This window comes from Hymenobacter duratus, assembly GCF_014698995.1.
GTDB lineage: Bacteria > Bacteroidota > Bacteroidia > Cytophagales > Hymenobacteraceae > Hymenobacter > Hymenobacter duratus.
The window spans coordinates 1625247-1682917 of sequence record NZ_JACWZZ010000001.1 but is presented as its reverse complement, the minus strand read 5'-3'; the positions used below and the strand labels follow the sequence as shown (position 1 = coordinate 1682917).

Here is a 57671-nt window from a genome sequence, read left to right as displayed (position 1 = left end):
ATCATCATGGTGACCCACGAAGAGGATATAGCTCGTTACGCCCACCGCATTGTGCGCCTTCGCGACGGACTGGTGGAATCCGACCAGGAAAACACCGATATAGCCACGCACCACGAGCAGCTAGCCAAGTAGTTTCGGCTGAGGCCTGTATTTTACGTCATCTGCGGCACTTGGCCGGGCGTCTCCCTTTTGCTTGATGTGGTAGCTTTGCCACGACAACAAAGCGGCTGACGCCCGTCCGGCGGCGCAGATGACGTTTTGTTTTCGGTCTGTTTCTTCCTGCCTGATCTGCTTTTCATGAAAATATATACCAAGACCGGCGACAAAGGACTCACGTCCCTCATCGGTGGCACGCGCGTTCCGAAGTCCAGCCTCCGCATCGACTGCTACGGAACCGTAGACGAGCTCAACTCCTACATCGGCCTGCTGCGCGACCAGGATGTGAATGCGCCGCGCCGCGACCTGCTCAAGGAAATTCAGGACCGGCTGTTCACGATTGGCGCCTCACTCGCTTCCGATCCGGAAAAATCAAAGATGAAGATTCCGGATTTGCATGAGGCCGACGTGACGCTCCTGGAAACCGAAATGGACCAAATGAACACGCATCTGCCTGAGCTGCGCGTGTTTATTCTGCCGGGCGGCCATCAGTCGGTATCGTTTGCGCATGTGGCCCGTTGCGTCTGCCGCCGCGCCGAACGGCTGGTAATTGAGCTGCGCGAAACCTCTTTTGTGGCCGACTTGGTGGTCATGTATCTGAACCGACTCTCCGATTATCTGTTTGTGCTCAGTCGGCAAATGGGCTACGACCTCGGCGCAGAAGAAGTGGCATGGCAGCCTCGCATGTAGTTTCCGGCCTGCTGTAGCTATTTCCCGCTATTCGATCTGCTGCATACTCCGGCACTCAACCGCCTTTTACCTGCTCCCGTTTCAGTACCACGCTCTGTCCTCTTTCCCCAAATTCCCCATCCTCCTTTTCTCCTTTCTATGCTCGACACCGTGACCATCCGGACCCAGCGTACTTCAGCTTCCCGTCTGCAACACCTAGACCCCGAACATATTGAGTTCGGCAAAATCTTCTCCGACCACATGTTTGTGGTCGATTACCGCGACGGGGAATGGCAGGATGCGCAGTTACTGCCCTACGGCGACATTTCCGTGAGCCCGGCCAATTCGGCGCTGCACTACGGGCAGGCCATTTTTGAAGGCATGAAAGCCTACAAAAACGCCGACGGCGACATCACGCTATTTCGTCCTCACGATAATCTGCACCGTCTCAATGCCTCGGCCGAGCGGATGTGCATGCCCCAGATTCCGGAGGAACTGTTCATGCAGGGCCTCACCCAGCTGATCCGTCTCGATGCCGAGTGGGTGCCCAACACCCAAGGCAGCGCCCTGTATATCCGGCCGCTGATGTTTGCCACGGATGGGTTCATTGGCGTGCGGCCTTCTGAAAACTACCGCCTGCTGATCTTCACTTGCCCAGTGGGCCTCTACTACAGCAAGCCGCTCCGGGTACGCTTCGAGGAGAAGTATGTACGGTCAGTGGAAGGTGGCGCTGGCTACGCCAAAAACGCCGGCAACTATGGCGCTGCCATGTATCCGACGAAACTGGCTCAGCTGGAAGGCTACAACCAGCTCATCTGGACCGATGCCTCCGAGCACCGTTATGTAGAAGAATCTGGCACCATGAATGCCCTCTTCATTCTGGATGGCAAGCTGGTAACGCCCGAGCTCAGCAGCTCCATTCTGGACGGAATCACGCGCCGCAGTGTGCTGCAGCTGGCCCGCGATTGGGGTATGCAGGTAGAAGAGCGGAAAGTATCGGCAGTAGAAGTAATGCAAGCCCTTGCCGAAGGCCGTCTGCAGGAAGCATTCGGGGTAGGCACAGCGGCCACCATTGCGCCTATTTCCGTTATCGGCTACCAGGGCCATGACCACGAGTTGCCTACGCCCGGCGAAGATGCCTTTTCACTGCGTGCCGGTGCCGCGCTGCACGCTATCCGTACCGGCCAGGCCCCTGATACACATGGCTGGATGGTGGCGGTTTAAGTGTCTTACCCACCATCTAAATGACAAGCAGCCGACTCCTGATGGGGCCGGCTGTTTTCTTTTCCCGACCTTTACATCTTCCATTTTTAACATTCACCCATTAACCTTTCCTAATGACCCACGACCAGGTGAAGGAATTGAAGGGCCGCGCAGAGGCCCTGAGGAGGTATCTTTGACTACGATAACCGCAAAGCCCAGGTAGTAGCCACCGAAGCACAAACTACTGCTCCCGACTTCTGGGATGACTCCAAGAAGGCTGAGACTGTACTCCGGGAAATCAAGACCGTGAAGGTCTGGACCGACGACTATGAGGCCGTTGAGCAAGCCGTCAGCAACGTCGAAGTGTTGTTCGATTTCTACCGCGAAGGGGAAGCCACTGAAGCCGAAATGGAGCAGGAGTTCAACACTGCGCAGCAGGCAGTCGAGCAGCTTGAGTTCAAGCGTATGCTTTCTGATGAGGAAGACCAGCTTTCCGCCATTGTCGAAATAAACCCCGGCGCTGGCGGCACCGAAAGCCAGGACTGGGCCGAAATGCTCATGCGCATGTACATCATGTGGGGTGAGAAGCATGGTTTCAGCGTCCGCCAAGTGAGCTACCAGCCCGGCGAAGGTGCTGGCATCAAGTCGGCTTCTCTGGAGATTGACGGCCAGTTCGCCTATGGCTACCTCAAAAGTGAAATCGGGGTGCACCGGCTTGTCCGCATGTCTCCTTTTGACAGCAGCGGCCGCCGCCACACTTCTTTCGCTTCCGTGTTTGCTTACCCAGTCATTGATGACACCATCAAAATCGAAATAAACCCAGCGGACATCAGTTGGGACACCTTTCGGGCTGGTGGAGCCGGTGGGCAGAACGTAAACAAGGTGGAAACGGCCGTTCGACTCACGCACGCCCCGTCCGGTATTGTCATTGCCGTGCAAATCGAGCGAAGCCAGCTCATGAACAAGGAGCACGCACTCCGGATGCTCAAGTCGCGCCTCTACCAAATTGAGATGGATAAGCGCAATGCTGCCCGCGACGTAGTGGAAGCCGGCAAAAAGCGCATCGACTTCGGCTCTCAGATACGCAACTACGTTCTTCACCCCTACAAGCTCATCAAAGACCTGCGGACCGGTATAGAGCGCACCGATGTGCAGAACGTACTGGACGGTGACCTGGACGAGTATATCAAGGGGTACCTGATGCAGAATTAGTGGCCTTCCGACGGGTTCGGGGTTAGGCAAATATCCTTAAAGCAAAAAGAGAGGCTGTCGATATCGACAGCCTCTCTTTTTGCTTACAGTACCGGGATACTAGAACTTGTCCCAGAACAGTTTCGTGCCTACAACGTCACCACCAATTGCGGCAGCCGCTTCGCTGTAGTTAGCACCGTTGATGTTTTGCTCAACAACGGGATACAGCAGGCGAACCGGGATAACCGAAATGGCATTAGCCGGAGCAGTCAGGGTCGGAGTGTCGAGTCTTCTCCACTCTTTCCAGGCTTCGGTAGGCTGGTTGTACAGCGCAATCCACTTCTGATAACCAATTTTCTGCTTGTAGTCGCCGGGAGCCGTAGCGTAGGCTACACCTGGCTGGGCCAGGTAAGCGGTAGCTTCAGCCGCCGTACCACCCCACTCCAGGATAGAAGCAGTTACTGCAGCATCGTAGTGCGAAGCAGCCGTGCCAGTGAAGCCACTGTAGCCACGAGCAATTGCTTCCGCAATCATGAACTCAACCTGAGCATACGACATCAGCACACCGGGCAGCGTCTGAACACGCAACTTATTTCCGGGGAGTGAGTTGGTGCTCTTGCTGTTGGTGGACCCGTAAGTGCCGCCAGCGAAGGTGTTAGGTGGTAAAGCAGTAGACGTAGCCGGGTTGAAATAGTCGTTCAGACGTGGGTCAACAACGCCACCCACTACCGGACCATCCGTGCCCTTCAGACGGTTGACAAAGAAGCTTGTGCCGGCAAAGTCCGTACGCTGGCTTCTAACCAAGTCTTCGTAAAGCGGGTTAGTGTTGGGGAAAGTACCGTTGAAGGTCAGGTCGATAACGTCGGCATTCGAAGCCAACACTTTACCAACCGTTGCCTCAGCCATTGTTTTGGCTTTAGCCGGGTCAACATCTGCCAGCGTCAGCGCCATGCGGAGCTTCATCGAGTTGGCAAACTTGATCCACGAAGCAGTGCTGCCACCGTTGATCAGGTCGTTTGCTCCCAAGCCAGTGGCTGAGGTACTTGCATCAAACTTATTGATAGCAGCATCCAGACGGGTAACCAGATCCGCGTAGATAGCGGCCTGATCGTCGTACTTAGGACGTGAGTTAGCGAAGTCAAGAGCCTGGCTGTAGGGAATGTTGCCGAACGTCTCTACCAGGACAGTCCAGGTATAGATTTCCAGTACTTCCGCAACAGCCGTTTGGTTGGCCTTGGCAGTCGCGCTCAGGTTGATGTCAGCAGCAATAGTGCTTTTGGCTTCGCGCAAATCACGGATGACGTCCCGGTACAAAGGGTTCCAGAAGTTAGCCGGAATGCTACGGGTATTGAGGTCGTACCGGCTTTCCGTAGGATAGTCGGTAGCAGCCCAATACTGCACGTAGAAGCGGAAGGGGTTAATGTTTACGTTCGTGCTGACGATCGTACGAACCAGGTTACGCTCGGCATTGGCGATAAAGCCGGAAGCAAGCGCAGTTCTGGGGCTTTTCGGATCGACGTTATAGTCGTCATCCAGCGAGCCCACGCAAGCGGTTGTCAGCATTAATGCGGACGCACCCGCAATAAGTAGATTTTTCATGATTGATTAGAAGCTGAAACGAAGATTGGCACCGAGGGTGCGAACAGCAGGGTAAGAACCCGTCGAATAGCCTTGGCCAAAGTTGCCCGAGCTAACAGCATCCTCTGGGTCAGCGTAGGGGAGGTTTTTGCTGATGATCCACAGGTTACGACCTACAATGGAGAAATCAACACCTTTCACACCACCTACTTTCGACACCAAAGATTTGGGGAACGAATAAGTCAGCGATACTTCACGCAGTTTCACGAAGCTGGCGTCGTATACGAAGGCAGCAGCGGGATTATGCACGAAACCATAAGCCGTCGAACCATCTTCCGTGCTGTTGTCAGCACGTACGGTGTTCACAGAGCCATCGGCCTGCACACCGGGGAAAATAACTCCACCACCATCATCGAGGCTGTTGCGGGAAGGATTGCCGAGGTCGTTGAGACCAGCGGTTTCCGGGCTCAGACCCGTATCCAAACCGTACGAACGGTCGAGCGAGAAGATCTGACCGCCGTTGCGGATATCAACCAAGAAGTACATCGACAAGCCTTTGTACGACACCGTGTTGGAGATACCAGCCGTCCAGTCTGGGTTAGGATTGGCAATTTCTTCGTTCGCAGTAGCGCTCTTCACGTAGTAGCCGTCTTCGCCTACTACCTTCTGGCCGTTGAGATACACGAAGTTAGTACCCCGAATGCTGCCGAAAGGTTTCCCAACCGTAGCATTGCTGCTCACGCCGCCCTGATAGTTAGCAATTACGATGTTGTCCGTGCCCTCATACAGGGACAGAACTTCGTTCTTGTTTTTCGTCCAGTTGGCGTTGATCGTCCAGGTTACGTTGTCGTTTCTAACGGGCGAAACGAAACCGGAAAGCTCAAGGCCGCGGTTGCGAACATCACCGGAGTTTACGTAGCGGAAGCTATAGCCGGAACCGGTGGAAACGTTAACCGGAATAATCTGGTTGATCGTGTTCGACTGGTAAACGGTTGCCTCGAAACCGAGACGCGTCTGCAGGAAAGCCATTTCCAGGCCGGCCTCTACGCTCTTCGTGCGCTCAGGCACCAGATCCGGGTTGTTTTTGGTGCTTGGAACGGAGAACAGAGCTACCGATCCGAAAGCCGTTGGCTTATCGTACGAGTCATTTACGCTGTACACGGGAGCATCAGCTCCAACTTCAGCGTAGTTACCCCGAACCTTACCATACGACAGCCAAGGCGCCGTTTCTTTCACCAGCTCTGAGAACACAAAGCCTACGGCCGCCGAAGGGTAGAAGAACGTATTGTTTGCCTCAGGCAGCGTGGAAGATTTGTCTCTTCTGGCAGTCAGGTCCAGGAATACCATGTCGCGGTAGCCGAACGTAGCACTGGCGAATACACCATCTACAGCACGGCGGATTTCCGTTTCGGTAGGCGGTGTCAGAGTCGATACGCTGTTCGACAGCGTGTACAGCTCCGGAATTACCAGACCACCGTTGGTCACTGCACGTACGGACGTGGAGTTCTCCCGGCGCATGTTGGCACCCAACAGACCTTTGAAGTTCAGGTCGCTGGTGATGTTGGCCGAGAAGTTACCAATGAGGTCAAAGTTGGCTTCACGACCGTTACGGTTGAAGCGGCCGTAGCTTGGCACACCAACCGAGCTGAATGCGTAGCGCTCCTCCTGCAGTTCATCGTAGGTATCGAGCGTCACCCGACCCAATACGTTGAACCAATCCGTGATTTTGTAGGTAGCGGCAACGTTACCGAATGTACGGTAGCGCGAGTCAGTTTCGAAGCTCTTCGCACGGGAGAAGTAAGGGTTGTTCCAGTACTCAGCGGCAAAGTTGGTAGGGCTCTTGATATTCCAGCTTGCGTTCTGATTCTGGAAGTTGTACGCCTGCTCTTGCTCCTTCAGGTCAACGTTCGTCTGCCACCACTGGCGGAAGTTCGTCATCAGGTTTTCGCTGGTAGCACCGCTGTAGCCGGTACCGTAGCGGCCTTTGCCCGATACCTGCGAGAAGTTAACTGCAGCGCTGGCCGTCAGGCGGGGTGTGAGGTTCAGCGAGCCGGCGAAGTTGACAATGTTCTTGTTTACCTGGCTGTTTTCCAGGACACCTTTGTCCCGAACACTGTTATAGCCCAGCTTGAAGTAGCCATTATCATTACCACCGTCCACGTTGATGCTGTTGTTCAGCGTAACAGCCGTTTTGAAGAAGGTAGAAGGGTCGTTTTCAGCTGCTACCCAAGGATTAGCTTTGCCGAAGCCGGCAGTGCCTGGAACAAATGAGTTCCATTGGTAAACCTGCAGGTTTGGATCAAAGCGCGGGCCGTTGGAAGCGTCAGCGCTAAGCTGCGCCACGTTGTCCAGAACACCATCGCCGTTGATATCTTCTTCCTCGAAGTAAGGGCCGTAGCCAGCGCCGTACTCCTTCTGATACTTGATGAAGGTGCTCTTGTCGATTTTGCCGCCGGTAACACCAGCATTGATCGTAACACCTAAGCCTTTGCGGCCCTTCTTGGTGGTGATAAGAATTACGCCGTTCGACGCACGCGCACCATAAAGTGCCGTTGCGGCAGCACCTTTCAGCACCGTCATCGACGCAATGTCATCGGGGTTAACGTCAGCAGCCGCGTTACCATAGTCATAGCCACCGCCGCCAGTCTGCTGGCCGGTGGTGTTGGTGTTGGCGTTGCTGATCGGCACACCATCCACAACGAACAGTGCCTGGTTGTTACCCGTGATAGACTTCGTGCCCCGGATAACCACGTTGCTCGAACCGCCCAGCGTATTGCTCTGGCGTACGTTCAAGCCGGCTACTTTACCCGACAGACCGTTGATGAAGTTAGGGTTACGTGCAACCGTAATCTGCTCTCCTTCCACCTGGGTGGCAGCGAAGGGCAGCGAGTTGCGAGTACGCTCCTGCCCCAGGGCAGTAACTACTACTTCGCTCAGTTGCTTGGAGTCAACGGCCAGGGCAACATTGATCGAGTTTGAGCTGCCGATGGGCTGCTCGGTAGTGCGGTAGCCAATGAAGCTGAATACCAGGGTCGAGGCCGAGGACGGCACGCTTAGGGAAAAAGATCCATCAGCGTTTGTGGATGCCCCTACGGACGTGCCTTTAACCAGCACGGTAACCCCAGGTAGTCCCTGACCATTGGACGAGTCGGTAACTCGTCCCGTAATCTCGCGGTTTTGCGCCGCCACCTGCTGCACCAGGATAGGCGAGGCCAAAAGCGCACTCAAGAGAATCTTTCTCATGTAGCTGTGTTTGGTGAGTGAAAATTGAGTGAACGGAAAACGTTAGTGCCAAACCTAGCGAAAAAACTCTTAAAAAGGGTCTTTCGCTACCAGATTTTCAATATCGAGCACCCTTAATATAATGAAAAAATATCTGGGATTATGCGTCTAACCTATCACGCCTTGCCCTTTGCTCTCTGATTTTCAGTTGTTTTTACCCTCACGGGCTCTATAATTGTCCTGCTTCACGCAATTTTCAGTATTTTCCGCCCGGTTTTTCTACTCACCTATTTTTTCACCACATGAATAAACTTTTACTGCTGGCCCCTCTGGCGCTTACGGCTGTAGTGCAGCAGGCAGTGGCACAGAACAGAACCATTTCCGGCAAAGTCACAGACCGGACAAATGGCCAGGGCCTGCCGGGCGTGACGGTACTCGCCAAGGGTACTACCATCGGCACTTCTACCAATGCTGATGGCGGCTACACGCTTGATGTACCAGCCTCTGTCAACACCCTATCTTTCAGCTTTGTAGGCTACACTACCGTTGAGAAAACCATCAATGGCACCGTCATCAATGCGGGGCTGGAAACCGATGCCAAGCAACTCAGCGAGGTAGTAGTTTCAGCGCTGGGCCTGAAAGAGAACAAAGACGAGCTGGGCACATCCACCTCCCGCGTGACGGGGGCGGCGGTAGCTCAGTCGGGAGAAACCAGCGTGATTACCGGCTTGTCGGGTAAGTCGTCGGGGGTATCCATCACGCGCTCCAACGGTGACCCCGGCGCAGGTGCCTACATTCAGATTCGTGGCCAGAACACCATTAATGGTGAAACGCAGCCTCTGATTGTAATTGATGGCGTTCCGATGTTCAACACTTCGTCGGGGGTGGGCTCACAGGGTACTACCACTGCCGGCGTAGCCCAGCAGTCCCGCCTGAATGATATCAACCCCAACGATATTGCTTCAGTACAAATTCTGAAGGGTGCTGCAGCGGCAGCGCTGTGGGGTTCGCGCGCTTCCAACGGGGTAATGGTTATTACTACCAAGCGAGGCAACACGGATGCTGGCAAGCTTAGCGTAACCTATGGTGTTACGTACTCTATGGACCGGATTTCCTACAAGCACGACTTGCAGGAGAAGTACGGCCAGGGCAACAACGGCGTAGCCACTACAACCAACGTAGGCTCCGTTGATCCGGGCTATACCTGGGGCGATATCATTGCCAACCGTAGCGGTGCTGCTGATGGCGTGAACATGAACGGGGGATATTTCGTGGCCAACAACGGCAAGACCTATTACCCTATCACCCAGAAGAACAGCCGGGAAACCTTCCTGCAGCAGAACTTCGACCAGGTTTTCAATACGGGTAGCTTCCTGGAAAACAACTTGAGCCTGAGCGCCGGCAACCGGGAAAGCAACATTTTTGTGAGCCTCTCCGACCTCAATCAGAAAGGTATCATTCGCTACAACTCCGACTACCGCCGCTCTACCGCCCGCATCAACGCGGAGAAGCGCTTCAACAAAATCGTGCGTCTGGCTGGTACGTCTACATACAGCCGCGTGTCGTCCAACCGGATTCAGCAGGGCTCGAATACTTCGGGTCTATATCTGGGTCTGCTCCGCACCTCGCCCGACTTCGACCAGACGGACTACATCGGCACCTATTTCGGCGCGAATGGCGACGTCGGAATCAACCGTCAGCGTGCATACCGCAACCAAATCGGCCAGCTGCCAAACCCAGGCTACAACAATGCCCTGTGGACGATTCAGCAGCAGAAAAACCCGAACGTGGTAGACCGCTTTATCGGTTCAACGGAAATTGGCCTTGATCCTTTGCCCTGGCTGAGCTTCACGGCACGTTTCGGCGCCGACTTCTATTCGGAAATCCGTCGCGACCTGTACCCCATCAACTCGGCTGAAAACGATGGCCTGGGTTCCGCTTCGGAAGAAAACTACACCGAAACGCAGCTCAACACCGACGTTTTTGCCCGTGCTACCCACTCATTCAGCGAAAAGCTGAGCGGTACGCTGCTGGTTGGCACCAACTTCAACCAGCGCACAGAATACAACTACGGCGCTACCTATGGCCGTTTCATTCTGGACGTACGCGACCTGAGCTTCTTTGGCAACGCGTCCTTCGAGAACACGCAGGCTTTCGACTATGAGTCGAAGCGCCGCAACTCGGCGGCGTACGGCACCATGAACCTGGTGTATAACGAGCAGTTGTTCCTGAACGCCAGCGGCCGTCTGGAAAACTCTTCCACTTTCGGTCCTGACACGCGCAGCCTGTTCTTCTACCCTTCCGTCGATCTGGCGTGGCAGTTCTCCAAGCTGCCAATACTGAACGAAAACCGCATTCTGAGCTTTGGTAAGCTGCGCGCGGCCTACGGCCGGGTGGGTCTGGAGCCGCCTATTTATGTGGTACGTGACATTTACGGTTCTGCATCCAGCGGCGACAGCTACGGTGTAATTGCTAATCCGGCCTCTTATAATGGCTCGTTTGGCCGTAGCTCTGTACGCGGCAACTCGCAGCTGAAGCCTGAGCGCAAAGACGAAGTGGAAGGTGGCATCGACCTGCGTTTTCTGCAGGACCGCATTACGCTGGGAGCTACCTACTATTACAACGTCAATTCTGACCTTATCGTAACGCGTCCTACGCCTGCCTCAACGGGCTACACCAACGAATGGGCTAATGCGGCCAAGATTGAGAACAAAGGCGTAGAAGTGGATCTGAGCGCCGACGTTCTGAAACTGGGTGACTTCACCTGGAACGTAGGTGGCAACTGGACCCGCAACCGCAACAAGGTGCTGGATGTGGCCGGGGCAGAGTCCATCTTCCTGGCTGGTTTTGTTGGCACTTCGGCTCGCGTGGTAAAAGACTACCCATTCAGTGCCCTGTGGGGTGGCAAGTTTGACCGCGATGATTCTGGCAACCTGCGCCTCGGGGCCAATGGCTTCCCGCAGGCTGCTGCCACGGAAGGTGTTATCGGTGACCCAAACCCAGACTGGCGTTCAGGCATCAACACAACGCTTAGCTACAAAGGCCTGCGCTTGTACGCGCTGGTAGAGCGTCAGCAAGGCGGCGACATCTGGGCTGGTACCGAAGCCATCCTGCGCAACTTCGGCGTATCGAAGTTCACGGATGTAGAAACTACTCTTTCGGCTGAAGAAGCCCGCAACACCCGCGTGTACCCAAGCGGCAACACCGCCGCTTCGTTCTATGCTAACTCCGCCAGCACCAACCCAGATGGCTCGGTTACTTTCCGTGGTACGGTAGGCAACTTCGGTGCTGGTCCGGTTGCCCTGAACGAGGCCTGGTACCGGGGTATTGGTGGTGGCTTCGGCAACGCATCCGATCAGTTCATTCAGGATGCTACCTGGATGCGTCTGCGCGAGCTGACGCTGGGCTACAACCTGAACTCGGAAGGCTTCCGCAATCTGACCAAGCTCAGCAACCTGGAGGTTACTCTCACCGGTCGTAACCTGGTTCTGTGGACGAAAGAGTTTAAAGGTGTGGACCCCGAAACCAACCTGACGGGCCAGAGCGCCGGGCGTGGCTTGGAGTATTTCAACAACCCCGGCACGCGCTCCTTCCTCGTCAGCCTGCGTCTCACTTATTAATCATTGCTAGTTTCGAGCACTCTGCTTTATGAAAAAGCCTTTTAAATATACTTCCCTCCTCTTGCTGGGCCTGGGCCTGTCGTTAGGCTCCTGCCAGGATTTCGTGGACGGACTGGATGTCAACCCCAACGCTCCGGCTTCGGCTGATGCTCAGAATATGCTCCAGGGCGTAGAGCTGGCCGATGGCTTGATTCATGAGGGCGAAGCAGCCCGTATCTCCGGCATGTGGACTGCTCAGTTCACGGGCTCCAACCAGCAATACATCAGCATCAACCGTTACGAGGTAACGGCTGGTAACTTCGACAACGTTTGGTCGACGATATACATTGACGTGGCAACGCAAAGCCGCATTGCGGCCGCCCGTGCGCTGGAAGAAAAGAACCAGCGTCTGGCCGGTATCTTCCAGATTCTGGAGGCGCACACGATGGGCACCGCAACCAGCCTGTTTGGCGACATTCCTTTCCGCCAGGTAGGCGACCGGCTGAACTTCCCCAACCCCGCGTACGATCCACAGTCTCAGATCTACAGCGACCTGCAACAGCAGCTTGACGCGGGCATAGCCAACGTAAACGGCTCCGGTGGCGCTCCGCGCGACCTGTACTACCAAGGCAACCCCACGAAATGGGTGGAAGCAGCCAACACGCTGAAGGCCCGCTACTACCTGCATACCAAACAGTACGATCTGGCTCGCCAGGCAGCCCTGTTGGGCATCAGTTCCACATCGAACGACATGCTCGTTCCACATAAGGAATCTGATGGAGCAGAGAACTTCTATTACCAGTTCAATTCCGAACGGGTGAGTTACCTGACCGGCTACGGCTCGTATGCCGCGCGGCTGCTGGATCCGGCGCGTTCCGCTCAGGCCAACAACCGTAACAATGCCAAGACGGATGAGTCAGGCCGCTTCGGCTACTTCTTCACGCCGTCGTTTTCATCCACTCAGCCTGATAACTATGAGTTGCTGCCCAACTCCGGTTTTTCAGACCCATCAGAAGACTTTCCGCTCATTACCTATTCGGAAACGCAGCTGATTCTGGCCGAAACGTACGCCCGTGCCGGCGACCTGAACAATGCGCTGACCGCGCTGAACAACCACCGTGCTGCTCTGGCAGTTAAGTATTCCGGTTTTGGTGGCCGCTACGACGACTACACGCTGGCGGATATACCAGGTGGCGGAACTCAGGCCAATATGATACGGGAGATTCTGACGGAGCGCTACGTAACGTTCATCGGGCAAGTAGAGCCCTACAATGACGCGCGTCGCACGAATAACCTTATTGGGCTTCCTAATAAAGGTACTGGCAGCACGCTCCCCCAGCGTTTCCTGTATTCGCAGTCGGAGGTGAACACGAATACCAGTATTCCACGCCCGATTCCTGAATTGTTCGCGAAAACGGAAGTTAACCAGCTATAGTCCCACTATACTGGCTTCAGAAAAAGCTCTGGCTGAGACAGCCAGAGCTTTTTTTAGCCATTGCCATTAAAGCAATATTAAAAAATGGCTAGTTTTAATAGTACGGAATACGCATCAATTTGCATTCCAAAAAGCCGATATGACAAATTGATCAGAAAACTGCGATAGTATTAAATTTCCATTAAAGACTTTAACCGTTTACTGAAAAAAACGCATAAAATATTCCTTTCAAATAGTATTCTATTTTTTACGATAATTGCTGTTGCTGTTGTAAATTCGGCTTTTAGATACCCTCTTACTGATGACTGTTGCATTAGTTGGGCGTCTGAGATGCAGCTCTTTCGTCTCTTTTCATTTTTTTCACTCACCTACATGCAAAAAACAATACTCTTGGGCTCTTTGCTCATGGCTTCCGCTCTGCAGGAGGTATCAGCCCAAACCCGGACTATCTCCGGCCGGATAACAGACCGTCAGACTGGCGAAGGTTTGCCGGGCGTTACGGTACTGGTGAAAGGCACTACGAATGGTATTTCCACTAATTCGGACGGCACTTACACACTCAGCAATGCGCCGGCAACCGGCGGCACGCTGGTATTCAGTTCCGTTGGCTATATCAGCCTGGAGCGTCCTATCGGTACTGAAAATGAGCTGAGCATTGCGCTTGCTCCCGACACCAAGCAGCTGAGTGAAGTAGTAGTGACTGGCTACGGCACGCAGGAGCGCCGCGACCTGACGGGCGCTATTACAACCGTTAAGGGTGAGGCTATTGCCAACCTGGCTACTCCCAGCTTCGCCCAACAGTTGGCTGGCCGCTCGGCTGGTGTAAACGTACAGACGCCTTCCGCTTTGCTGGGCCAGCAGCCCCGCATTCAGATTCGTGGTACGAACTCGATTTCCTCGGGCTCTTACCCACTGATTGTAATTGATGGTCAGCCGGTTTTCACTGGCAATACCAGCGCTTTTGCAAACGGCTCGAACCCCTTGGCTGACGTCAACCCAGCTGATATCGAGTCGTACGAAGTGCTGAAAGACGGTTCGGCAACGGCTATTTACGGTTCGCGCGCAGCCAACGGCGTAATCCTCATCACTACCAAGCGTGGTCGTGAGGGCAAAGCCAATGTCACGTACGATACGTACGTAGGTGTTGCTCAGACGCTGAAGCGTTACGACGTACTTGGCGCAGATGATTTTATTACGATCAGCAACGAGAAAGACCGTAATGCTGGTGGTACCGGCACGCTGGCGGCTCCGTTTACGGACGCCAGTGGCAATCGGGTGAGCACTGATTGGCAGGACGAAATTTTCCGGACCGGCTTCCAGCAAAACCACATTGCGTCGGTTTCGGGCGCTACCGGCAAAACCAACTACTACTTCTCGGGCGGCTACACCGACCAGACGGGTGCTATCAGAAGCAACTCGCTTCAGCGCTTCAGCTTCCGCTCGAACATCGACACCGAAGTAAAGAAATGGCTGCGAGTGGGTATGACCATGGGTCTGACCCGCACCCGTACGTTTGGCCTGAACACCAGCACCAATGGTCTGTCGAGCAACATCGCCGGTGCTCTGGCGCTGTTCCCGAACGTGCCAGCGCGTAACGCTGATGGCTCTCCGTATGTGAATGCTGCCGGTATCATCGGCCAGGGCAACAACACGGCGGGTATTGCCTTCAACTACCCGAACATTATTTTCCCGCTGGAGAATAACATTTACCGCTCCATCAGCTACCGCGTCTTGGGCAGTGGTTATCTGGAGGTGGAGCCGGTGAAGAACCTGCGCCTGCGCACTACGCTCAGCACTGATACCCAGCTTCAGGACGACTTCCAGTTTCTGGATCCGCGCCAGGGTGACGGTCGTGGCGTTAACGGTTCGGTGTATCAGCTGTTCGGCCCCAGCATCCGCTGGAACTGGGTTAACACGGCTAACTATAGCAACGTAATCGGCACTGACCATAAAATAAACGCTGTAGTTGGTACGGAATACCAGAAAACTGCCTTTTCGTTCTACAACGCACAGGGCACGGGTATTTCCGACCTGACTCTCGGTCAGAACGGTATCATCACTTCTACGCTCGCTACGCCTACTATCGGTGGTGACTACGTGGAAAATGGCCTGCAGTCCTACTTCGGTCGTCTGAACTATTCGTTCAAAGACCGGTACCTGCTGAGTGCCACGCTGCGTTCGGATGCTCTGTCTTCTCTGCCAGAGGCGAACCGCCGCGGTACCTTCCCAGGTGGCTCGGTCGGCTGGCGTATCTCGGAGGAATCCTTCTTCAAAGGCCTAGGACTGGCTTCGACCTGGACGGATTTCAAAATCCGGGCTTCGTACGCGCGGGTAGGTAACGTGGATATCGGAAACTTCCCTTACGTTGGTGCCTACTCTCCTGCTCAGTACGCTTCGCAGGCTGGTATTGCCTACGGACGTTTCGGCAATGATCAGCTAAAGTGGGAAACTTCCAAGAAAACCGACTTTGGTGTTGACTTGGGCTTCTTCGGTGGTCGTATCAACCTGAATGCGGACTACTACCGCAACGACGTTGACGACCTGATTCTGGCCGTGCGTACGCCGTTGTCGCTGGGTGTGCCCAACAACAGCTACAACGCCAACATTGGCTCGCTGTACAACAAAGGTTTCGAGTTTACACTGACGACGGAGAACATCCGCAAGGAGAACTTCACCTGGTCGTCGAGCTTCAACCTTTCGACCAATAAAAACGAGATTACTGCCCTTAACAACAATGAGGACATTATCGATACGTACAACATCACCCGCGTAGGGGAGTCTATCGGCTCTATCTTTGGGTTTGACTTTGTAGGTGTTAACTCGGCAAACGGTAGCCCGATTTACACCAAAGCAGATGGCTCATTGGTTCAGGCCAGCACCAACTCATCCGGTGCCTTCGCTGGCCGCTACTACGCCTACGACCCAGCTAACCCAGGTGCCGCTTTTGCAGCAGCAAACGAAAGAACGCTGACCGTAGCCGATAAAAAGATTCTGGGCCAGACCAACCCGAAAGTATTCGGCGGTTTTGGTAACACGGTAACCTTCATGGGCTTCGACCTGGATGTGTTCCTGCGCTACAACTACGGCAACAAGATTATGAACGTGACGCGTCAGCAGCTGCTGCGCACGGACTTCCTGAACAACAGCACCGAAATTCTGAACCGCTGGCAGTCGCAGGAGAATCCAGGTGATGGTCAGACGCCACGCATTGCGTCCGGCACCAGTGCTTTCGTAAACCAGGATAACAACGCTTCTACCCGCTTTGTAGAAGACGGAGGCTTTATCCGTCTGCAGAACATTACGCTGGGCTACACCATCCCAACTCGCTTCGTAACGCCAATCAACCTGAGCCGGGTACGCATCTTCGTACAGGCCCAGAACATAGCTACCATCACGGATTACAAAGGAGTAGATCCTGAAGTGAATACCAACTTCACCAGCAACCGTCAAGCTGGCGTGGATTTCAACAGCAATCCACAGCAGCGGGTGTTCACGGGTGGTCTGAACGTTGCCTTCTAATCCTTTGTCTTTACTGCAACGATGAAAAATCTTTCGACAATTTTCACACATAGCCGCCGGAACGTACTGGCGTTGGCTTTCCTTTCAACCTTAGGGCTGGGCGCCTGCGAGGTTACCGACCTGCAACCGCAGAACCAGTTATCCGAAGCAGCCGTTTTCACTGATCCGGCCCGTATTGCGCTGGCTGTAGCCGGCGTATACGACGCTGCTCAGTCGGGCTTCTACGATCCACTGACGGGTGGTGCACTGGCCGTACGTGGCTATCCTTTCGGGGCTGCCGCCAATGCGCTTGATGATGCACGTGGTGAAGACGTATCGGACATGGCAGGCTTCTTCAGCCTTGTTTTTACCAACCAGATTACGCCTTCCAGCCCGAACCTCGTGAACATGTGGTCTACCTGCTATGCGGTAGTCAACAAGGCAAACGTGACGATTGATGGCGTACGCCAAGCGGCAGCAGCAGGTATCATCACGGCCGAAGTTGCTCAGGTGTATGAAGGCGAGTTGCGCTTCCTGCGGGCCTTGGCTCACCACGAACTGGTTATCCACTTCTCGCGTCCTTACACGGACGGCAATGGCTCAAAAGCCGGTGTTCCTTACCGCGACGTCCCAGCTAATACCATTGCTGGTGTTAATACGGGCCGTTCGCAGGACCGGGGCACAGTAGCCGATGACTACACGAAGATGCTGGCCGACCTGGACTTTGCTGAAAGCAACCTGCCTGCTACCCGCACAATCACGGGTGCAGCTGCCGCTTCTGCTACCCGGGCAACAAAAGGTGCCGCTATTGCGCTGAAGCAGCGCCTGCGTTTGCATCAGGCTAACTGGGCTGCTGCTGCTGCAGAAGGCACCAAGCTTATCTCCGGCACTTCTGCTCCTTTCACCAGCCCTATTGGAAGCTACGCACTGGCAGCAACCCAGCGGGCTGCTTTCCCAGGTGGTGCAGCCGCTACGGCTGAAACCGTATTCTCAGTTGAGAATCGCTCGGACGACAACGCCGGTGTAAACGGTGCCCTTGCCAACGTATATGGCTCTTCGGCCACCCCGGCAAACGGCGGTATCAACGGCCGTGCACTGCTGGCGGTGAGCCCGAACCTGTACAATGCACCGTTCTTCACGTGCGGCGACCTTCGCCGCACTGCTATGATGCAGCAGGATGGTGTTCGTCCGGCTTATGTACTGCGTAAGTATACTGACGCTACGACCAGCTCCGACTTTGCTCCCATCATTCGCTACGCTGAAGTGTTGCTGAACCAGGCTGAAGCTGTTGCTCGCGCCGGCAACGATGATGCCTTCGCTCTTCGGTTGCTTAATGCGGTGCGCAACCGTTCGGTGACCACTGCTGCTGACCAGTATGCGGCAGGTTCCTTGACCGGCCCCGCCCTGATTCGCGCTATTCTGAATGAGCGTCGGATTGAGTTTGTTGGGGAAGGCAAACGTTGGGGTGATATTTCACGCCTGTCGCCTGACGCAACGTTTGGCCCAGGTGGTATTCCTGCCAAGTTCAACGGCCAGGTTTCGGGTCAGGTAACGCTTGCTCGTTATGCCTGCAACAACGGTGCGACACTTGCTACACCTTCTGTTTCGGCAGTTCCTTATAACAGCACGTTCTTCCTGTGGCCTATTCCGGCCATCGAAATTGCGAACAACCCAACACTGGCAGCTCAGCAGAACCCTGGCTACTAGTCGTAGAGTACCATAAAAAAAGAACCCCGGCCAAATTGGCCGGGGTTCTTTTTTTATGCTATATCCGTGATACGAAGAACTGTCTGCTCGCCGGCTGCTGCCGGCTTCTGAAGCCAGGATATTATTCGCTCGGCGGCCTGGTCCGGCTCTACCAAATGCCCTTCCTGTTTGAGATTAGCAAAACGCTGCGCATCGCTGAAATCCTCAGGGTTGGCGCTGCGAATATGCTCCTGCATTCCGGTATCCAGCACCCCGGGCGCGAGGCTACGGATTCGGATGCCGCTGCCGCGCAACTCCTGCTCCTTCTGGGCCGTGGCCGAAAGGGCATTAAGAGCGGCTTTAGAGGCGCAATAGGCTGCCCACCCATCAATGGGGCGCTGGGCGGCACCGCTGCTGATGTTGAGGATAGTGCGCGGAATGTCCGACTGGCTACCGTAGGCGCTCAGAAAGGTGTTCATGAGCATGGCGGGCGCAATGACATTCACATCAAAGACGAACTCGAAATGCTCGTTCGGCAGCGCGCCCACATACCCGATTTCGCCCAGCACGCCGGCATTGTTGATGAGCGTGAGGCTGGCAGCATCAGGGCGGGCCGGAAACACTTTGAACAGATTGTTCTGCACCGCCAGCATGTCCGAGAGGTCGAGGGGCTGGTGCTGGTACCGCTCGTGCTCGATGGTGGCATGCCGCGACACGCCTAGGACGCTGGTGCCGGGTTGCCGGAGCAGGCCTTCGGCCAGGGCTTTCCCCAGCCCGCGGCTGGCTCCCGTGATGATGTAGTAATGCATTGCAAAGGCAGTGGATGAAAGAAGGCGTTGAAAGCAAATACGGCCTGAAGCAAAAAGAAGCGGCCTGACGGCCGCTTCTTTTTTGATGGGGTAGCAGAAATCAGACGGCATGGAGTCCTTCTAACAGCTCCGGATGCTCAGAGAATGTACTGGCTCAGGTCCGGGTTGCGGATCATGCTTTTCAGCCGCTCATCTACCAGCTCCCGCGTAATAAGAATCCGGGCGTTGGGCCCAATTAGATCCGGCACATCGAACAGGATGTCGTTCAGCAGGCGGCTCATGACCGTGTGCAGGCGGCGCGCCCCGATGTTTTCTACCTCCGAATTCACCTCAAACGCAATTTCGGCCAGCCGCTCCAAGGCCGCGTCGTCGAAGCTGAGTGCCACGTCCTCGGCTTGCAGCAGGGCCTCGTATTGCTTGGTGAGGGCATTCTTAGGGTCTTTCAGAATGCGGAAAAAGTCGTCCTTGGTGAGGCTCTGTAGTTCCACCCGAATCGGGAAGCGGCCCTGCAACTCCGGAATCAGGTCGGAGGGCTTGGCGACGTGGAAGGCGCCGGCGGCAATGAACAGAATGTGGTCGGTGTTGATGATGCCGTACTTGGTGCTCACGGCAGAGCCTTCCACTATGGGCAGCAGGTCGCGCTGCACGCCTTCCCGGCTCACGTCGGGGCCGCTGCCGCCCTTGCCGCTGCGGCTGGCCACCTTGTCGATTTCGTCGATGAAGATGATGCCGGCGTTTTCGGCGTTGCGAATGGCTTCGTCCTTCACCTCATCCATGTCGATGAGCTTGGCGGCTTCTTCATCAAGCAGAATCTTGCGGGCCTCGGCAATCGTGACTTTGCGCTTGCGCGTCTTCTTGGGCAGCATCGAGCCCAGCATGTCCTGCAGGCCCGCCATGGAGGCTTCATCCATGCCGGGGGCGCCCCCAACAATGCCCATGCTTGGCGCGCCCTGCTGCACTTTTATCTCAATTTTGCGGTCATCTAGCTCACCGCTGCGGATCTTCTCCCGGAACTTGTCGCGCGTGCGCTCATTCAACTCGTAGTCGGAGTCGGGCATGGCACTGCTGTCGATAGTGGTGCTGAAGCCGGCCGTGGGTTTCAGGCCGCCTCCACTCACGGGCGGAATCAGGGCATCCAGAATCAGGTCTTCCACGGCCTGCGCGGCTTGGTTCTTCACTTCCTCCTTGCGGCGCTGCTTCACCTGGTTCACAGACTGCTCCACCAGGTCGCGCACCATGCTTTCCACATCGCGGCCCACGTAGCCTACTTCCGTGAATTTGGAGGCCTCTACTTTCGTGAACGGGGCATCGGCAATGGCGGCGAGGCGGCGGGCAATTTCGGTTTTGCCTACACCCGTCGAGCCAATCATCAGGATGTTGTTGGGCACTATTTCGCGCTGCATATCCAGCGGGGCGTGCAGGCGGCGCCAGCGGTTGCGCAGCGCAATGGCCACGTGACGCTTGGCATCGTGCTGGCCAATGATGTACTTATCGAGTTCGGCCACAATCTGGGCCGGGGTGAGAAACGTTTTGGAATCGAGCATACAGGAGGTGGTGGAGTAGCAGGGTGGTGGAGTGTCGGGGTGGTAGCGGGGTGGGCTGTCATCCTGAGTGTAGCGAAGGACCTTATCCCATCAGAACGAATTGGTTCAACGTGAAAAGGTCCTTCGCTACACTCAGGATGACAGCCCACTCCACCACTCCACCAACCCACCTTACTGTTTTTTTACAAAGAGCGTGTTGAGGTTGCGCGCTACGGTAAAGTAGTTGGCGCTGCCGCTGGCATGGATACCGGCGCGCGTGTAATCGAGCTGAAACTGACTGATGCGCAGCATTACCCCGAAGGAAATACCCGCGCCGCCGGCCGTATTGTCGAGGCGCAGCTCACGGCGCTGCAGATGGTTGTAGCCCAGGCGCACGTTCAGATTCTGACCCAGCAGCAGCTCACCTCCCACCGCAAAATGCCGTGCAATCTTGTCGCCGAGGGTCTTCTTCTTAACAATGGGCACCCCGTTCTCGTCCAGCTGGCCGCGCTGGTTGGGGTCGAGGTACACGATGTCGAGCTGCTGCAGGTGGTGCGCCGTGATAGAGAAGCGCAGCGGCATGTGCTCGGGCTTGATGGTGGCCCCAAGCTGCACGTCCAGCGGCATGGGCTCCCGGCCGGCCCCGGCGTAGGGCTTGAGCTGGTACCCGGCGTTTTTCACGGCCAACCCCACCGTAAAGTCCTGCTCCGGATGCTTGAACAAAGCCCCCACATCGGCCAGCACGCCCACCGAATGGTTGCCGCTGATGCCCGAAACGGCCAGCTTGACCGTACCGCCCAGCGTGAACGGGCCCTGCACGTAGGTGTAGGTAGGGCCGGCCGCGTACTCGTTCACCGAAAACTTACCCAGCAGGTTCTGGGCCGCGTCGTACTGGTCGAACTCGCCGTAGTTGAGGTAAGTCAGGGAGAAACCCAGGCGGTTCTTGGCGTCCTCCTGCTTGGGTTTGAAAGCGTAGGCGGCCGTGCTCTGCTTGATGTCGGCCAGGTAATCGACGAACGTGAGGGCAAGGCGGCCGTCCATTTCGGCGTTCAGCAGCGCGGGGTTGCTGAGCATCATGGTCGGGTCAGAATCGCGGGCCGATACGTTGACGCCCCCCAGCCCGGCCGCTCGTGCACCCGGCGGCAGGTTCAGAAACGAAAACGTCTGCTGGCCGCCAATCTGGGCAACCGCCGATGAGGCCACTCCCAGACTCAGGGCAACGGATAAGGCCGCACTAGCACGGCAGGGTAGCAGTCGAAGCATAGGGGACTAAGATACGGCGTTTGGCAGGTAGTTGCGGGCATAAGACGCCGGGAGCCACATTTTATTGTGCCCCGGCTTTCCCTGCATACACTGCCACCGGTGCCGGTGTCTTCAGGGAAAGCCGGAAGCCTACCGCCACCGGTGCCCATACACTGGAGGAACTCCCGAACCGACCCGCCACCGGTGGCGGCAGGCCATAGGCTCACCCGAACCGGGCTGCCACCGGTGGCGGATGGGCTCGGGCGCTACCTGAGTCGGCTGCCACCGGTGGCAGGCCCTACTGCACTTCCACGCTGGGCACGGGGGCCAGGGGCGCTTCATCACGCACCACCAGCTTCATGGGGTGCGCCACTTTCTCATCGAGCAAGGCTACACGCAGTACGTCATCCACCCGGTCGGCGTAATGAATAGTGAGGTCCTTGATGTATTCCGGCTGGATTTCCTCAATGTCCTTGCGGTTTTTCTGGCACAGAATCACATCCTTAATGCCGGCGCGCTTGGCGGCCAGAATCTTTTCCTTAATTCCGCCCACCGGCAGCACCTTGCCCCGTAGCGTGATTTCGCCGGTCATGGCCAGGTGGCTGCGGATTTTGCGCTGCGTAAACACCGACGCAATGCTGGTGAAGATGGCAATACCGGCGCTGGGGCCGTCTTTAGGCACGGCGCCCTCGGGGAAGTGAATGTGCAGGTCGTACTGGTCGAAGAGGCGGTAGTCGATGTCCAGCTCGTCGGCGCGGCTGCGCAGGTAGCTCAGGGCCGTAATGGCCGATTCTTTCATCACGTCGCCGAGCTGGCCCGACAGCGTGAGCTTGCCCCGGCCCCGGCTCAGCAGGCTTTCGATAAACAGGATGTCGCCGCCCACGCTGGTCCAGGCCAGGCCCGTGACTACGCCGGCTGTTTCATTATCCTGATACTGGTCCCGGTCGAAGATGGCGGCCCCGAGGATGCGCGTAATGTCCTTCGGCTCCAGCGCGGCGGGGTATTCCTCCTTCATAGCCTTGCTCTTGGCAATATTGCGCACCACGCCACCCAGCTTGCGCTCCAGGCTGCGCACGCCACTTTCCCGGGTGTAGTCGTCAATCACGCGCTGCAGGGCGGGCGTGGTGATGGTCACATCCTTGAGGCTGAGGCCGTGGTCGGTGAGCAGTTTGGGCCAGAGGTGCTTTTTGGCAATCTGGGTTTTCTCTTCCAGCGTGTAACCCGTCAGGTCGATGATTTCCATCCGGTCGCGAAGGGCGGGCTGAATGGTGTCCAGCGAGTTGGCTGTGGCAATAAAGAGCACCTTCGAGAGGTCGTACTCCACCTCCAGGTAGTTGTCGGTAAAGGTGGAATTCTGCTCGGGGTCCAGCACTTCCAGCAGCGCCGAGCTGGGGTCGCCGCGGAAGTCGGAGGCCAGCTTGTCGATTTCGTCGAGCACGATGACCGGGTTCGAGGCACCGGCTTTCTTGATCTGAGCAATGATGCGGCCGGGCATGGCGCCCACGTAGGTTTTGCGGTGCCCCCGAATTTCGGCTTCGTCGCGCACACCGCCGAGGCTCATGCGTACGTATTTGCGGCCCAGCGCCTTCGCAATGGAGCGGCCGAGGCTGGTTTTGCCCACGCCGGGAGGCCCATAAAGGCACAGAATAGGGGCTTTCAGGTCCTGCTTCAGCTTGAGCACGGCCAAGTACTCGATGATGCGCTCCTTCACCTTTTCCATCCCGTAATGGTCCTGGTCGAGGATTTTGCGGGTGCGCTTCAGGTTGAAATTGTCCTTCGTGTACTCGGCCCACGGCAGATCCAGCAGAAACTCCACGTAGTTCACGCTGAGCGGATACTCGGCGGCCTGCGGATTTACGCGGCCCAGCTTGTCCAGCTCTTTGGCAAAATGCTTGGCTACCGCCTCCGGCCACTGTTTCTGCTTGGCCCGCTGCCGGAACGTATCAATGTCCTGGTCCGAACTGTCGCCGCCGCCCAGCTCGTCCTGCAGCACCTTGATCTGCTGGCGCAGGAAATAGTCGCGCTGCTGCTGGTCGATGTCGGTATGAACCTTGGTGTGGATTTCGTGCTTGATTTCCAGGTGCTGAATTTCCTTCAGCATCAGCTCCAGCAGCATGGTGCCGCGCTCCACGCCGTCGTTGATTTCGAGCAGCTTCTGCTTCTGCCCTACTTCCACGTTGATGTTGGAGCTGAGGAAATGCGTCAGGAACGACGGCGACTCGATGTTGTCGAGAGCTACCTGGGCTTCCTGCGGAATCTCGGGGTTCAGCTTGAGCATTTTCACTGCCGCATCCTTCAGCGAGGCTACCAGCGCCTTGGTTTCCTTGGAATTCTTGTTGGGAAACACCTCCGGGGCGTAGCTCACGCGGGCCGTGAGGTAGGGTGAGCTTTGCAGCTCCTGCTCAATCTGGAAGCGCGACTGGCCCTGAATGATGATGGTGGTGTTGCCATCGGGCAGCACCAGCAGCTTCAGGATCTTGGCCATCGTGCCCACCTGGTACAGGTCGGCGAGGGTGGGGTCGTCGTGCTGGTTGTTTTTCTGCGCTACTACGCCCACAATCTTGTTGCCGCGGTAGGCCTTGCGCACCAGCCGGATGCTCTTCTTGCGCGTAACCGTGACGGGCAGCACCACGCCCGGAAACAGCACCGTGTTGCGCACCGGCAGTAGCGGCAGCGTTTCGGGCGCATCTTTGGGGTCGAGGGGCTGGTCGGGGTCGGTGGCTACGATGGATACTACTTCGGCAGAGTCGTCGGTCATCAGCAGGAAGGGCGAAGAAAAGGCAGCAGGGATAGAAGGCATATACGGGAAGCAGGGCGAAAAAGCGGAAGTCGGTGCCAGAATGACAGACTTGCGGCCAAGAGCCCGGCCCGCAACCGGGCACACTTCCGAAGATACGTGTTTGACAAGCGCCGTGCCACCTCGCTCACCGGCTGGCTTGGGCCGCCGAAGCCGGCCAGGGCGGCACACGGCCGGCCACTCCGGCAGACTACCGGCCATGCACGGGTATACCTGAAAATTCCTATTTTTGACGTCCCGTGCCGCTCCCGGCCGGCTTCGGTGTTCTATTGCGCTATGCTTTCCTCATTACGTTCGTTGTTGCTGCTGCTGCTGGTGTTGTTGCCGGTGGCGCTTTGGGCCCAGCAGAAGCCCGGCGCGCCCCTTCGCCAACGCAAGCTTACTACCCGCTCGGTGCGCCAGCTGCGCCTGCGCCCCGATGCAACCCCGGAATTTCCGAACATCAACCGCGTAGCCTTCTATCAGAACAAGAAGGAGTTGAAAGCTATTCAGAAGGCCGAAAAACGCAAAAACTGGAACCAGGCCCGGGTGCTGCTGGATGCCTACGTAGGCAAGTTCGGCATCGAGAATTTCTACAAGAACACCCAGATGCTGTGGCGCCTGGCTCAGCTGTGGGAAAAAGCCGGCAACGAAGACCGCGCCAAGGCCTACTACCGCCTCGCCCTTAAGCACCACCGCCAGGACGTCAAGAAAATTCAGCTGTACTATGACTCGCTGGAGCAGAAAACCGCCGACCTCTACGTGCCGCTCAAGGTGTATTACGAGCTGGTGGAGTACCGGAAAAATATAGTGGCTTTCCGGCCGCCCAAAGGCGTGCTGACTACCATGGGCGACGCCATCAACTCGCCGGCCGAGGATTATGGCCCGACGCTAAACCCTGATGCCAGCATGCTGCTGTTCTCGTCGAAGCGCAAAGTGCGCGGCGGCATCAAGCAGGTGGTGGACGAGGACCTGTACGTGTCGCGCAAGGACGGCGACCTGTGGACCGACGCCGAGCCGCTGCCCAAACCCATCAACTCGCCCTACAACGAAGGTTCGGCCTGCTTCACGCGCGACGGCAAAACCATCTATTTCGCCCGCTGCGAGTGCCCGAGCTGCCACGGCAACTGCGACCTGTTCACATCCACGTTCAAGGATGGGCAATGGTCGGTGCCCAAGAGCCTGGGTACGCAGGTCAACTCCTCGGCCTGGGACTCACAACCGACCCTGTCGCGCAACGAAGACACGCTCTACTTCGCTTCCGACCGGCTCGGCGGCTTCGGCTTGTCGGACATCTGGTACACGTACCGCGGCAAAAACGGGCAGTGGGCCAAAGCCGAGAATATGGGGCCGGTGGTAAACACCCGGGAAAGTGAGGTAAGCCCCTTTTTCCACCCGCTCTACAACGTACTGTACTTCTCGTCGCGCGGGCAGCTGCTCAACTACGGCGACTTCGACATCTACAAAACCTACCGCGTGCAGGGCCGCTGGCAGGAAGCCAAGAACATCGGGCCGCTGGTGAATGGCAAAGGCTCAGAATACTATTTCACCATCGATTCGGAGTCGAAGGACCTGTATTATGCGCGCTCTGAGGAAAAGGACATGAAAAACCTGGACCTCTACTCCTTCCCGCTGCCCATGGAAGCCCAGCCCCTGGCCACTACCCACGTCGAGGGCACGCTCGTAGACTCGGTGAGCCAGAAGCCGTTGGGCGGCATTGTCACGATTGTCGATACCGATAATGGTATTGAAGTAGCGGCCAAGTACCTGCGGCCCGACGGCTCATTCGACTTCGATTTGATTGACGGCTCACACTACGTTATGATTATCCAGAGCCCGGACTTTTTCAGCGTGGAAAAGAAGTTTGCGCTGCAGGGCGACACGGTGATGAAGCTGATGACCAACTCCATTGACTACGGCCTGCCGCTGATCTTTCAGAATATCGAATTCGACCAGGACAAGTCCACTATCCGGACCACCATGCACCCCATTCTGGACCGGATTGCGCTGTTCATGGTCGACCACCCGACGTTCCGGCTCAGCATCACGGGCCACACCGATTCCAAGGGCGACCCGGACTTCAACGAGCGGCTTTCGCAGGACCGGGCCGAGGCTATCCGCAAGTACATCGAAATCAAGGGCAAACTTAAACCCAACCGCATCGAGAGTTTTGGCTATGGCTCTACCAAGCCGCTGAAAGAGGAAGTGACACCGGAAGACGCCAAAACCAACCGCCGCGTAGAGTTCCGCCTCATCAAGCCCGATGATGACAAAAAAGACGCTGGCAGCGGCGGCGCCGACTGGAAATAAGCAGCTAGTTGGATGTGGCAACTATGCAACAAGCGCCTGCTACTTATGGTAGCAGGCGCTTGTTGTTTTCAAGTCATTAGGCGCGGCTACCAGCTCAGCTTCTGTGTTTCCTCGCCGTCGCGGAAGAGTTGGCTTTGCTTTTTGCCACCGGCTTCCACATTCACGATGTTCATCTGGTCCGGAAAAACGTCGAGGAGCAATGCGTTGCGCAACGAGAAACCCGTGATGGGCCGCGCCACTTTCAGGGTGCAATAGAGCCAATACGCGTCGCGCTCCTTCTGCATTCCCAGAAACTGCAGCGGCAGTGTTTCGCCGGGCTTGGTGCTGAACGCCAGGGAGCGGCGCAGCAAGGCCGTCGTCAGCTGCGTCACGAGCGGCTTCGGCGACTGGTCGAGGCTGATGGCAGTAGGCTGCCCCACCGACAGCGCCTTTTCAAAGTCATCAGTGAATACCTTCAGCGCTACTTCCAGCTGCTGTTTGGCGGGATTGTAGCACACATCCATGATGCTGGCGTGGTAGGCATGCGCCCAGGCCAGTAGCGAGGCCAGCAGCAGAAAGGAAAGCAGAAGCGTCTTGCGAAACATAAGGCAATGCGTAAGGAAAGCGCCCGGCTGGTACTACAATCGTGCCGCAGGCAGCAGAACGAGGCAGCAGCCCGGCAGACTACTGGTAAGCGAGCATTCCGGCAGAAGATTCCCGGCCGCTGACACTGGCTCCGGTCCGGCTGCCACAAAAGTAGTCTGCTTCTTTACCTTTGCGCCTAGCAGGTGTGCCCACCTGGCCCGGCCACGTTGGGCCGGCCCCGCCACTGCACTGTTTTCCGACACTCCAATTTCGCCTTTATACCTATGGCCTCCGACGCACCTACTTCCATTCCTGCCATGACCATGCACCAGGGCTCCTACCAGGCTGCCGTTGATGCTAAACTGCAGGAATTCAACGCCAAAAACTTCACCGCCGGCTTCTGGCAGAAACAAGCTGACCTTTGGGTGCAGGACGAAGCCGCTCAGCAAAGCCTGCGCAGCTTCATGGGCTGGCTCCGCGTGGCCGAAACCATGCTGCCCCGCGTCTCTGAAATCGAGGAATTCGTGCGGGAGGTGAAAGCCGCCGGCTTCGAGCACGTGGTTGTGATGGGCATGGGTGGCAGCACCATGACGCCGATTGTGTTCAAGCAGGCCTTTGAAAAAGCAGCAGACGGGTTGCCCCTTTCGGTACTGGACACCACCAATCCGGCTACTGTGCGCGAAGTCGAAGACTCGGTGCAACTGGCCGAAACGCTGTTTGTAGTAGCCAGCAAATCGGGCACTACAGCCGAGCCGCTGGCCTTCGGCGACTATTTCTATGCTCGCCTGAAAGAGCTGAAAGGCGAAAAAGCCGGCGAAAACTTCGTGGCCATCACCGACCCCGGCTCCAAGTTCGTGACGCAGGCCACCACCGAAGGCTACCGCCGCATCTTCCTGAATTTTGCCGAGGTGGGCGGCCGTTTCTCGGCCCTTTCCTACTTCGGGCTGGTGCCGGCCGCTCTGTATGGCATTGACATCAAAACGCTGTTGGAGCGCGCCATTGGCATGATGAAGGCCACCGGCTCGGAAGGTACCGTAGCGCGAAACCCCGGCCTGGAGCTGGGCGTGGCCCTGGGTGTGCTGGCCCAGCAGGGCCGCGACAAACTGACGCTGGTAGTACCCGCCGGCCTCAGCGACTTTGGCTTGTGGCTGGAGCAGCTGGTGGCCGAAAGCACCGGCAAGGAAGGCAAAGGTATCCTGCCGCTGGCCGGCGACCCGCTCAACGGCCCGCAGGTGTACGGCGCGGACCGCGTATTCGTGTACGTGGGCTACGAGAACCAGCCTGATGAGGAAAACCGCCGCAAAGTAGCCGCGCTGCAGGCCGCCGGGCACCCCGTCATCACCATTCTGCTGCACGACGCACTTGACCTGGGGCAGGAGTTTTTCCGCTGGGAAGTGGCAACGGCCGTAGCCAGCGCCGTGCTCGAAATCAACCCGTTTGACCAGCCCAACGTGCAGGCGGCCAAAACCGCCACCGACCAGCTGATGAAAGTGGTGGTAGAAAAAGGCGCATTGCCCCAGACCAGCACACCGGTACTGCAGGAAAACGGCCTCGATTATTACACGAGCGTGTCGGGCGCTGATGCCACGGAGGTGTTGCGCAACTTCTTCGGGCAGGCCAAGGCCAATGACTTCCTCTGCATTCAGGCGTATCTGCAGGAAACCCCAGCCGTGAACCAGGAGTTGGATGAGTTGCGCGCCCTGGTGCAGCAGCAGAAGCACATTGCCACTGCCTCCGGCTACGGTCCGCGCTTCCTGCACTCCACGGGCCAGTACCACAAAGGCGGCCCCGATACCGGCCTGTTTCTGCAGCTCACCACCGACCACGCCCAGGACCTGCCGCTGCCTGGCCGCCCCTACACATTCGGCACGTTCCAGAACGCCCAGGCCGCCGGCGACCTGCAGGCCCTCCACGACTACAACCGCCGCACGCTGCGCGTACACCTTGGCCAAACCGGCGAAGAAGCTGGCGTAGCCACGCTGCTGGCAGCCCTGCGGAAAGCACTGGCGTAGCCTCCGGTACAGACAAAAAGCAAAGGGCCTGACGGAATCGTCAGGCCCTTTGCTTTTGCCGGCATTCTATAGGTCAGTATTCTTTCTTGGCCTAGCGCCCAAAGTCGTCCTGCACCCGCACGATATCGTCTTCGTCGGAGGGGTTGGTAGCGTCTGTGTGCTGCCAGATTTCGGCCAGCACGCCCCAACTGTCTAGGCCCACGAGGCGGTGCCGCTCACCCTGCCGCAGCGTAATCAGCTCGCCGGGCTGATAGGTTTTCACCTCCGTCTCTTCATCAGTAGAACTGGTCACTACGCCTACGGGGCCCTGCACTACGCGCCAGATTTCGGCGCGGCGGTGGTGATACTGCCAGGAAAGGCGCTTTTCGGGAGCTACCAGCAGCACTTTGGGACTAAGCTTGCCCGAAATGCGCAGCTCATCTACCGACATATTATCGAAATACGCATCAGCAAAGGCCTGGGCCTGACTTTCGTCAATCACGAAAAAACCGCCCCAGGGGCGCGTCTGGTCCTGCTTGTCAATGTTGAAGCCTTGCTGGCGAAGCTGCTGCTCCGTCTGCTGAAACAGCTGCGCTTTTTGCTCGTCGAGAGTACTCATGGAATAGGAAGAAAGAGGGGATTGTGGACGCAAGTTCCGAAAAAACGAGAAGCCCGGCTGCAACCTGCTCTATGGCGGGCGGCAGCCGGGCTTCGGGACGGCAACTCTAGATACCGATTTTCTTCAGCAGCGGATTGATAATGAGCACGAAAGCCATCAGCGACAGAAGCAGCATCATGCCCACCTTCTGCGCATTCTCCAGGAATTTATCCGAAGGCTTGCGGCCGGCTATCATTTCATAAAGCAGGAAAATAACGTGCCCGCCATCCAGCGCCGGAATAGGCAGCAGATTCATGAAGGCCAGCACCATCGACAGCATCCCGGTCATGGTCCAGAACCAGACCCAGTCCCAGGTGGGACCGTACTGCTGCGCTATTTCCCAAGGGCCGCCTACCGATTTGCGGAAGGAAGCTTCGCCTTTGAAAATCTTGCCGAAAGCGGTAATCTGGTTGGTGATGACGCCAAATGCCTTATTCGTGCCTACCGGAATGGACTGCGCAAACGAATAGTGGCGCACCGACTCGTGCAGCAAGGACTTGGGGAAGAAGCCCAGCTTGCCTTCCTCGTCTACGGTAATGTCCAGTGTTTTCAGCGCGCCGGCGCGCTCTACTACCAGCTTTACCGGTTTGCCCGCCTTGGCCAGCAGATCCTGCTGAAACTCGGGGAAGAACTCTACCTTTTTCTGGTCGAGCTGCACAATCCGGTCGTCGGGCATCAGGCCGCCTTTGTCGGCGGGGCTGCCGGAATTCACCGTTTTCACGGCAAACGGGTTACGGGGCAGCACAAACCGCTGCTGGCCCTGCTCCGAAAGTCGGTCGATGAAGTTGGCCGGCACCGGCACGTCCACGAGCTGGCCCTGGCGCTCTACCGTGTAGAACGAGTTGGAGCCCATCATCACCTCCGGATTATACACCTCGTTGAACTCGGTGAACGGCCGGCCGTTGATTTTCACGATTTTGTCGCCGGTGCGGAAACCCATTTCCTCTCCCAGCTTATTCGGCAGAATGCCGTAGCGCACTTCTGAGGCCGGCAAATAGCTTTCGCCCTGCGTGTAGGTGAGCAGCGTGAAAATGATGATGCCGGTGATGACGTTCATGATGATGCCACCAAGCATCACAATCAGGCGCTGCCAAGCTGGTTTGGCCCGAAACTCGTTGGGTTGCGGCTCAGCGGCGAGGCTGTCGGCGTCCTGAGTTTCGTCGATCATGCCGTGGATGGCCACGTAGCCGCCCAGCGGAAACCAGCCCAGGCCATATTCCGTCTCGCCGATTTTCTTCTTCAGCAGCGCGAAATTGAGGACGTTGGGCAGCGGAAACAGGAAGTCGAAGAAGATGTAAAACTTATCGACCCGGATTTTAAAATATTTGGCGGTTGCAAAGTGTCCGAACTCGTGCAAACCAACCAAAATGGAAAGGCCCAGCAACATTTGCCCGGCCATGATGAGGATTTCCAAAGGGAGGTAATTAGGTGATTAGGTAATGAGAAGCGAATAAGGAGCGGGAAGCAGGCGCTACGGTTGCCTTGCCTGCCGCTCCGGGTTATGCTAAACGCAGCAGCTACAACCGCGCCAGCCGTTCCTGTGCTACCCGACGTGTCTCCTTGTCAGTTAGCACATAGTCGTCGAGCGACGGATTGGCAAGGTACGAAACGCGGCTCAGGCACTCTTCTACCACCTCCGACATTTGCAGAAAACCTACTTCGTCGCGCAGAAAAGCCGCTACGGCTACCTCATTGGCGGCATTCAGAACGCAAGGCGCATTGCCGGACTGGCTCATAGCCTCGAAAGCCAGCGCCAGATTACGGAAGGTGCTCAGGTCGGGCTGTTCGAAGGTGAGTTGCGGATAATCGAGAAAGGAGAAGCGCGGAAAGGTGTTGGACAGTCGTTGCGGATAACCGAGAGCGTACTGAATAGGCAATTTCATATCGGGCAGGCCGAGCTGGGCTTTCAACGAGCCATCCTCAAACTGCACCAGCGAATGAATAATGCTCTGCGGATGCACCACCACGTCAATCTGGTTGTCGCGCAGCCCAAACAGCCACTTGGCTTCAATTACTTCCAGGCCCTTATTCATCAGCGAGGCCGAGTCGATGGTGATTTTGGCGCCCATATCCCAGTTGGGATGCTTGAGCGCCTGCGCCTTCGTCACTTCCGCTAGCTGCGCGCGGCTGCGGCCCCGGAACGGCCCACCAGATGCCGTGAGGACAATTTTCTCAATCGGATTCTGCTCCTCGCCCACCAAGCACTGAAAAATGGCCGAGTGCTCCGAATCGACGGGCAGCAGCCTGACGTTGTGCTGCCGCACCAAATCGGTGATGAGCTGACCGGCCACGACCAGCGTTTCTTTATTGGCCAGGGCAATGTCTTTGCCAGCCCGAATGGCCCGCACCGTGGGCAGCAGCCCGGCGTAGCCCACCATAGCCGTCAGCACGATGTCGGAGTCGGGGCGGCCGGCTACGTCGGCCAGGGCCGCGGCACCGGCCAGCACTTCGGTTTCGGGCTGCCCGGCCAGCGCGGCTTTCACGGTTTCATACTTGGCCTCGTCGCCGATGACCACGGCCGCGGGCCGGAACTCGCGGGCCTGCTGCACCAGCAGCGCCGCATTGGACTGCGCCGACAGCGCCGTGACAGTGAAACGGCCCGGCTGGCTGCGGACAACATCAAGCGCCTGGGTGCCAATGGAACCGGTAGAACCGAGCAGCGTGACGCGTTTGGGGAATTCGGAGGGCATGCAGAATGAAAAGAACCAGGGCGGAAATAACTCGGCGGTGAAGAGCAAAAGTACGGTGAAGTTCGGCTTCCTGCCATGCACAGCCCTATTTCGCGGCGCGGCACTGGCCAGATTGTCCACACGGCTCCAAAACCGCGTACTTTGTGGTTTCAGCAATTCTTTTCTACTGTGTCCAGCCCCGTTCCCGCCGCTTCTTCCGCTGCCTTCGACAAAGCCCGTACTGGTTTGTGGGCCAGCCTGCAGAAGCATCTGCACACCATTTATGCGGCCGAAAAGGAATTCCGCACGGCTACGGCTTTCACCACTACGTTTCCGTTTTCGGCCGCCAGCCTAGAGCCGCAACAGCTGTTTGAGTATCAGCAGCACCGCGCCGTACTGCGCGACCTGTTCGTGGATGAAACCACGCAGCTCGATAGTTTGGTGAAGGCCGTGCGCCTCAAAAACTACGAGGAAGACGAGAAAAAACAGCTGTTGCTGATGATTCTGGGCTACATGGACATTGCGGCCACCGTGTTTGAGCTTCTCGATACGCACCGTCCCAGCAAGCTCGACAAGGACGAAGAGTTAGAGGAAGCCAGTGCCCGTTTCGAGCGGGTCCGCAGTTTTGCCCGCCTCAATATTCGGGGCCTGCCGAACCTACTGCCCCGGCTGTAGCGCCTACTCCACGGTCAGTACGCGGACTTGCTTGCCGTTGAATAGGGCTTCCTCCCCGGCCCGCTTGCCGGCCAGAGCTGCCGCTACCGGTGCCGCCGCCGATACGGCAAAGTAATCCTGCTCTTCCACGGTGAGCTTGCCGGCACTGATTCCGAGGTAGAACACGCCCATGCTGGTATGGACCAGCGCCCCAGGCCGCACTGTGTCGCAGGGCGTTTCGGGATTGATACGCTGCAGCTCGCCTTGTAGCTGCTGTGCCTGCCGCAGTTGCACAGTGTTCCGGTCCCGCTCGTTCTGGGCCATGGCGCGGCCGGTTTCGTATTTGTCGCCGGCGCTGCTCTTGGTTTCGCTGTTCGCCGATTCCTGCGCCGCCTGAATAGCCGCCTGGCAGGCATCAATGCGCTCCTGCACGTAGGCGAGGCAGGCGGCGTGGAGTTGGGGTTTAACTACAGTCATATATGGCTACTCTCGCATCGAATGTACTTTCAACTCTAATACCTTTATTCTAGCTGCATTATCATCTGTTTTAATCAAATTATTCACGAAAGTGGCTAGACCTATAAAAGATGCTGTAACTATACCCATTATCTGTATCCATCTTAATAACTCCGCTTTTCCTTTCTCTTTGCCTTCTTCCAGTAGCTTCTTTTGTAGGTAAGCTTGAGCCCCTTCGGGCGAACATGCAACTATGAACGGTTTTTTATCCCTATTTACATGAACATAGCCTTTACCTTTTAATAAGTAAGCGGCTTGCATTACATCATCTTTTGCAAGGTTAGTTCTGACAGCTATTTGCTCAACATCGGGGAATTGATTCACACTAGGTGAGTTATAAGACTCACCTAAAACCAGATGTTGGTTTCTGTATAGTTTAGGAACAAACATGTATTTAGTGAATTAATTTATACAAGATTAACGGTCAGCAACCCTTCGGCCAGCTTCCGGTCATTGCTCAGACGGGGCACTTTGTTCTGGCCACCGAGCTTGCCCTGGCTCTTCATATAGCGCTGGAAAGCCCCGGCGGATAGCGGTGTAAGCTGCAGCGGCGCCAGAATGTTGCCAGCCAATAGGTCGTCGTAGTAGGTGTTGCGCTGACGCAGGCCAGTATCGAGGGCGGCGGCAAAGGCAGCAAGGTCGTGGGGTGGCTGGGCAAACTCCACGAGCCATTCGTGGCGGGACGGCACGGCCGGGTCGTCGCTGACGCGGGGGGCTACCGTGAATTCGACCACTTCCACTTCGGGGTGCTGGCGCATGGCTTCGCGCAGAGTTTGCTCCACTTCTTCACCGATAACATGCTCGCCAAACGCCGAAAGGAAGTGTTTAATGCGGCCCGTGACCACCACGCGGAACGGATATTTCTGGGTGAAGCGTACCGTGTCGCCGATACTGTAGGCCCACAGCCCCGCGTTGGAAGTAAGCACTAGGGCATACTGCTGATCCAGCTCCACCTCGGCCAAGGTGAGGCGCGGCGGGTTCTCCTCAAAAAACCGTTCCGCCGGAACAAATTCGTAGAAAATGCCGGCGTTGAGCAGTAGCAGCATACCGGGGTTGCCGGGTTCGTCCTGAAACGCCAGAAAGCCTTCGGAAGCCGGAAACAGTTCTACGCTATCCACGGGCCGCCCGATGGTTTCAAACAGCTTCTTGCGGTATGGCTCAAAGTTGACGCCGCCGTACACGAACAGGTCGAACTGCGGAAACACCTCCCCCACCGGCCGGCCGGCGCGGGCCACTATCCGGTCGAAATACATCTGCACCCACGGCGGAATCCCGGAAATCAGCGTCATGGGCTGGTGCAGGGTTTCCTCCACAATCCGGTCCAGCTTGGTTTCCCAGTCTTCGATGATGTTGGTCTGGTAGCTGGGCAGCTGGTTGCGGCGCAGGTAAGCCGGCACGTGGTGGTTGGCAATGCCCGAAAGCCGCCCCGTATGAATTCCGGCTACCGTTTCCAGCTCTGGCGAACCAGACAAAAAAATCAGCTTGCCATCCAGAAAGCGGCTGTTGCCGGTGCGGTGTACGTAGTGAAGTAGCGCGTCGCGGGCGCCGTTGATGTGGTTCGGGATGCTGTCCTGGGTGATGGGAATGTACTTGGCGCCGCTCGTGGTGCCGCTGGTTTTGGCCAGATACAACGGCTTGCCCGGCCATAGCACATCGGCCTCGCCGGCTTTTACGCGGTTGAAATACGGGCTCAGTGCCTCGTAGTCGCGCACCGGAACCAAGCGGGCCAGATCTTGGGCGGTGCGGGCGCCGGCTAGGCTATGGTCGCGGCCAAAGGCAGTGCGGGCACCTTGCTTCAGCAGCTCTTGTAGCACCTGTTGCTGCGTGCCAATGGGGTCATGTTGCCAGCGGGCGTACTGGCGGGCAATGTAAGCGGCCAGCGGCCGGCTCAGAACAGATTTCAGACCCATGCGGTAGGAAGCGGAGTTGTGGGTCGGTAAATGTAGCCGCTATTGGCGTATGCGTCGCTCACAGCAATCCCTACCTCGTCTGTGCGTAACATAGCAAGCTGACTTATGGTATAGCCAGATAACTATTCACCTCACTACTTCACCCATGATCAACCAACGTGGCAATGCCGTTTGGAACGGCGACATCAAAGGCAGCGGCGAAATTTCAACGCAGAGCGGCACCGTGAAAGCGCCTTACTCGGTAGGCGCCCGGTTTGAGGGCCAGAAGGGCACCAACCCCGAAGAACTTATCGGCGCGGCCCACGCCGGCTGCTACACCATGTTCCTGACCAGTATCCTAACGAAGGATGGTAAACAGGTGAAACAGATTCGCACCGAATCGAAAGTGACGCTGGATACCTCGGGAGAAGCACCCAAAGTGGTGAAAATTGCCCTGACGACGGAAGGCGAAGTAGAAGGTGTGTCGCAGGAAGAGTTTCAGCAATACGCTGAGAAAGCTAAGGAAAACTGTCCGATTTCGGTGCTACTAAAGGCGGTACCGGAAATGGAGTTGACTTCGGCTACGCTGAAGTAGCGCATAGTCATTGCTTCATGCCAGCAGCAAAAACCGGCCGCGCCGTGTGCGTTGCCGGTTTTTCGCTTTCTTTGCCTTTTGTTGCGACCATTACTGCCGCTATGCCTGCCAACTCTACCCGCATTCGTCTTCAACCCGCCAATACGTCGCGCATTCCTTTCTGGGGGCAGATTTTCATCGGCACCATCTGGATTGTCTACACCCTAGCCCTGATTTTCACCGACAGCGGCCTGAACGACATGCACTTTCTGCATTACGTGTTCCTGATTTTCAGTGTGGTGTATCTGGGCTACGTACTGGTGCACAACGCGCCGGTTTTCGGGACGCAGAGCTACTTGGAGTTCACGCCGGGCTACATCGTACACAAAGCTGGTCTGTTCCGGCCCAAGCAGGTATTCGCTGCCGAAAGTATCACGCGGCTGGAAATGGCTCCTCGCCAAGTGCGAGTGCACACTAAGGACGACGGCACGTATGCCCTAAGCCTACGCGAAGTGCGCGGCCGCAAGCGCAAGCGCCAACTCATGGAGCAGCTGCGCACCTTCGCTATCAAGTACCAGATTCCGCTGGTTGATGCACAGGCTCCAGCCTAGCCCTCAGCCCAAGCCCAATAAAAAAGCCTTCAACGTAGCGTTGAAGGCTTTTTTATTGGGCTTGCACGAAATTATTTGCCAGCGAACTTCTTGCGCAGCTCCACAATCTGGCCGCGGAAGCTCTTGTCGGAGTCAATCAGGTCCGATACCGTTTGCACCGAGTGAATCACGGTGCTATGGTCGCGGCCGCCGAAGTGGTGTCCGATGCTTTTGAGCGAGTGACTAGTGTGTTCCTTGGCGAAGTACATGGCAACCTGGCGCGCCGTTACCACTTCTTTCTTGCGGGTTTTGGCTTTGAGCAGGTCCAGGGGCACACTGAAATACTCGGCGCAGGTCTTCTGAATAAAGTCGATGTTGACTTCCGCCTCTACTTCCTCAATGATGTGGCGCAACGCCTGCTTGGCCATTTCCAGGTCAATTTCGCGGCGGTTGAGGCTGCTTTGCGCCACGAGCGAAATCAGCACGCCTTCCAGCTCGCGCACGTTAGTGTTCACGGAATGGGCCAAATACTCCACCACCTGCGGTGGAATATCGATGCCATCCTGCTGCATCTTGTTCTGGATGATAGCCATGCGCGTCTCGAAGTCCGGGCTTTGCAGGTCAGCCGTGAGGCCCCATTTGAAGCGGGAAAGCAGCCGGTCCTCCAAGCCCACCAAGTCGCGCGGGGGCCGGTCCGAAGTCATCACAATCTGCTTGCCAGCCTGATGCAGGTGGTTGAAGATGTGGAAGAACATCTCCTGCGTTTTGTCTTTGCCGGATAAAAACTGCACATCGTCCAGAATCAGGATGTCCACCAGCAGGTAGAAGTTGGCAAAGTCCTGCACCGCGTTGGCCCGCAGGCTTTCGATGAACTGGTTCGTGAACTTCTCCGCCGATACGTAGAGCACGAATTTGTCGGAGTTGCTGGCTTTGATGTGGTTGCCGATGGCCTGCACTAGGTGGGTTTTGCCCAGGCCCACGCCGCCGTACACCATCAATGGGTTGAAGCTAGTGGTGCCGGGCTTGTTGGCCACGGCAAGGCCCGCCGAGCGCGCCAGCCGGTTACAGTCACCTTCAATGTAGTTTTCGAAGGTGTAGCTGCCATTCAGTTGCGAGTGCAGGTAGTTCCGGTCAATAGCTTTGCTAGCCTCGAAGGGGTTGCGCAGCATGCCCGTAGGCGCCGGCGCTGCCGCGGCTCCAGCCATGTGCCGCGCCGACGACGACATGGGGCCAGTGGCCAGCGCGGCGGCGGGCGTAGCCACGGCTGCCGGGGCCGCGGCCTTGCGGGCCGTAGGCAGGTTGAGCGTGCGCGGCTGGTTCTGGCTGTTGCCCTGGTCCACCACGATGCTGTATTCCAGCCGCCCGTCGGGGCCCAGTTCCTGATGGATGGCGCGTTTGAGCTCCTCTACGTAGTGCTCCTCCAGAAATTCGTAGAAATACGTGCTCGGCACCTGAATGATGAGCACGTTATTCTGCAGGTGCACAGGCACAATGGGCATGAACCATGTCCTGAAGCTCTGCTCACCAATATTCGCTTTGATGACGCGAAGGCAATTCGCCCAGACTGTACGGCAATCCTTCAGCATCAATCAGTTAGTTACGAAATCGAGAGGTGTGTATGCAGGATAGAAGAGGCGCGAACGGGCTCTGGCAGAGCCCGTTTTTTCCAAAGGGAGACAAAAATGTGGAAAAGTCAGGAGAGAAAAAACCGTTTTGCCCCTTGTATTTGTCCCGCTTTTATCAGGCTACCCGAACGGGCACTACGGAGGCCGCCGCCACGCTCGGACGGCGGGTGCCGCGCTCAAATGCGTAGTCGAGACGGCCGAGGTTGATACCCGACCAGCCCACCTGATTGATGAGGGTCTGGTGGCCGTTCGGGCCCGCTACCACATCCGGTTTTGGCAGGAAGGTATGGGTGTGGCCGCCCAGTATCAGGTCGATGCCGGGGGCGCCGGCGGCCAGCTTGAAGTCGTCGAGCTTGGCGCTTTCGTATTTGTAGCCCAGGTGCGACAGACAAATAACCAGGTCACACTTTTCCGGACCGCGCAGCTTGGCCACCATGTCTTTGGCTACCGCTATGGGGTCGAGGTATTTGGTAGCCCCAAAGTTTTTGTCGGATACCAGCCCGGCCATTTCAATGCCGATGCCAAACACGCCGATGCGGTGCCCGGCTTTCTCAAATACCTTGTACGGCTGAAACTTCCCGGCCAGGATGGTGTCCGAAAAATCGTAGTTGGCAATCAGGAAGGGGAAACCGGCGTGGGGAAGCTGCTTCTGCAGGCCCTCCAAGCCATTGTCGAAATCGTGGTTGCCGAGGGTACTGGCATCGTACGCCATCTGGGTCATAAGCTTGTATTCCAGTTCCCCCATGAAGAAGTTGAAATACGGCGTGCCCTGCCAGATGTCGCCGGAGTCGAGGAGCAGCACGTGCGGCTCCTGTGCCCGAATCTGCTTGATGAGGGCCGCGCGGTGCGCCATACCGCCCATGCCGGCCCATTGCGCCGCGTTGTCCGGAAACGGCTCGATGCGGGAGTGCATGTCGTTGGTATGCAGAATCACCAGCCGGTCGGCTTTTGCTTCGGCGGCGGCAGGCAGGCTCCCCAGACCCAGAATACCCAGGCCGGCGGCGCCTACGCCAGTGTGTTTGATGAAGTCGCGACGGTTCACTTCGTTGAAAGTAGCTAAGTGAGTAACTGTGAGTAATGCGGCGGCAACAGAACAAGCCACCTGAAAATCTGATTGTTCAGCGGCTCTGTCAGGCTACTTCACGCGCCCATCTACCTTCGCCTCCACGGGCCGGCCGGCGGCTGTCAGCTCCCGGATGTGGTCGGCAATGGCGTTGCGCAGCAGCACACCGGTGCTGCGGGGCTTGCTATTCTTGAAGAACGTCAGTTGGTCGCCGCCACCGGCCAGGTAGTCGCTGATGGCAATGGTGTACATCCGGTCCTGGGCAGGGTTGAACTGCTGCCCGTTGATGCGGATATCGGTGGGCCTGCCTTCCGGCGAGGCGACATAGGTAGCGCCCGAGATGGGCATTTTCACGCGGGCCGCATACTCGAAGAGCTGCTGCACCACGGCACCGGACACTTCCAGTATCACGAGCTCATTCTCAAACGGCATCAGCTCAAACACCGAGCCCATGGTGATGGAGCCGGCCGGCAGCGGGGAACGAAGCCCTCCGTTGGTCATCACGCCCAAATCGATGGGCTGGCCGGTTTCGCGGCTGGCGCGGCTGCGCTGCAGGTCAGCTACAAAATTCGCCAGCGGCGACTCACCGGAATTTTTGGTAATGGCCACGGGAGCCGTGCCCAGCACGGCGGCCATCTGCTCCGTAACGCGCTGACGGTACGGGGCAATAGTGGCCGCAGCCATGGCATCATCGGCCAAGTCTTTGCCTACCGGCTGGGCCGTAGCGGGGGCCAGCTGGGGCTTGGCAACGTAGGTGGCACGCTGGCAGGCAGGAAACAGAGCTACCGCCGCCAGCAGGCTAAGCGCGGCCATCCGGAATTGAGGGAGTTGCATCAGAATAGGTGAGAAGCGGACCACAAAGGTACTCCACTCGCCCGACTATTTGGCCCGGCCGCTCCACCGCAGCCTCTGCAGAACGGGCCGGGCCCCGCCCGGCTTCCGGCAAACCGGAACCGCTGACGATGCCCGGCCCGCAGCAGCCGACATAGGATTCAGAAAGCTTTTGCGCTATTTCCCGAACGTGTAGCCGGCCAGCAAGGAAATGCCTCTCACGCCGGAAAGCGTTTCTACTGATTCTGATGTTCCGTCGTATAATTCGGCGCGAGCTTCCAGCTGCATGCTGCCTACGCTACCAGTCGGAATTGATATGCCGGCTCCCAACAGGCCACCAAAAAAAGTAGTACGAACTGAAAATTCTCGCCTGTCAGTACCGAAGCGGGGTATTTCTGTCTCTAACCGAGCATCACCCTGCGTCTGGAAACTCACTACTGCTCCGGCTTGTATATAAGGCCGCACACCACCTTGCAGAATCGTGTAGCGCATTAGTAACGGCAACCGGATGGAAGTCAGGTTAACAACAGCATATCTTGGTACCATCTGACCTGTGAGCAAGCCGCTGGTTACCAACCCCTGATAAGTTTTCTCATACGTCTGCTTAACATAGAGAGCCTCTAGCGCGGCTGACAGCTTGTGATGAAAAAAACTAGGATGTACTATCAGCCCCCCGCCAAAGATGGAACTACGTGCTGCTTTCAACTCCGTATCCGAAAAGTCGTATCGCATCGTCAGTTTTGACTGATAGATACCTCCCAGCACCAGGAAGTTTATTTTCGTGCGGCGTTCAGCTACCACGTACTGCGGCGCGCTGCCACCGGCGCAGGCGTTGTACTCCGAGAAAAGCTTCAGAAGCCGCTGCTCCTTCAGCTCCATATTCACAATGCTGGCCTGCACCTTCGGACAGTCGGCCATGAGCATTGCCAGCTTGCTCCGAAACGGATACGACCGTTCCAGCGTGTTGATTTCGCGGCCCACGGCCTTGCTATAGACCATCATGGTTGTGTCGCGCTGTACCAGGAGCTGCAGCGGGCCGGTGGTTTCGCGGCCGGCATAATACACTTCCCGGTCATCGGCCTGCACGGTGCGGTAGAGCGAGGCATTGCCCAGCGCCAGCACCTGCAGAAACACTTTTTCGGCGGGGGCACCCGGCAGCTCCCGGCTCTGGTAACTGGTGCCGCCACTGTAGCCGAACCCTTGCAGCTGATTGGGTTGGTATTCGGTAACGGTGCCGCTGCTGGCCGGGCGGAAACGGCACAGCTTGCGGTTGCGCTGCTCGCTCCGATAATCGACTTCGCCACGCAGCGTGTCGCCGGTGGGTGGCAGGATATAGCCGGGCTTGAAATTGGACTGGGCCAGCGCGGCCGGAGCTGTCAGGCAAAGTGCCGACAGCAAGCAGATAAACGTACGCACAAAGAGAACTAGAAGAGTGTAAAGTAAGGTGCAAGTTACCCAGCCGGCCCGGCTTGAGCACAACGCTGGCCGCTGCTTTTATCGGCTACGGCCGCTTCAGAGGGCTTATCCGCACAAAAAAGGAATCGGATCGGCTTTATGGCGTGCGGTACCGCCTTTCCCGCCTGATCCGGTATCTTTAGCACGCCTGTTTCTTCCTATTCCACCAGTGCCCAGGTTATGTCCGATACGCCGCGTTCCGCGCCCGTTACGTTTTCAGAGTTTGAACCCGTCACTACTGCCGCCTGGCAGGCCCGTATCGAGCGGGACCTGAAAGGCGCCGACCCGGCCACGCTACGCTGGAACACGCCCGACGGCTTTGCGCTGGAACCTTTCTACCACCTGGAGGCCCTGTCGGCGCTGGCCGAGCAACCGGCTCCGCAGCTGCACGCCGGTCCCGGCAACCGCTGGCGCAATGTGCCGGCCTACCACGTTCCGGCACTCAGCAACGGCCACGAGGCCATCATGAGAGCAGCTGATGCCATGGCCCGCGGCGCGGAAGGCGCCCACTTTGTGCTGACGGATACCACGTCCTTCGATATCGGTTTTCTGCATCAGCACCTGCCGCTTTCCGACACTTATATCGGCTACAGCATCACGGCCGCGCCGGCCGAGCTGGTACGGAGCCTGCTGGCCACCGGCACCTCGGAGCTGAGCGGCTTTCTGCAGTTCGACCCCGTTACCTGCCACATGCCCGATTTGCCGGGCCAGTTGCGCGAGTTGCGCGAAGTGCTGCGCCTGACCCGGGACATGGCCGATTTCCGGGGCCTGACGCTGGATTCTGCTTATTTCGGCAACCGTGGGGCTACGGCTTCGCAGCAGATAGCCTTTGCGCTGGCAACGGCCGCTACCTACCTCAGCGAGCTGCCCACCGACGACCTGACCGTGGCCGACGTGGCAGCGGCCATGCGGGTGCATACGGCCATCAACCCCAATTATTTCTTTGAGCTGGCCAAGCTGCGGGCGCTACGGCGGCTGTGGGCCACGCTCGGCCACGCCTTTGGCCTGTCCAGCGAAGCGGTGCAGGTGCCCATACTGGCCGAAACTGCCTCCTGGAGCCAGACCACGCTCGATTCGCATACCAACCTGCTGCGCGTAACTACGGAGGCCATGAGCGCCGTGCTCGGCGGCGCCGACGTGCTGAGCGTGCGCCCTTTCGATACGCTGTTTCAGGAACCCAACGATTTTTCGGACCGGCTGGCGCGCAACCTCTCGGTGCTGCTACGCGAAGAAGCCGGCCTCGGCACCGTAGCGGACCCGGCCGCCGGCTCTTATTACCTCGAAACCCTCACCGACCAGCTGGCCCGTGAGGCCTGGGCCCTGTTTCAGCGGCTGGAAGCAGAAGGCGGCTTCCCGGCGACGTTGTCGCTGGCGCTGCGGGAGCTGCATCAGGCGGCGCAGGCCCAGTTCCGGCGCATTGCCAACGGCGAGCAGGTGGTAGTAGGCACCAACCGTTTCCAGAACGTGCGGGAGCAGTTCGACTTCAACCCCAAAAAGCTACTACGCAGCCGCGAGTTCGACTCTACCCGGGCCACCTACCCTTCCGAAGTGCTGCGCCTGGCTACCAGCATGCATTTTGAGCGGCGCGAGAAGAAAAAGAAGCGCGCGGCGGTGGTGCTGCTGGGCTCGCACACCAATCAGCTGATCGTAGAATCTTTCCTGCGGCTGCTGCCCGATACGGAGCAGCCGGATTTGCGCGAGTCGCACCCCGAAGGCACGCTGTCGGTGCTATTTTCGTCGGCGGAAGAAGCCACGCTGATGTACGCCACGCCCGAGCAGTTCGGCCGCCTGTCGCGCTACCTCTACAAGCTGCCCACCGAAGTGCCGTTCGTGCCCCCGGCCCTGCTCACCGCCGACCTGGCCACTATGCAGGAAGCTGTGCGCGTGTTTGGCTTCAAGGAATTTACCGTGCACGGCTACAGCACTGAGGAAGTATTGGCCCGGTTGCAGGGAAAGAAGTAATGAAGTGAGGTGGTGAAAGGTGACAGGTAACAGGAAACTGGCATGAACTCAGGACGACGCAGCAAGCCCCATTACGGACTGGAATGCTGGCGTTTGGCTTTCGACTTTGTGCCGGTGGCTTACGAACTGGCGCGGGCCTTTCCACCTGAGGAGCGATACGAATTAGCGTCGCAGCTTCGTCGTGCGGCCACTTCCGTAACGCTCAACATAGCTGAAGGAGCCGGCCGGCAATCTGCCGCTGAGTTTACTCGCTTTCTGTTTATTGCCCGTGGTTCCGTCACTGAACTTGACACCATTCTGCTACTTGCCGAACGTCTCGGCTACCTTAATGCTTTACAAACCGACCACGCCGTTACCTCTCTAGACCGTATAGCCGGCCTCCTCACCGGACTTATCAGAAGCCTGCAAGCCAAGCAATAATCAAACCCTGCTATCCTCGCTACTACCACCTCACTCTCCTATTACCTATACCTCTTACCTGTTACTTGTCACCTGTTACCTGTCACCCAACACCATGAAACCCGACTTCTCCCAGATAGCCTATAACGACGCCCCGCTGCCTGCTACCCCGGCGGCACCGGAAGCGGCCACCGTCACGCCCGAAGCTATCCAGCTCAAAAGCCACTATACCGCCCACGACGTGCAGCACCTCGGCCACCTTGGCTTTGGGGCGGGCGTGGCACCCTATCTGCGCGGGCCCTACCCTACCATGTACGTCCAGAACCCCTGGACTATCCGGCAGTACGCGGGGTTCAGCACGGCCGAAGAGTCCAACTCCTTCTACCGCCGCAACCTGGCCGGTGGCCAGAAGGGCCTGTCGGTGGCCTTCGACCTGGCCACGCACCGCGGCTACGATTCCGACCACCCCCGCGTGGTAGGCGACGTGGGCAAAGCCGGCGTGGCCATCGACTCCGTGGAAGACATGAAGATTCTCTTCGATGAAATTCCGCTCGACAAGATGTCGGTGTCCATGACCATGAACGGAGCCGTGCTGCCGGTGCTTGCCTTCTACATCGTAGCGGCAGAAGAGCAGGGCGTAGCGCCGGAAAAGCTGGCGGGCACGATTCAGAACGACATTCTGAAGGAGTTTATGGTGCGCAACACCTATATCTATCCGCCCGCCCCGAGCATGCGCATCATTGCCGATATCTTCGCCTACACGGCGCAGCATATGCCCAAGTTCAACAGCATCAGCATCTCCGGCTACCACATGCAGGAGGCCGGCGCTACCGCCGATATTGAGCTGGCCTACACCATTGCCGACGGCCTGGAGTACGTACGCGCCGGCCTGGCCGCCGGCATGACCATCGACCAGTTCGCGCCGCGCCTTTCCTTCTTCTGGGCCATCGGCATGAACCACTTCATGGAAATTGCCAAGCTCCGGGCCGGCCGCCTGCTGTGGGCGAAGGTCCTGAAGCAGTTTGAGCCCCAAAACCCCAAGAGCCTGGCCCTGCGCACCCACTGCCAGACCTCCGGCTACTCGCTCACCGAGCAGGACCCCTTCAACAATGTGGCCCGCACCTGCATTGAGGCGCTAGCCGCCGCCCTCGGGGGCACCCAGAGCCTGCACACCAACGCCCTAGATGAGGCTATTGCCCTGCCCACCGACTTCTCGGCCCGCATTGCCCGCAATACGCAGCTCTACCTGCAGCACGAAACCGACATTACCCGCGTCGTGGACCCTTGGGGCGGCTCCTACTACGTCGAAACCCTCACGCATGAGCTGGCCAACAAGGCCTGGGCGCTCATTCAGGAGGTAGAAGAGCTGGGCGGCATGGCCAAAGCCATTGAAACCGGCCTGCCCAAGATGCGCATCGAGGAAGCTGCCGCCCGCAAGCAGGCCCGCATCGACTCGGGCAAGGAAATCATTGTGGGCGTGAACAAGTACCGCCCCAGCGAGGAGCAGCAGCTCGACGTGCTCGACATCGACAACGCCGCTGTGCGCGAGTCCCAGATTGCCCGCCTCACGAGCATCCGCAGCACCCGCGACACGGCCGCCGTGCAGGCCGCTTTAGAAGCCCTGACCGAAGCAGCCCGCTCCGGCACCGACAATCTGCTGGCGCTGGCCGTAGTGGCCGCCCGCCACCGCGCCACGCTCGGCGAAATATCCGATGCGCTGGAGAAAGTATATGGCCGCCACCAGGCCACTATCCGCGCCATTTCAGGCGTGTATTCTGCCGAAATGGACTACAACGAAGAGTTTGCCAAGGCCCGCGCCGCTGCCGATGCCTTTGCCGCCAAGGAAGGCCGCCGACCCCGCATGATGGTGGCCAAAATGGGCCAGGACGGCCACGACCGGGGTGCGAAAATCATTGCCACCTCTTTTGCCGACGTCGGTTTCGACGTGGACATTGCCCCGCTGTTCCAGACCCCCGACGAAGTAGCCCGCCAGGCCGCCGAAAACGACGTGCACGTGGTGGGAGTCAGCAGTCTGGCCGCCGGACACAAAACCCTGATTCCGCAGCTGCTCGCCGACCTCAAGCAACTGGGCCGCGAAGACATCCTCGTCATTGCCGGCGGCGTCATCCCGTCACAGGACTACGAGTTTCTCTATAACGCGGGCGTGGCCGGCGTTTACGGCCCAGGCACCGTCATTGCCGTGGCGGCACAGGAGATTCTGGAGAAATTGGGGGATTAGAATTCATTTTACTTTTTAAATTCATATGGCTGTTTTAGCTCAGCAACTTGTAATAAGCAGATGCCCTCACTGTGGCGTAGATTCACCTACTTTAGAATCCATTTTAAGTAATCCAATAGAGACTTATAATGTAGAAGGAGCAAATCTTAGATATTGGCGCGTTTATAGATGTGTCCGTTGTGGCAGCCTTGTTACAGCAGCAACTCGGGGACATATTAGCAGCCCTGTTACAGAAATATACCCTGCCCCAATTCTTGTAGATGATGCTATTCCTAACATAGCCAGAGCATATCTTACACAAGCCATAAATAGCATAAATGCCCCAGCTGGTGCAGTTATGCTCTGTGCCAGTTCAGTAGATGCTATGCTAAAAGAAAAAGGATATGTAAAAGGGAGCCTTTATGCACGAATAGATCAGGCTAATAAAGACCATCTTATTACGGATGGAATGAAGGAATGGGCTCATGAAATTAGATTAGATGCAAATGATCAGCGTCATGCGGATCAGAATGCAATTCTACCTAGCATAACTGACGCACAAAGAGTAATAAAATTCACACAAGCCTTTGGGGAATTTTTATTTGTATTGCCAGCAAGAATAGAACGGGGAAAAGCAGACGCACTTAGCTCCGCAAATAAAAATCTATAACATGCAGATATCCCCCTCCGACCAGGAACACGCCGACATTGACTACTTCGCCACCGACACGGAAGGGCATATCCTGCACGTCGCGTCCGGCGGTGGAGTGCTGCCGGCTTCGGTGGCGGCATCGGAGGAGGCGCTGCTGGAGCTGCACCAGTATTTCCTGACGCTGCCGGAATCAACGGCGGCGGACCTGGTAACTGGTCTGCCAACTGGCTTGAATTACGAGAGCTTCATCCGCTACGCCCGCCGCGGCCTGTTCTCGTTCGATAAAACCAACCTCCACAACCACCAAGACCCACACTATTACCTCATGGCCCGGCCGCAGCACCCGCTCACGGTGGCCGAGCTGCCGCCGCACATTGCCAAGCTGCTGCGCCGCACGCAGCTCCCGGGAATGGTAGCGCAACTGACCACGCTTGACGCTTCGACTGTTCTGTAACCAAACCGGCCCGCTGAAAAGCAGGCCGGTTTGATTTTGCGGGCTTTATGGGGCCACTCTCTGGTGGAGTAGCCTGATGAGAAGCCGCGGCAGCGCCGCGTCTGGCTTGTCTGTTATTCGGGCAGCACGTTCAGGGCTTCGTCGTTGCCCTGCTGAATGGCCAAGTCGCGGGCGGAAAGGCCACGCACGTCGCGCAGGGTGGTGTCGGCGCCGGCTTCGAGCAGGATGGGCACGATGTTGTGGCGGCCGAACAGCGTGGCGAACATAAGGGCCGTGCCGTCGTTGCCGTTGCGGGCGTTCAGGTCGGCACCGTGCCCGATGAGCAGGCGGGCAATGTCGGGGTAGCCTTTGAAGGCCACGCCCATCAGGGCGGTGTTGCCGCTGGCATCGTGCACGTTGGGGTCGGCGCCGGCTTCGAGCAGCACGCGGGTAGCTTCCAGGTGGTTGTCGTAGGCCGCCAGAATGAGGGCCGTGAAGCCCCGGCCGTTCTGTACATTCACGTCGGCACCTTCGGCCAGCAGCTTCTTAATGGTGGCTACGTCGCCGTTGCGGGCGGCATCAAACAGCAGGTCTTCGAGGCGGGACGAGGTAAAGTCAGACATCAGCGGGAGAAGTTGGATTGGGAGTGCATACGCAGGAAAGGCCCGTGGAAGTTGCGGGCGGCGCCTCCAGAAGAAAAACAGTCGGTGACTCAGACAAAGCCCTGCGCTGGCGGTTACGTACATTTCTGAAACCACATCCTCTTCTCATGGATTTACAACTCACGGGCAAAACTGCCCTCATAACGGGCTCCACGGCTGGCATAGGATTAGCTATTGCGCAACGTTTGGCTGCCGAAGGGGCCGACGTAATTCTGACGGGCCGCACCGAAGCCCGCATTGCAGAAGCCCGTACCGCCATTCTGCAGCAGACACCCGGTGCCACCGTGCGCGGTGTGCCGGTAGATTTTGGCCGTCCCGAGCAGGTACAGCACTTACTACTGGAAGTGCCCACGGCTGACATCCTTATCAACAACGTGGGCATTTTCGAGCCCAAGCCTTTCGCGGAAATTCCCGACGAAGACTGGCTGCGCTTTTTTGAGGTGAATGTGATGAGCGGCGTGCGCCTTTCGCGCCAATATTTCCCGCAGATGCTGGAGAAAGACTGGGGCCGCATCCTGTTCATCTCCAGCGAATCGGGCCTGCAGATTCCGGCCGAGATGATCCACTACGGCACCACCAAAACCGCACAGCTGGGCGTAGCACGCGGCCTGGCCGAGCTAACTGCTGGTACCGGCGTTACCGTCAACTCGGTGCTGCCCGGCCCTACGGCTTCGGAAGGAGTAGAGGAGTTCTTGAAGCAGCTGGCCGGTGAAGGCAAAACCCGCGAAGAAGCCGAGCACGAGTTTTTCCGTGACGCCCGCCCCTCCTCGCTGCTCAAGCGTTTCATCACTACCGACGAAATTGCCAATATGGTAGCCTACCTCTGCAGCCCGCTGGCCGCTGCCACCAACGGTGCTTCGGTGCGGGTAGATGGCGGCGTGATTCGCAGCATCGGCTAGAAACAAGCCGCCCCCTAGTATCAAAACGTCCTGCAGCGGTGCCGCTGCAGGACGTTTTTTGTTAGCCCGACCACCTAAAACAGCCACATGACAACCACCGTGAGCACCAGCAGGAGGCTGCCAGCTACGGCGGTGTTCACGCGGGTTTCGGGGGCTCGGTTGGGCAGCACGCCCACCACTGCCACCAGCAGCAGCAAGATGGGCAGAGCCGCCAGTGCCCCACCGTATACGCCGGTCCCGTACGGCTCGAACGGCGCCGGGCCCTCCGGGGCGCGGGGCGAACTGACACGCCGCACCACACCCAGCAGTGGCGTCCGCCACACCGTCAGAAACTCGCCTTCGCGGGCGCGGGGCGCTTGGGCGCTGTGCAGCCGGAACTTGGTAAGCGGCGTTTGAATGTCGTAGCCCACCTGCGGATTGGAGGCCGAAGCACTAATGGAAACCAGCTGGCGGCTCAGCACCAACTCGCCCGGCAGCTCACGCAGGGGCAGCACCCGGTCGAGGGCCAGCAGCAGGCAGAAAGCCAGCAGCGCCCAGTTCAGCCACCGGGCCACCGGGGCGTAGCGCTCCATGAGGGCCTCCATAGCCGACAGCTGCCGGGCCGGAGCCGGCTGCTGGCCCAGGAGCTGGTCGTAGGCCCAGCGGCGGCGCGGGTCGGTCAGAATCTGGAGGCTGCCATAGGCTTCCTGCAGCCGTTCGTTGAGGGCCGGGTCGCGGGCCGCTCGGCGGTGAATACGGGCGTGCAGGGCGCGGTAGGCGGCTTCTATTTCGGCCACCGAGGCCGTGGCCGGCACTCCCAACAGGCGGTAATAGTTCTGCATATCCGGGTCAGCTAGATCAGGTGCAAAATACTCGAACTAAGCACATAACAAACCAGAACTGCGGTGCTTTATTGTTCGGCCGCCATTGAGCGAAAAAAGCGCCGCCCACTACTGGGGCGGCGCTTTTTCGGTAGCAACGGGCGTGCAGCCTCAGGCTAGTGCCAGCGCGGCCGGTGCAGGCTGCCGGTGGCGCTGGTACCAGAGCGTAAACGCCACGGAAAGCCCGATGGTGAGCACCCGGAACACATTGGCCCACACATTGCCCAACGCTGTGTCCGACACTTCAAACAGCATCCACCAAGCATTCATGAAGACGTGCAGGAAAACGGGCACCCACAGGTTGTTCCAGCTTTTGTAGAGCCAGCCGAACCATACCCCGCCGCTGAACGTGACGGCCAGCACACCGGCCGCCGAGGCCAAGTCGTGGCTTTGGTAGAGGTGGCCCGTAGCGAAAATGCCCGACTCGATAAGGATGGTAAGCAGCCACGGGAACCGTACTTTCCGGTAGAGCTGCCCAAACAGGAAGCCCCGAAACAGCGTTTCTTCGCCCAAGCCCGCCCACAAAGCGCCCCGCACCAGATTGCCCGCCACCACAGGCCCGGCCAGCTCCGTTACCGGAAACAGCGCCAGATATCCCAGCAGCATGGGCAGCGTGCACACCAGCCCCATCAGCAGACCAGTGCCTACCGAAGCCCGCCAGCCCAACTCCGGCAGCACCCGCCGGAAGCCGTATAGTCCGGCCAGCGCCAGCATGGGGAGCCCCAGCCACCACAGCGCCATATACAGCGAGCAGCCTACCGGGCCCAGCTGCCCCGGCACCACGCCCAGCAGCGGATTGAGTAAGCGCGGGCCATACACGGCCAGCAGGAATGTAGCGAGGGTAACGGCGGCAACCACAGCGGGCTTTTTCATGGGGCGGAGGAAAAGTGAAAGAACTGCCCAAAAGTGCCCGCTCAACGCGCCAGTTGAAACCGGAATCTGCCGAAGTGCCGCCAAAAAACCACGAAGTACCCTGATTTGGGCATGGATTGAGTAATGAGGCACCGCCGGGCCATATCCCGGGCGGGGCATTTCCGTTAGCAGGGCATGCGTGTTTCTTTCCTGCCGATGGGTTTTCTGTGTCTGTTGCCGGTTGTTGCCGGGGCCCAATCTGCACCGCCGGCTCGTATTCAGGACCCGAACCGGAACGTATGGCTGGCCTGGTTCAGTGATGCCCGCCTGACTAAGCGCTGGGGCCTGCACACCGAGTTTCAGCTGCGCCGCACCCACGGCCTGCGCGACCCGCAGCAATATTTCTACCGCGTGGGCGCCAACTACCACGCCACCGACCGACTGACACTGACGCCGGGCTACGTGTACCTACTCTCTTTGCCCTACGGTGATTTTCCGGATGCCGGCCGCACTCACGAGCAGCGCTTCTACCTGCGCGCCGACCTTGAGGATGAGTTGGGTCGCCTGCAGCTCACGCACCGCTACATTCAGGATTTTCGCTGGCTGCTGAACCCTGGCGAAAGCCGCTACGCGCGCCAGTACCGCTCCCGCTACCGCCTGCAGCTACAGTTTCCACTTACTGGCCCTGCACTAGAGGCCGGCACGCTCTACGCGCTGGTTTCCGATGAAATTTTTATCAGCTACGGTTCCAACGCGGCCCGGCTCTTCAACCAGAACCGGCTGTATGCCGGCCTGGGCTACCAAGCAACGGAAGCGCTGAGCTTAGAAACCAGCTACCTGCACCAAACCGTGCAGCACGACGACGGCGTGGTGTTTGAGCAGAACCACACGCTGCAGGTCAGCCTGAATTTCAACCCCGACTTCAGAAAGCAGAAAGACCACTAGCCCGCCAGAAAACGCGCGCGGCGCTGCCTGGCGGGCTAGTGGCCTGCAGCCAGCCCCGGCCGGCGGGGCTGCCTAATGCAGCGGACGGCGCTTCACAAGGCCACCTTTCGTGTCCCGCACGCTGCTCATCACCACAAAAGCCTGCGGATCAATCTTGTCGATTTCGTCGGTGAGGCGCGTCACTTCCAGGCGCGTCACGACGGTGAAGATAATATCGAGCGTATCGAGCTGCTCGCCGCGGGAGCCGAAGCCGCGCTTGCCCAGGTAGAGTGTGGCCCCGCGGCCCAGCGTTTCGGTTATCATGCGCCGGATATCGTCGGAGAAGGGCGAAATGATGGTGACGCCGGTGTATTCCTCGATGCCTTCGATGATGAAGTCCATGGTTTTGGCCGCCGACAGATACGCCAGAATGGAGTACAGCGCCGTGGTGATGGACAGCAGCGAGGCGGCCACCGCGAAGATGATAATGTTGAACAGCAGCACAATGTCGCCGACACTGAGCGGGGTTTTCTTGCTGATGTACACGGCCAGAATTTCGGTGCCGTCGAGCACAGCGCCGCCCCGAATGGCCAGCCCGATGCCGGCCCCCAGGAAGAAGCCCCCGAACACCGAAATCAACAGCTTGTCAGTAGCCAGCACCGGAAACGACACAACCAGCAGCACACCCGCCAGCGCCAGAATGGCCAGCAGCGTCCGAATGGCGAAGCCACGCCCGAGCTGGTAATACCCCATGATGATGAACGGGATATTGATCAGCACAATCAGCACCGATAGGGAAAGGCCAGTCAGCTGGCTTGCCAACAGCGAAATACCCGTGACGCCGCCATCAATAAAGTCGTTGGGAAGCAGAAAGCCTTTCAGGCCGAGTGCCGCGCTAAAAACGCCGGCGGCCAGCAGCCCCACCTGCACCAGGCGGCGTTTCATGCTCACCGGCCCCGGAGCGGGGCGAGCCGCAAACGGCACCGGCGGGCCGGGCAATGCAGGCACTGCTGCCGGCTTGAAAGGAAGGGTATCAGGAAGAACAGAACCTAAAAGGGACTTATTGGAGGGCATAAAATCGGACTGTTTCGGAAAGTGAGGAGAAACGCACAGCGCAGCCGGGCAGCCATAGCCACCGGGCACGCTGTAGCAGTGGCAGCGCAGCTTTTTGCTAGCCGCTGCCGCCACCAAAACATGCTCGTAGCAACCGAAAAGTCAGGGGGCGTTGGGAGTGAGGGCCAGCAACAGCCGGCGTGCCTGTTGCAGCCGGGGCTCGGCTGGCGCCGAAGGCAGGGCGGGCACCATTGCCGCCGGATAATAAGAAAGCTCGCTATACGGCAGTTGCCAGGGCAATTCTGCCGGGCAGCCAGTACAGGTAGTTGAAAAATCGGTGGTAGCGGGGGCCAGCGCATCCAGCTGCAGCCCTTCTGACCGGTGCAGCGTAGCCGGAGCAACATGGCGGCCTTCGGGCGTTACGGCGTGGCGCGTAACTGCTTCCCCCGCCTGTTCGGCCAGCGCACGGCCGCTCGCACCGCCCAGCAGGAGCAGCAACAGGCACCAAGCCCGCATAAGCGACGATATGTAGCAGAAACCGGAAGGCATGTAGGAGAAGCGCCCGTGTAGAGGCATCTTAAAACAACGCCCTGAGCCCCGCAAAGTTCACGATTTTGGCGCTAAGGCATGCTATAGCAGGCCGATTTACCCCACTGCTCGCACCAGCCGCCGACGCAGCCAGGGCCATGTAGCAGCGCCTACCGCCAGATTCACAAGCCAGGGTTTGCCAGCCAAGAAACGCATGATACGGTAGCGTCGGGCCAGTTCGCGGCCGATGTGGCGTTCTACCTCCCGGGCATATTCCGCCAGATGTTCCGCATCGAAACGGCCGGCCTGAAAGCTGCGCTGTGCCTGCTGAGCGGCCAGTATGCCACTGTGCACTGCCTTGTCGATGCCATGGCCCTGCAGTGGGTCGATGAGGGCGGCAGCGTCGCCGCAGAGCAGCCAACGAGCACCGTGTACCGGGCGGGCGGAGCCACCCAGTGGCAGCCCGAATCCGGTAACGGGCGTGAGCTGGGTGGCAGTGGCAAAGCGTGGAGCCAGATGCGTATGCTCGGCCAGCAAATCCTGCAACACGTCTTTCAGATCAAGCCGCCGGGCAGTTATTTCTTCTGACAGTGCGCCAAACCCGACGTTGTACACGCCATTACCCACAGGAAACACCCAGCAGTAGCCCGCCTGAAATTCGCGCAGAAAATAGAAGTCGGAGGTGTTTTCAGGAGCATCGGCAACGCCCTGGTAGTATGCCCGCACCGCCGCACAGTGATATGCCCGGTTGAGGCGAGCTGACGGGGCCAGCTGCCGGTACACCACAGAGTTGGCCCCGTCGCAGCCGATAACCAGCGCCGCCCGCAACGGCTCCTGCGCCGGATCCGTGGGCCAGACCGTGACACCGTCCGCGTCGGCCTCGACTTGCCGGATAGTATACTTTTCCAGCACTTTGGTGGCGGTATGGCGGCGCACGAGTATCAGCAGCGCATCATCGAAGTGCAGGCGCGGGCTGTTGAAAGCCGGATTGTGCCACTGAATGCGGAGCGCCCGGCCATTGGGCGCCAGCATACGGCTGAAGGCTGTATCGGCGCGGTGAGGAGCCAGCAGCTCCTGCAGTTCGGTGGCATAGGCCGGGTCGAGACGGGCCAGATGCCGGAGCGTGGGACTGGGAATGGCGTCACCGCAGATTTTGTCCCGCGGAAAGCTGGCCTTGTCCAGCAGTGCCACCCGCAGCCCGCTGTTGCGCAATGCCAGCGCGCAGGCCGTACCCGCCGGGCCGGCCCCAGCAATCAGGACGTCGTAGTGATGAGGATGGCGCGAAATAGACACTGCAAGCGAAGGTAGTGCGCTGCTACGGCATGCCGAACACAGGGCACTGCATCAAATGAAAACCAGCGGACATGAAACCGGTCTTTCTCGCCGCTCAGCCCGCTATAAGACGAAGTAACCACGCAGTAAAATATTGGTTAATCCCTATCTTTCAGCATGAGCCGTTTATACCGTCTACTCCTGGCTGGCGCCTTAGGTCTGCTGCTGTATTCCTGCGCGCCCACCGCCCAGATCAAACGCCTGGACGGCTCCCGGATCAGGTCCGAAGAGCTAACCCGGCGCATCCAGCAAATCACCGATTCGGCGCAGGTACATGGGCTGGCCGTAGCCGTGTTCAACGATAACCGCACGGTGTATACCCATGCTTTCGGGGTGAAAAGCACCGCCACCAAAGAACCGCTGCAGTTTTCAACGGAATTCTATGGCGCCTCGCTAAGCAAAGCGGTATTTGCGGTGCTGGTGATGAAGCTGGTGGAGCAGGGCCAGTTGGCACTGGACGTACCGCTGCAGCACTATCTGCCCAAACCCATTTACGAGTATGCGCCCCGCACCCGCTGGCACGACGACTACTCGGCCCTGCGGACTGACACGCTGTACCGCCGCATCACGGCCCGAATGTGTTTAACCCACACCAGCGGCTTCGCCAACTGGCGCTGGGACGAGAAGGACGAGAAACTGCGGGTAAACCGTCGGCCCGGCTCGCGCTTCAGCTACTCGGGCGAAGGACTGGTGTACCTGCAGGTGGTGCTGGAGCACAAGCTGGGCCGTCCGCTGGAAGAAATGGCACAGGAACTGATTTTTCGGCCGCTGGGCATGCAGACTTCCAGCTACCGTTGGCAGCCGCAGTTTGAGGCCAGCTATGCCTTCGGCCACGACACAAAAGGTACCGTGCTGGAAAAGGACAAAGACAACGAGCCCCGCAGTGCCAGCACCCTCGAAACCACACCCGAGGACTACGCGAAGTTTATGGAAGCCGTGCTGCAGCGCAAGTTGCTCCGGCCCGAATCGTGGCAGGAGATTTTCCGGCCCCAGATCCGCCTGCGGTCTGTGCAGCAGATGGGCCCGCTGGCGCGCAAAGACACCACCCTCTACGACCATTTGCAGCTGAGCTACGGCCTGGGCTGGGGGCTGCTCCAGTCGCCGTATGGCACCGGCGCTTTCAAAGAGGGTCACGGCGACGGATTTCAGCACTACTCCATCGTGTTTCCAGAGCAGGGACTGGGCGTGCTATTGATGAGCAACAGCGACAATGGCGAAAGCGCCTTCCAGAGTCTGCTACACCTGACTATTGCCGACCGTTTTACGCCCGTAGAGTGGGAAAACTACACGCCCTACACCAAGCGGCGGCAGCCCTAGTCCACGGCTTCGCGCAGAAACTCGCAGAACGGCTGCAGGGCCCGGAACGCAGCAGGCACGTAGGCATCAAGGTCCAGTTGGTGCACGGTGGCATCGGGCACTTGGTGGCTTACTACAAAGCTTTTGTGTTTGAGCAGCTCTACATCCGGATGGTCGGTGGAGTATCCGGCAGGGGCTTTTTTGAGCTTTTCGCCGCTGAGGCCCGCGTAGTATTGCCGGAATGTGGGCGCCTGCAACACGGCGTGCAGGGCCGGGCCGTTGTAGTCGATTTCCTGCCGAATGCGAACCAGCTGTTCTTTTTCCGGCACATAGATTCCGCCGGCCATCATTGTTTGCCCATGCGGGCCGAGCTGCACATAGTAGCCGGGCCCGGTACCCGCTTTGCCACCACCCGAGAAATAGGCGCTGAAATGGGTTTTATAGGGACGCTTATCGTGAGAGAAACGCACGTCGCGGTAGATGCGGAAGAGGCACTTTTTGGGGTCCAGGCCGGCCAGCGTAGGGTCGTTGGCGGCCATCTGCTGCAGCCAGCGGGCTACGGCTACCTCAAATTCCTTGCGAAGCTGGTCGTAGGTGGCTTTATGCGCCTGAAACCACTCCCGTTCATTGTGTAGGGAGAGTTCCTCCAGAAAGTCAAACAGCAAAACAGTATTCATGCAGCAAGCGAAAGGCAGTGCCAGAGCACCTATGAGGCGGCGAGTATAGCCAAAGTTTGGAAGCCGGCGCTACTGCTTGCCCCGCATTTCCTGCTGGCGCATGGGCATGGCATCAATAGTAGAAAACAACTTGGCTGGCGGGAGAGGCCGGGTCTCGCGGCGCTTCACGCCGCCATCTTTCCCAATCAATACTGCCATGAAGCCGCCAGCCGCCACGCCCAACCGTTGCGTGAGATACTGTTTGTCGGCGGTGGAAAGCTGACTGAGGTTGACTTCGCGCACCACCAAGTCGCGCGAGTCCAGGCCGGCGCGCACAGGTTCCAGGAGCTGCTGCTGGCGGCGTAGGTTGGCATCATCAAGGGCGGGGGCACACAGTAGCAGCACGCGTTTCTGCCATTTGCTTGCTTTCAGCAGTGCCGGCACCGACTGGCCAGCTGGCCCTTGTTGGGCTTGCAACGCGGAGGCCAGTATAAAGCTGGCTATGAGCATACTGAGCAATACATACATGCGCATGGCAACGGCTGTTGAGGAAAGCATTCTAACGAGCCGTAGGCTGAGCGGGTGAGCCTGCTGGGCCACCTGGCAGCACCTGTTCCAGCCACGCAAACACGGCCTGGTAGGCCACGGCCCGCACCTCGGGCGCCGACAGAAACAGGTCGTGTAGGCCGCCGGCGACTGCCTCTACCGTTACGTTGGGGCCCAGCCGTGGGGCCAAGGCCCGGATATGCGCCACGTCAAGTACAATATCAGAACGCCGGAAGTCTTCGGACCAGGTGCGGCCCCACGCGGTGCGGTCGGAGTGCAGCACCAGTACCGGCGCGGCTATCCGCAGGCCCCGGCGCACCTGCCAATGGCCTTTGCAGATAGCACGCAGCCAACCGGCATTCACGGAGAATACGCGGTTGGGCTTCCAGCCCAGATCGTAGTCCCACTGGCCCCGGTAGGCAC

47 protein-coding genes (2 of these 47 cut by a window edge) are annotated in these 57671 nt (G+C 58.1%); 21 read left to right on the top strand and 26 right to left on the bottom strand.

Annotation, left to right across the window (positions count from 1 at the left end; genetic code table 11):
* The 4 genes from IC231_RS06990 to prfB form a co-directional block, all read left to right on the top strand.
* Positions 1–132 carry the final stretch of an ABC transporter ATP-binding protein gene (locus IC231_RS06990; protein WP_185889109.1) on the top strand. It extends 591 nt beyond the left edge of the window, so 132 of the gene's 723 nt are visible here — the last part of the coding sequence; its start codon lies off the left edge, out of view; it ends in the stop codon at positions 130–132.
* A gap of 165 nt (positions 133–297) precedes the next feature.
* On the top strand, positions 298–846 hold the full coding sequence (locus IC231_RS06985; protein ID WP_190783775.1) for a cob(I)yrinic acid a,c-diamide adenosyltransferase: 549 nt from the start codon (positions 298–300) through the stop codon (positions 844–846).
* A 138-nt stretch (positions 847–984) separates the two neighbouring features.
* Positions 985–2049: a branched-chain amino acid aminotransferase gene (locus IC231_RS06980; RefSeq protein WP_190783774.1), complete on the top strand. Its 1065-nt coding sequence runs from the start codon at positions 985–987 to the stop codon at positions 2047–2049.
* 113 nt (positions 2050–2162) lie between these two features.
* Positions 2163–3240, top strand: a protein-coding gene (gene prfB, locus IC231_RS06975; RefSeq protein ID WP_190783773.1) for a peptide chain release factor 2 whose coding sequence is annotated in 2 segments (ribosomal slippage) — positions 2163–2222 and positions 2224–3240 — 1077 coding nt in all. Because the reading frame shifts where the segments join, the coding sequence is not laid out codon by codon here.
* 99 nt (positions 3241–3339) lie between these two features.
* Here prfB and IC231_RS06970 read toward each other — a convergent pair.
* Positions 3340–4818: a SusD/RagB family nutrient-binding outer membrane lipoprotein gene (locus tag IC231_RS06970; RefSeq protein WP_190783772.1), complete on the bottom strand. Its 1479-nt coding sequence runs from the start codon at positions 4816–4818 to the stop codon at positions 3340–3342.
* Between the two features lie 6 nt (positions 4819–4824).
* Positions 4825–8040 carry a SusC/RagA family TonB-linked outer membrane protein gene (locus tag IC231_RS06965; protein ID WP_190783771.1) on the bottom strand — a complete coding sequence of 1072 codons (3216 nt, stop codon included), beginning with the start codon at positions 8038–8040 and terminating at the stop codon, positions 4825–4827.
* A gap of 281 nt (positions 8041–8321) precedes the next feature.
* Here IC231_RS06965 and IC231_RS06960 point away from each other — a divergent pair, with 281 nt between their 5' ends.
* The 4 genes from IC231_RS06960 to IC231_RS06945 all read left to right on the top strand — a co-directional run bounded on the left by IC231_RS06960 (position 8322) and on the right by IC231_RS06945 (position 18258).
* Positions 8322–11639 (top strand): SusC/RagA family TonB-linked outer membrane protein, encoded by a 3318-nt coding sequence (locus IC231_RS06960; RefSeq protein WP_190783770.1) that lies wholly within the window; start codon positions 8322–8324, stop codon positions 11637–11639.
* A 28-nt stretch (positions 11640–11667) separates the two neighbouring features.
* On the top strand, positions 11668–13053 hold the full coding sequence (locus IC231_RS06955; RefSeq protein WP_190783769.1) for a SusD/RagB family nutrient-binding outer membrane lipoprotein: 1386 nt from the start codon (positions 11668–11670) through the stop codon (positions 13051–13053).
* A 405-nt stretch (positions 13054–13458) separates the two neighbouring features.
* Positions 13459–16572 (top strand): SusC/RagA family TonB-linked outer membrane protein, encoded by a 3114-nt coding sequence (locus IC231_RS06950; protein WP_190783768.1) that lies wholly within the window; start codon positions 13459–13461, stop codon positions 16570–16572.
* Between the two features lie 21 nt (positions 16573–16593).
* Positions 16594–18258, top strand: coding sequence for a RagB/SusD family nutrient uptake outer membrane protein (locus tag IC231_RS06945; RefSeq protein WP_190783767.1), 1665 nt, complete (start codon positions 16594–16596; stop codon positions 18256–18258).
* Between the two features lie 53 nt (positions 18259–18311).
* Here the strand turns inward: IC231_RS06945 and IC231_RS06940 are convergent, their stop codons facing one another.
* From IC231_RS06940 to lon, 4 genes are all read right to left on the bottom strand, one after another.
* Positions 18312–19046 carry an SDR family NAD(P)-dependent oxidoreductase gene (locus IC231_RS06940; RefSeq protein WP_190783766.1) on the bottom strand — a complete coding sequence of 245 codons (735 nt, stop codon included), beginning with the start codon at positions 19044–19046 and terminating at the stop codon, positions 18312–18314.
* Between the two features lie 137 nt (positions 19047–19183).
* Positions 19184–20590: an ATP-dependent protease ATPase subunit HslU gene (hslU, locus tag IC231_RS06935; RefSeq protein ID WP_190783765.1), complete on the bottom strand. Its 1407-nt coding sequence runs from the start codon at positions 20588–20590 to the stop codon at positions 19184–19186.
* Positions 20591–20761: 171 nt separating this feature from the next.
* Complete coding sequence (gene porQ / locus IC231_RS06930) at positions 20762–21832, bottom strand: type IX secretion system protein PorQ (RefSeq protein WP_190783764.1); 1071 nt, start codon at positions 21830–21832, stop codon at positions 20762–20764.
* Positions 21833–22109: 277 nt separating this feature from the next.
* Positions 22110–24569, bottom strand: a complete 2460-nt coding sequence (gene lon, locus IC231_RS06925) for an endopeptidase La (protein WP_190784004.1) — start codon at positions 24567–24569, stop codon at positions 22110–22112.
* A gap of 315 nt (positions 24570–24884) precedes the next feature.
* On the opposite strand from lon, the gene IC231_RS06920 reads away from it, so the two are divergent.
* Entirely contained in the window at positions 24885–26897 is a 2013-nt protein-coding gene (locus IC231_RS06920; RefSeq protein ID WP_190783763.1) for an OmpA family protein, read from the top strand.
* Positions 26898–26983: 86 nt separating this feature from the next.
* On the opposite strand, the gene IC231_RS06915 is transcribed toward IC231_RS06920, so the two are convergent.
* A complete protein-coding gene (locus IC231_RS06915) occupies positions 26984–27481 on the bottom strand; it encodes a DUF6702 family protein (RefSeq protein ID WP_190783762.1) in 498 nt (165 codons plus the stop codon).
* 264 nt (positions 27482–27745) lie between these two features.
* On the opposite strand from IC231_RS06915, the gene IC231_RS06910 reads away from it, so the two are divergent.
* Complete coding sequence (locus tag IC231_RS06910) at positions 27746–29473, top strand: glucose-6-phosphate isomerase (RefSeq protein ID WP_190783761.1); 1728 nt, start codon at positions 27746–27748, stop codon at positions 29471–29473.
* Positions 29474–29564: 91 nt separating this feature from the next.
* Here IC231_RS06910 and IC231_RS06905 read toward each other — a convergent pair whose 3' ends face one another.
* From IC231_RS06905 to IC231_RS06895, 3 genes are all read right to left on the bottom strand, one after another.
* Entirely contained in the window at positions 29565–30071 is a 507-nt protein-coding gene (locus IC231_RS06905) for a cupin domain-containing protein (protein WP_190783760.1), read from the bottom strand.
* A 106-nt stretch (positions 30072–30177) separates the two neighbouring features.
* Positions 30178–31524 (bottom strand): RIP metalloprotease RseP, encoded by a 1347-nt coding sequence (gene rseP / locus IC231_RS06900; RefSeq protein ID WP_211538912.1) that lies wholly within the window; start codon positions 31522–31524, stop codon positions 30178–30180.
* 103 nt (positions 31525–31627) lie between these two features.
* Positions 31628–32800 carry a 1-deoxy-D-xylulose-5-phosphate reductoisomerase gene (locus tag IC231_RS06895; protein WP_190783759.1) on the bottom strand — a complete coding sequence of 391 codons (1173 nt, stop codon included), beginning with the start codon at positions 32798–32800 and terminating at the stop codon, positions 31628–31630.
* 168 nt (positions 32801–32968) lie between these two features.
* Here IC231_RS06895 and IC231_RS06890 point away from each other — a divergent pair, with 168 nt between their 5' ends.
* Positions 32969–33454, top strand: coding sequence for a hypothetical protein (locus tag IC231_RS06890; protein WP_190783758.1), 486 nt, complete (start codon positions 32969–32971; stop codon positions 33452–33454).
* Positions 33455–33457: 3 nt separating this feature from the next.
* Here the strand turns inward: IC231_RS06890 and IC231_RS06885 are convergent, their stop codons facing one another.
* The 3 genes from IC231_RS06885 to IC231_RS06875 are packed head-to-tail and all read right to left on the bottom strand — an operon-like array spanning position 33458 to position 35859.
* On the bottom strand, positions 33458–33910 hold the full coding sequence (locus tag IC231_RS06885; protein WP_190783757.1) for a 3-oxoacyl-ACP synthase: 453 nt from the start codon (positions 33908–33910) through the stop codon (positions 33458–33460).
* A 6-nt stretch (positions 33911–33916) separates the two neighbouring features.
* Complete coding sequence (locus IC231_RS06880) at positions 33917–34339, bottom strand: hypothetical protein (protein ID WP_190783756.1); 423 nt, start codon at positions 34337–34339, stop codon at positions 33917–33919.
* A 17-nt stretch (positions 34340–34356) separates the two neighbouring features.
* Positions 34357–35859 carry a GH3 auxin-responsive promoter family protein gene (locus IC231_RS06875; RefSeq protein ID WP_190783755.1) on the bottom strand — a complete coding sequence of 501 codons (1503 nt, stop codon included), beginning with the start codon at positions 35857–35859 and terminating at the stop codon, positions 34357–34359.
* Between the two features lie 145 nt (positions 35860–36004).
* Between IC231_RS06875 and IC231_RS06870 the strand changes: the two genes are divergently transcribed.
* Both IC231_RS06870 and IC231_RS06865 read left to right on the top strand, forming a co-directional pair.
* A complete protein-coding gene (locus tag IC231_RS06870; RefSeq protein WP_211538911.1) occupies positions 36005–36433 on the top strand; it encodes an OsmC family peroxiredoxin in 429 nt (142 codons plus the stop codon).
* 101 nt (positions 36434–36534) lie between these two features.
* Positions 36535–37023 (top strand): hypothetical protein, encoded by a 489-nt coding sequence (locus IC231_RS06865; RefSeq protein ID WP_185889085.1) that lies wholly within the window; start codon positions 36535–36537, stop codon positions 37021–37023.
* A 71-nt stretch (positions 37024–37094) separates the two neighbouring features.
* Here the strand turns inward: IC231_RS06865 and dnaA are convergent, their stop codons facing one another.
* From dnaA to IC231_RS06845, 4 genes are all read right to left on the bottom strand, one after another.
* Complete coding sequence (gene dnaA / locus IC231_RS06860) at positions 37095–38588, bottom strand: chromosomal replication initiator protein DnaA (RefSeq protein WP_190783754.1); 1494 nt, start codon at positions 38586–38588, stop codon at positions 37095–37097.
* A 154-nt stretch (positions 38589–38742) separates the two neighbouring features.
* On the bottom strand, positions 38743–39669 hold the full coding sequence (locus IC231_RS06855) for a bifunctional metallophosphatase/5'-nucleotidase (RefSeq protein ID WP_190783753.1): 927 nt from the start codon (positions 39667–39669) through the stop codon (positions 38743–38745).
* 93 nt (positions 39670–39762) lie between these two features.
* Positions 39763–40524: a 5'-nucleotidase C-terminal domain-containing protein gene (locus IC231_RS06850; protein ID WP_211538910.1), complete on the bottom strand. Its 762-nt coding sequence runs from the start codon at positions 40522–40524 to the stop codon at positions 39763–39765.
* 174 nt (positions 40525–40698) lie between these two features.
* Positions 40699–41937, bottom strand: coding sequence for a porin family protein (locus IC231_RS06845; protein ID WP_190783752.1), 1239 nt, complete (start codon positions 41935–41937; stop codon positions 40699–40701).
* A 219-nt stretch (positions 41938–42156) separates the two neighbouring features.
* Here IC231_RS06845 and IC231_RS06840 point away from each other — a divergent pair, with 219 nt between their 5' ends.
* The 5 genes from IC231_RS06840 (at position 42157) to IC231_RS06820 (ending at position 47661) form a co-directional block, all read left to right on the top strand.
* Entirely contained in the window at positions 42157–43938 is a 1782-nt protein-coding gene (locus IC231_RS06840) for a methylmalonyl-CoA mutase family protein (protein WP_190783751.1), read from the top strand.
* Between the two features lie 42 nt (positions 43939–43980).
* Positions 43981–44358 carry a four helix bundle protein gene (locus IC231_RS06835; protein ID WP_190783750.1) on the top strand — a complete coding sequence of 126 codons (378 nt, stop codon included), beginning with the start codon at positions 43981–43983 and terminating at the stop codon, positions 44356–44358.
* A 94-nt stretch (positions 44359–44452) separates the two neighbouring features.
* On the top strand, positions 44453–46576 hold the full coding sequence (scpA, locus tag IC231_RS06830; RefSeq protein ID WP_190783749.1) for a methylmalonyl-CoA mutase: 2124 nt from the start codon (positions 44453–44455) through the stop codon (positions 46574–46576).
* 25 nt (positions 46577–46601) lie between these two features.
* Entirely contained in the window at positions 46602–47225 is a 624-nt protein-coding gene (locus IC231_RS06825) for a DUF4145 domain-containing protein (RefSeq protein WP_190783748.1), read from the top strand.
* Position 47226: 1 nt separating this feature from the next.
* Positions 47227–47661, top strand: a complete 435-nt coding sequence (locus IC231_RS06820; RefSeq protein WP_190783747.1) for a hypothetical protein — start codon at positions 47227–47229, stop codon at positions 47659–47661.
* A gap of 113 nt (positions 47662–47774) precedes the next feature.
* Here the strand turns inward: IC231_RS06820 and IC231_RS06815 are convergent, their stop codons facing one another.
* Complete coding sequence (locus tag IC231_RS06815) at positions 47775–48263, bottom strand: ankyrin repeat domain-containing protein (protein WP_190783746.1); 489 nt, start codon at positions 48261–48263, stop codon at positions 47775–47777.
* 146 nt (positions 48264–48409) lie between these two features.
* Between IC231_RS06815 and IC231_RS06810 the strand changes: the two genes are divergently transcribed.
* Complete coding sequence (locus IC231_RS06810) at positions 48410–49201, top strand: SDR family NAD(P)-dependent oxidoreductase (RefSeq protein WP_190783745.1); 792 nt, start codon at positions 48410–48412, stop codon at positions 49199–49201.
* A gap of 74 nt (positions 49202–49275) precedes the next feature.
* Here IC231_RS06810 and IC231_RS06805 read toward each other — a convergent pair whose 3' ends face one another.
* On the bottom strand, positions 49276–50022 hold the full coding sequence (locus tag IC231_RS06805; RefSeq protein ID WP_185889074.1) for a J domain-containing protein: 747 nt from the start codon (positions 50020–50022) through the stop codon (positions 49276–49278).
* A gap of 150 nt (positions 50023–50172) precedes the next feature.
* On the bottom strand, positions 50173–50934 hold the full coding sequence (locus IC231_RS06800; RefSeq protein ID WP_190783744.1) for a CPBP family intramembrane glutamic endopeptidase: 762 nt from the start codon (positions 50932–50934) through the stop codon (positions 50173–50175).
* 174 nt (positions 50935–51108) lie between these two features.
* On the opposite strand from IC231_RS06800, the gene IC231_RS06795 reads away from it, so the two are divergent.
* A complete protein-coding gene (locus tag IC231_RS06795) occupies positions 51109–51858 on the top strand; it encodes a DUF2490 domain-containing protein (RefSeq protein ID WP_190783743.1) in 750 nt (249 codons plus the stop codon).
* 72 nt (positions 51859–51930) lie between these two features.
* On the opposite strand, the gene IC231_RS06790 is transcribed toward IC231_RS06795, so the two are convergent.
* The 3 genes from IC231_RS06790 to IC231_RS06780 all read right to left on the bottom strand — a co-directional run bounded on the left by IC231_RS06790 (position 51931) and on the right by IC231_RS06780 (position 54711).
* A complete protein-coding gene (locus IC231_RS06790; RefSeq protein ID WP_211538909.1) occupies positions 51931–52845 on the bottom strand; it encodes a YitT family protein in 915 nt (304 codons plus the stop codon).
* A gap of 207 nt (positions 52846–53052) precedes the next feature.
* Positions 53053–53439, bottom strand: a complete 387-nt coding sequence (locus IC231_RS06785) for a hypothetical protein (protein ID WP_190783742.1) — start codon at positions 53437–53439, stop codon at positions 53053–53055.
* 96 nt (positions 53440–53535) lie between these two features.
* Positions 53536–54711, bottom strand: a complete 1176-nt coding sequence (locus tag IC231_RS06780) for a geranylgeranyl reductase family protein (RefSeq protein ID WP_190783741.1) — start codon at positions 54709–54711, stop codon at positions 53536–53538.
* 156 nt (positions 54712–54867) lie between these two features.
* On the opposite strand from IC231_RS06780, the gene IC231_RS06775 reads away from it, so the two are divergent.
* Positions 54868–56067 carry a serine hydrolase domain-containing protein gene (locus IC231_RS06775; RefSeq protein WP_190783740.1) on the top strand — a complete coding sequence of 400 codons (1200 nt, stop codon included), beginning with the start codon at positions 54868–54870 and terminating at the stop codon, positions 56065–56067.
* Here IC231_RS06775 and IC231_RS06770 read toward each other — a convergent pair.
* The 3 genes from IC231_RS06770 to IC231_RS06760 form a co-directional block, all read right to left on the bottom strand.
* Positions 56064–56723 (bottom strand): DUF2461 domain-containing protein, encoded by a 660-nt coding sequence (locus IC231_RS06770; protein WP_190783739.1) that lies wholly within the window; start codon positions 56721–56723, stop codon positions 56064–56066. The genes IC231_RS06775 and IC231_RS06770 overlap by 4 nt on opposite strands.
* Before the next feature lie 69 nt (positions 56724–56792).
* Complete coding sequence (locus IC231_RS06765) at positions 56793–57260, bottom strand: DUF4174 domain-containing protein (RefSeq protein ID WP_190783738.1); 468 nt, start codon at positions 57258–57260, stop codon at positions 56793–56795.
* Position 57261: 1 nt separating this feature from the next.
* Positions 57262–57671, bottom strand: partial view of an alpha/beta hydrolase gene (locus IC231_RS06760; protein ID WP_190783737.1) — the final stretch only. Its footprint extends 592 nt past the window's final position; the window shows 410 of its 1002 coding nt (coding positions 593–1002); the start codon falls outside the window, past its right edge; the stop codon is at positions 57262–57264.

Coding starts and splice junctions, on each gene's coding strand:
- IC231_RS06985 (WP_190783775.1), top strand. CDS start 298: ATGAAAATATATACCAAGACCGGCGACAAAGGACTCACGTCCCTCATC.
- IC231_RS06980 (WP_190783774.1), top strand. CDS start 985: ATGCTCGACACCGTGACCATCCGGACCCAGCGTACTTCAGCTTCCCGT.
- IC231_RS06970 (WP_190783772.1), bottom strand. CDS start 4,818: ATGAAAAATCTACTTATTGCGGGTGCGTCCGCATTAATGCTGACAACC.
- IC231_RS06965 (WP_190783771.1), bottom strand. CDS start 8,040: ATGAGAAAGATTCTCTTGAGTGCGCTTTTGGCCTCGCCTATCCTGGTG.
- IC231_RS06960 (WP_190783770.1), top strand. CDS start 8,322: ATGAATAAACTTTTACTGCTGGCCCCTCTGGCGCTTACGGCTGTAGTG.
- IC231_RS06955 (WP_190783769.1), top strand. CDS start 11,668: ATGAAAAAGCCTTTTAAATATACTTCCCTCCTCTTGCTGGGCCTGGGC.
- IC231_RS06950 (WP_190783768.1), top strand. CDS start 13,459: ATGGCTTCCGCTCTGCAGGAGGTATCAGCCCAAACCCGGACTATCTCC.
- IC231_RS06945 (WP_190783767.1), top strand. CDS start 16,594: ATGAAAAATCTTTCGACAATTTTCACACATAGCCGCCGGAACGTACTG.
- IC231_RS06940 (WP_190783766.1), bottom strand. CDS start 19,046: ATGCATTACTACATCATCACGGGAGCCAGCCGCGGGCTGGGGAAAGCC.
- hslU (WP_190783765.1), bottom strand. CDS start 20,590: ATGCTCGATTCCAAAACGTTTCTCACCCCGGCCCAGATTGTGGCCGAA.
- porQ (WP_190783764.1), bottom strand. CDS start 21,832: ATGCTTCGACTGCTACCCTGCCGTGCTAGTGCGGCCTTATCCGTTGCC.
- lon (WP_190784004.1), bottom strand. CDS start 24,569: ATGACCGACGACTCTGCCGAAGTAGTATCCATCGTAGCCACCGACCCC.
- IC231_RS06920 (WP_190783763.1), top strand. CDS start 24,885: ATGCTTTCCTCATTACGTTCGTTGTTGCTGCTGCTGCTGGTGTTGTTG.
- IC231_RS06915 (WP_190783762.1), bottom strand. CDS start 27,481: ATGTTTCGCAAGACGCTTCTGCTTTCCTTTCTGCTGCTGGCCTCGCTA.
- IC231_RS06910 (WP_190783761.1), top strand. CDS start 27,746: ATGGCCTCCGACGCACCTACTTCCATTCCTGCCATGACCATGCACCAG.
- IC231_RS06905 (WP_190783760.1), bottom strand. CDS start 30,071: ATGAGTACTCTCGACGAGCAAAAAGCGCAGCTGTTTCAGCAGACGGAG.
- IC231_RS06895 (WP_190783759.1), bottom strand. CDS start 32,800: ATGCCCTCCGAATTCCCCAAACGCGTCACGCTGCTCGGTTCTACCGGT.
- IC231_RS06885 (WP_190783757.1), bottom strand. CDS start 33,910: ATGACTGTAGTTAAACCCCAACTCCACGCCGCCTGCCTCGCCTACGTG.
- IC231_RS06880 (WP_190783756.1), bottom strand. CDS start 34,339: ATGTTTGTTCCTAAACTATACAGAAACCAACATCTGGTTTTAGGTGAG.
- IC231_RS06875 (WP_190783755.1), bottom strand. CDS start 35,859: ATGGGTCTGAAATCTGTTCTGAGCCGGCCGCTGGCCGCTTACATTGCC.
- IC231_RS06870 (WP_211538911.1), top strand. CDS start 36,005: ATGATCAACCAACGTGGCAATGCCGTTTGGAACGGCGACATCAAAGGC.
- IC231_RS06865 (WP_185889085.1), top strand. CDS start 36,535: ATGCCTGCCAACTCTACCCGCATTCGTCTTCAACCCGCCAATACGTCG.
- dnaA (WP_190783754.1), bottom strand. CDS start 38,588: ATGCTGAAGGATTGCCGTACAGTCTGGGCGAATTGCCTTCGCGTCATC.
- IC231_RS06850 (WP_211538910.1), bottom strand. CDS start 40,524: ATGCAACTCCCTCAATTCCGGATGGCCGCGCTTAGCCTGCTGGCGGCG.
- IC231_RS06840 (WP_190783751.1), top strand. CDS start 42,157: ATGTCCGATACGCCGCGTTCCGCGCCCGTTACGTTTTCAGAGTTTGAA.
- IC231_RS06835 (WP_190783750.1), top strand. CDS start 43,981: ATGAACTCAGGACGACGCAGCAAGCCCCATTACGGACTGGAATGCTGG.
- scpA (WP_190783749.1), top strand. CDS start 44,453: ATGAAACCCGACTTCTCCCAGATAGCCTATAACGACGCCCCGCTGCCT.
- IC231_RS06825 (WP_190783748.1), top strand. CDS start 46,602: ATGGCTGTTTTAGCTCAGCAACTTGTAATAAGCAGATGCCCTCACTGT.
- IC231_RS06820 (WP_190783747.1), top strand. CDS start 47,227: ATGCAGATATCCCCCTCCGACCAGGAACACGCCGACATTGACTACTTC.
- IC231_RS06815 (WP_190783746.1), bottom strand. CDS start 48,263: ATGTCTGACTTTACCTCGTCCCGCCTCGAAGACCTGCTGTTTGATGCC.
- IC231_RS06810 (WP_190783745.1), top strand. CDS start 48,410: ATGGATTTACAACTCACGGGCAAAACTGCCCTCATAACGGGCTCCACG.
- IC231_RS06805 (WP_185889074.1), bottom strand. CDS start 50,022: ATGCAGAACTATTACCGCCTGTTGGGAGTGCCGGCCACGGCCTCGGTG.
- IC231_RS06800 (WP_190783744.1), bottom strand. CDS start 50,934: ATGAAAAAGCCCGCTGTGGTTGCCGCCGTTACCCTCGCTACATTCCTG.
- IC231_RS06795 (WP_190783743.1), top strand. CDS start 51,109: ATGCGTGTTTCTTTCCTGCCGATGGGTTTTCTGTGTCTGTTGCCGGTT.
- IC231_RS06785 (WP_190783742.1), bottom strand. CDS start 53,439: ATGCCTTCCGGTTTCTGCTACATATCGTCGCTTATGCGGGCTTGGTGC.
- IC231_RS06775 (WP_190783740.1), top strand. CDS start 54,868: ATGAGCCGTTTATACCGTCTACTCCTGGCTGGCGCCTTAGGTCTGCTG.
- IC231_RS06770 (WP_190783739.1), bottom strand. CDS start 56,723: ATGAATACTGTTTTGCTGTTTGACTTTCTGGAGGAACTCTCCCTACAC.
- IC231_RS06765 (WP_190783738.1), bottom strand. CDS start 57,260: ATGCTTTCCTCAACAGCCGTTGCCATGCGCATGTATGTATTGCTCAGT.